Here is a 55191-nt window from a genome sequence, read left to right as displayed (position 1 = left end):
GTGTTGCGGGCATAGAGGATGGCAGCACAAAGGTAGATCAGCACAAAGCCCGCAAGGAAGGGCTGCGTGCTGGCGTAGTTCTCGGGCTGGTACTTGAGCGCACCCCATGCCGAGGCGACGCCAAAGGTGGCGACAAAGCCCACCACGTTGAGCATGCGCCAGGAGCGCTTGTGGGCAATGAAGAGAATGGCCAGGTTCAGCAGGGTGTAGTAGCTGAACAGGCCCACATGACTGCCCTGACCCGTGGACAGCAGGATGGGTGTGGCAAAGCCACCCGCAAACGCAGCCACGGCAAGTGCGCGCGAGTCCTGCATCAGCGCCAGCGTGCAGCTGGCCGCGCAGACCGCGATCATCAGACCGAAGGCATAGAGCGGTGGCAGCAGCCCGTAGAGCCGGAAGGCGGCAAACACGGTGAGGTACATGACCGCCACGCCACCGCCCTGCAGGGCCAGCGCAAAAGCGGGCTTGTCAGCGCGCTTGCGAAAGCCCACCACCAGCAGCGCAATGCCCACAGCTGCGACCGCGGCCAGGCGCAATTCGACCGGCAACAGCCCGGCCGAAGCGGCATACCGCGCAAGGAAGGACAGGCCAATGAACAAAATCACCAGGCCTACCCGCACGATGGCGTTGCCGCCCAGCAGCCAGTTCCTGGCGGCCAGCACGGCCTGCTCCAAGGGGTTGGGTGGGGCGGGCTGGCGAAGTACATCGGGGCGGGGAGGCACCGTAGCCGAGGTTGAGGCCGAGGTCGGGACGGGCGGCAGGCCGTGCGGCGTGAGTTCGCCAGTCCAGAACGGATCGTCCGCGTCCGGGCGTTTGTCCAGGGTCACCGGCGGGGGAGGCGGTGAGGGCGAGGCCACTTGTGCCCGGTCTTCGGCCGTGGGCACCGCGTGCGCCGCCGCAGCGGGCGGGGCGACAGCCTTCGCGGCCTGCGCCTGCAACTCGGTACGAATGGCGGAGCGCACCGCCCAGCGCAACGACAGCCCGGCAAAAAAGCCCAGGATGGCGCCGACGAACGGTCCGAAGTCGCCATGGCCGCCAAACCACGAACCCAGCACCGCGCCCCAAAAAATGCCCCAGATGATCATGCCGCTCGCTCCCTCTTTGGGACTTCCTTCGACAGGCGGCCTGCCTGTACCAAAGAAGCCATCGTATTTTTAGCCCCACCGGCCAACGCGCAACCCCTGAGCATTGCGACAAAGCGCCCCGGTCGTGGAGAGGGTGCGCGCGGCAGCTGAGTGGTTCCGCGGTGGTTGTGCTGTGGCGTCGCAGGCTTATACAGCACACCCTGTGGTGAGTCCACGCCCGAACGCCTTGTTACCTTGCAGGGCATCGGGCAGCGTCCCAGCCCTGTGCGCAGCGGCATGTCAGCCCCGACGGCAAAAATAGGCCCTGGCGCATTTCCATCAAGCGCAATTTGCTACAAAATCAGTAGCATCATCATTTCGTCCGGGCCAGGTGCGTGAGCGGCAGCGCCCCGCTGGCCTTGACTTCGCCCAGGGAGAAGCTGGTGTGCATGTCTTTCACATTCGGCAGGTTGAGCAGCACGTTGCGCGCGAACTGCGAAAAACTCTCCAGGTCGCGCGCCACCACCTGCAACTCGAAGGTGCCGGTGCCGCTGATGTAGTGGCAGGCCACGACCTCGGGGATCTTGGCGATCGCGTCTTCCATCTCGCGCGTAAGGTTGCCCGTGCTGCGGTCGGCGTCCAGGCGCACGAAGGCCAGCACCCCCAGGCCGATCTTGTTGCGGTCGATCTCTGCGCGGTAGCCCTTGATGAAGCCTTCTTCCTCCAGCGCGCGCACGCGGCGCCAGCACGGCGCGGCCGACAGGCCCACGCGCTGGGCCAGCTCGGCATTGGTCAGCCGGGCATCGGTCTGCAGCTCGTTGAGGATGGCGATGTCGAATTTGTCGAGAGTGTTCACAAAATGGCCGATTTGAGAAAGATCCTTTCTCAGAATAGCTCAAATACGGCACACAACGCAAAGACTTATCAGCGTAGCAGGCATACACTTATCTCACATTGGAGGCGCTGCACTCAACGTGCGGCGCGGCCGTGAACACCGCCCTCACAAGGGGCGTACCCCACAAAAAAGCCATTGGAGACATAGCCATGAACGCCCCACTGCCCGAGCACATCCGCAAGGCCCTAGAGACCGTCACTCTGGATGACAAATACGCCTTAGACAGTGGCCGGGCCTTCATGAGCGGGGTGCAGGCCCTCGTGCGCCTGCCCATGCTGCAGCGCCAGCGCGATGCGATGGCGGGGCTCAATACCGCCGGCTTCATCAGCGGCTACCGGGGCTCGCCCCTGGGCACCTACGACCAGTCCCTGTGGGCCGCCAAGAAGCACCTGGCGGCGAACAACATCGTCTTCCAGCCCGGCGTGAACGAGGAACTCGGCGCCACGGCCGTCTGGGGCACGCAGCAGCTGGACCTGTACCCGCAGAGCAAGAAGTTCGATGGCGTCTTCGGCATCTGGTACGGCAAGGGCCCGGGCGTGGACCGCTGCTCGGACGTGTTCAAGCATGCCAACATGGCCGGCACGGCCAAGCATGGCGGCGTCATCGCCATTGCGGGCGACGACCACATCAGCAAGAGCAGCACGGCCGCGCACCAGAGCGACCACATCTTCAAGGCCTGTGGCACGCCGGTGTTCTTTCCCAGCAGCGTGCAGGAAATCCTGGACATGGGCCTGCACGCCTTTGCCATGAGCCGCTTTTCGGGCGTGTGGTCGGGCATGAAGACCATTCAGGAAGTGGTCGAGTCGTCGAGCAGCATCTCGATCGACCCCGACCGCGTGAAGATCGTGATGCCCGAGGACTTCGTGATGCCGCCGGGCGGCCTGCACATCCGCTGGCCCGATGCGCCGCTGGAGCAGGAAGCGCGCCTCATGGACTACAAGTGGTACGCGGCCCTGGCCTATGTGCGTGCCAACAAGCTCAACTACAACGTCATCGAAGGCCCGAACGACCGCTTCGGCATCATCGCCAGCGGCAAGGCCTACAACGACACACGCCAGGCCCTGGTGGACTTGGGCCTGGATGACGACACCTGCCGGCAGCTCGGCATCCGCGTACACAAGGTCAACGTGGTCTGGCCGCTCGAAGCCACCATCACGCGCGACTTTGCGCAGGGCCTGCAGGAGATCCTGGTGGTCGAGGAAAAGCGCCAGGTCATCGAATACCAGCTCAAGGAAGAGCTGTACAACTGGCGCTCGGACGTGCGCCCCCACGTGCTGGGCAAGTTCGACGAGCCCGAGGGCGATGCCACCGGCGGCGAATGGTCCATGCCCAACCCCAGCCAGAACTGGCTGTTGCGTGCCAAGGCCGACCTGACGCCGGCCATCATCGCCAAGGCGATTGCCAAGCGCCTCAAGAAGCTCGGCGTGTCGAGCGACATCATCGCGCGCATGGATTCGCGCATCGCCGTCATCGAGGCCAGCGAGCGCGGCATGGCCGAGCTCAAGGTGGACACGGGCGAGCGCGCGCCCTGGTTCTGCAGCGGCTGCCCGCACAACACCAGCACCCGCGTGCCCGAGGGCTCGCGCGCCGTGGCCGGCATCGGCTGCCACTACATGGCCAACTGGATGCCCGACCGCAACACCTCCACCTTCACGCAGATGGGCGGCGAGGGCGTGACCTGGGTGGGCCAGGCCCCGTTCACCACCGACCAGCACGTGTTTTCCAACCTGGGCGACGGCACCTACTTCCACAGCGGGCTGCTGGCCATTCGCCAGAGCATCGCCGCGGGCACCACCATCACCTACAAGGTGCTCTACAACGACGCCGTGGCCATGACCGGTGGCCAGCAGGTGGGCGAGCGGCCCGAAGGCCACTCGGTGCTGCAGATCATGAACAGCCTCAAGTCCGAAGGCGTGGTCAAGCTCATCATCGTCACCGACGAGCCGCAGAAGTACGACGGCGTGGCCTTGGCCGAGGGTGTGACGGTGCACCACCGCGACGAGCTCGACACGCTGCAGCGCCAGTTCCGCGAGATCAAGGGCTGCACGGTCATCATCTACGACCAGACCTGCGCCACCGAAAAGCGCCGCCGCAGGAAGCGCGGCACCCTGGCCACGCCGGACAAGACCGTGGTCATCAACGACCTGGTGTGCGAGGGCTGCGGCGACTGCTCGACCAAGTCCAACTGCCTGAGCGTGGAGCCGGTGGAGACGGAATTCGGCCGCAAGCGCCGCATCAACCAGAGCACCTGCAACAAGGACTACTCCTGCGTGAATGGCTTCTGCCCGAGCTTCGTCACGGTGGAGGGCGGCAAGCTCAAGAAGCCCAAGAAGGAAAAGAAGGGCGATCTGGCCAGCCTGCCGGCCATCCCGGATCCCGTCCTGCCCGTGGCCGAGACGGCCTGGGGCATCGTGGTCGGCGGCGTGGGCGGCACGGGCGTGATCACCATCGGCTCGCTGCTGGGCATGGCCGCGCACCTCGATGGCAAGGGCGTCATCACCCAGGACGCCGGCGGCCTGGCGCAAAAGGGCGGCGCCACCTGGAGCCACATCCAGATCGCCAACCGGCCCGAGGCCATCTACACCACCAAGGTCGATACCGCGAAGGCCGACCTGGTGATCGGCTGCGATTCCATCGTCGCGGCGCACAAGTACACCCTGGCCGTGATGCAGCCGGGCCGCACCTTCGTGGCGCTCAACACCCACGGCACGCCCACCGCAGCCTTCGTGACCAATCCCAACTGGCAGTTCCCGGGCGCCAACTGCGACAGCGCCATCGCGGCGGCCGTGGGGGCCGGTGGGGTGGGCAGCTTCGATGCCGAGCAGGTGGCCACCCAATTGCTGGGCGACAGCATCTACACCAACCCGCTGATGCTGGGCTATGCCTGGCAGAAGGGCCGCGTGCCGCTGACGTTCGCCTCGCTGATGCGCGCCATGGAACTCAACGGCGTGCAGGTGGACAACAACAAGGCAGCGTTCGAATGGGGCCGCCGCTGCGCCCACGACCTCCAGGCCGTGCAGTCGCTGTTCAAGGCCGCGCAGGTGATCGAGTTCGTCAAGAAGCCGTCCATCACCGAGATGTTGTCCAAGCGCGTGGACTTCCTCACGGGCTACCAAAACGCCGCCTATGCCTCCGAGTACACCGCCTTCGTGGAGAAGGTGCGTGCCGCCGAGGGCAAGCTGGGTGCCGGCACCCGCCTGTCGGAGGCCGTGGCCCGCTACCTGTTCAAGCTCATGGCCTACAAGGACGAGTACGAGGTGGCGCGGCTGCACACCGACAAGGCCTTCACGGACAAGATCGCGAACATGTTCGAAGGTGACTACAAGCTGGTGCACCACCTCGCGCCGCCCATGACGGCCAAGAAGAACGACCGTGGCGAACTGGTCAAGCAGCCCTTCGGCCCCTGGATGCGCAGCGCTTTCGGCGTGCTGGCCAAGCTCAAGGGTCTGCGCGGCACCGCGTTCGATGTGTTCGGCCGCACCGAAGAGCGCCGCATGGAGCGCGCGCTGATCGTGGAATACCGCACCTGCATCGATGAGCTGCTGCAGGGCCTCAACGCCGACAACCTGGCGCTGGCCGTGGAGATCGCGCGCATTCCCGAAGACATCCGTGGCTACGGCCATGTGAAGGAGCGCCACCTGGCTGCGGCCCGTCCCAAGTGGGACGGCCTGATGGCCCAGTGGCGCCAGGGTGGAGCGGTGCGGGCCGAGCGCCAGGCCGCTTGAAGTTGGGCGGCATGGCCGCACCTTTTTCGAAGAGCCCGCGCTTGCGCGGGCTTTTTGCTATCAGGAATGTAGCTTCAACTCCAGTGCTGGCTTGCTAGAAACGCCATTGCGCTGGAGGTTGCGGTAGCGATGCCCGGCAGGGCGGTGGCAGGCAACAAACACCCGCTGCCGGCTTGGGTCATACCCCTTGGGGGCGTGGCAAGGGGCCGCATACAATGTCCTGTTGCGCCCAGCGCGCGCCTTGGCGCTCGCTGCAGGCGGTTTTCAGTGTGTTTTGACCATCCGTTGTGGAGTTTCGTCCGTGTTTATTTCTTCCGCTTTTGCCCAGACCGCTCCCGCCGCCGCTGCGGGCGGTGGTGACATGATGTCCTCGCTCACCGGCATGCTGCCGCTGGTGTTGATGTTCGTGGTGCTGTATTTCGTCATGATCCGCCCCCAGATGAAGAAGCAGAAGGAGCACCGCGCCATGATCGACGCCATCGCCAAGGGCGATGAGGTGGCGACCGCAGGCGGCATCGTGGGCAAGGTCACGCGCCTGAGCGAAGGCTTCCTGCACATCGAGATCGCCAGCGGCGTCGAAGTGCAACTGCAGCGCAGCGCCGTGGTGCAGGTCCTGCCCAAGGGCTCGGTCAAGTAAGGCCTTCAAGCCCCCTGTATCCGGGGCGTCCCGGCCTGCAAGGGCGGCGCCCCCTGAAGCTTTCCAAGAGGCAAGAGCGCGATCATGAACCGATATCCGGTGTGGAAGTACGCGATCCTGGTGATCGTGCTGCTGGTGGGGACCCTGTACACCCTGCCCAATTTCTTCGGCGAGGCGCCTGCCGTGCAGGTGTCGTCCGCCAAACCCTCTGCCGTGAAGGTGGACACCTCCGTACTGGAGCGCGTGGAAGAGGCGCTCAAGGCGGCAAATATCACGCCGGTGTCGGTGAGCCTGGAAGGCAATTCCGTGCGGGCGCAGCTCGACTCGGTAGAGACCCAGGGCAAGGCCAAGGATGCGATCCAGAAGGTCCTGGTTCCCAATGAGTCCGACGTTTCCTACGTGGTGGCGCTGAACATGTTCTCGCTGTCACCCAAGTGGCTGACCTCGATCCATGCCATGCCCATGTACCTGGGCCTGGACCTGCGCGGTGGTGTGCACTTCATGCTCCAGGTGGACATGCAGGCCGCGTTGACCAAGAAGGCCGAGTCGTATGCCGGCGACCTGCGCACCCTGCTGCGCGACAAGAACATCCGCCATGGCGGCATCAGCCGCGATGGCCAGGCCGTCGAAGTGCGCCTGCGCGACGAAGCCACGCTCACGGCGGCGCGCAACCTCATCAGCGACCAGTTTCCCGACTTGGTGAGCACCAGCGTGCCGGACGGCAGTGAGTTCAAGCTGCGCGCCACCATCAAGCCCGAGGCCACGCGCCGCGTGCAGGAGCAGGCGCTCAAGCAGAACATGGTCACGCTGCACAACCGGATCAACGAACTGGGCGTGGCCGAGCCCGTGATCCAGCAGCAGGGGCTGGACCGCATCGTGGTGCAACTGCCCGGCGTGCAGGACACGGCCAAGGCCAAGGACATCCTGGGCCGTACGGCCACGCTGGAAGTGCGCATGGTCGACGAGGGCACCGAGGCCCGCGCCGCTGAATCGGGCCGGGGCCCGGTGCCGTTCGGCTCCGAGCGCTACCCCGAGCGCAACGGCCAGCCCGTGGTGGTCAAGAAGCAGGTCATCCTGACCGGCGAGAACCTGACCGATGCCCAGCCTGGATTCGACGGCCAGACCCAGGAGCCCACCGTGAACCTCACACTGGACGCCAAGGGTTCGCGCATCTTCCGCGACATCACGCGCGAGAACATCGGCAAGCGCATGGCCATCGTGCTCTTCGAAAAGGGCAAGGGCGAAGTGGTGACGGCTCCCGTGATCCGCAGCGAGATCGGTGGCGGCCGGGTGCAGATCTCGGGCCGCATGACCACGGCCGAAGCCAACGACACGGCGCTGCTGCTGCGCGCCGGTTCGCTGGCCGCGCCCATGGAGATCATCGAGGAATACACCATCGGCCCAAGCCTGGGTGCCGACAACATCGAGCGTGGCATCCACAGCGTGGTCTGGGGCCTGGCGGCCATCGCGGCCTTCATGTGCTTTTACTACATGCTGTTCGGCGTGTTCTCCAGCATTGCGCTGGGGGTCAACGTGCTGCTGCTGATGGCTGTGCTGTCCATGCTGCAGGCCACGCTCACGCTGCCCGGCATTGCCGCCATGGCGCTGGCCATTGGCGTGGCCATCGATTCCAACGTGCTGATCAACGAGCGCATCCGCGAGGAACTGCGCGCCGGCCTGTCGCCGCAGGCGGCCATCCATGCGGGCTATGAGCGCGCCTGGGCGACGATTCTGGACTCCAACGTGACCACCCTGATCGCCGGCTTGGCCCTGCTCGCCTTCGGCTCCGGCCCGGTGCGCGGCTTTGCCGTGGTGCATTGCATTGGCATCCTGACCAGCATGTTCTCGGCCGTGTTCTTCTCGCGTGGTCTGGTGAACCTGTGGTACGGGCGCCAGAAGAAGCTCAAGAGCGTATCGATCGGCCAGATCTGGAAGCCGGACGCCGATACCGCTGTGGCCAAAACGAACTAAGGGGCAACGGCCATGGAATTCTTCCGCATCAAAAAAGACATCCCCTTCATGAAGCACGCGTTGATCTTCAACGCGATCTCCTTCATCACTTTCGCGCTGGCCGTGTTCTTCCTGCTCACGCGCGGCCTGCACCTGTCGGTGGAGTTCACCGGCGGCACGGTCATGGAGGTGGCCTACAGCCAGCCGGCCGAGCTCTCCAAGGTGCGCGAGACGGTGTCGGCGCTGGGCTACCCGGACGTGCAGGTGCAGACCTTCGGCTCCGCCCGCGATGTGATGATCCGCTTGCCCGTGCAAAAGGGCGTGACGTCCGCGCAACAGAGCGAGGGCGTTCTGGCGGCCCTCAAGGCAGCCGATGCCGATGTGACGCTGCGCCGCACCGAATTCGTCGGCCCGCAGGTCGGCGAGGAACTCGTGCATGGCGGGCTGATGGCGCTCGGGATGGTGGTGGTGGGCATCATGATCTACCTGGCCTTCCGCTTCGAGTGGAAGTTCGGGGTGGCGGCCATCATCGCCAACCTGCACGACGTGGTGATCATCCTCGGGTTCTTCGCATTCTTCCAGTGGGAGTTCTCGCTGTCGGTGCTGGCGGCCGTGCTGGCCGTGCTCGGGTATTCGGTCAACGAATCGGTCGTGATCTTCGACCGGATCCGCGAGGCCTTCCGCAAGTACCGCAAGATGACGACGCACGAGGTGATCGACCACGCCATCACCAGCACCATGAGCCGGACCATCATCACCCACGCCTCCACCGAAGCGATGGTGCTGTCGATGTTCTTCTTCGGCGGTCCGAGCCTTCATTACTTTGCACTCGCGCTGACCATTGGTATCCTGTTCGGTATCTACTCGTCGGTGTTCGTGGCTGCGGCCATCGCCATGTGGCTGGGCGTCAAGCGCGAAGACCTGATCAAGACCACGACCAAAAAGGACGGCGATCCCAACGATCCCAACGCCGGGGCCACCGTCTGAACCGCTAATATTGGCGCATGCAAAACTCCCCTGCCCCCTCACCGCAGCGCCGCCTGGCACGCCTGGCGCGCCAGCGGTTCGTCGAGGGGATCTGCGCAGGGCTGGCGGAGGTCGACAAGACCATCGCTGACTTCCTGGGCGTGCTGATCGCGCAGACCGGTACGGCGCGCGAGATGCAGTCCCGGCGCGACACCTGGATGCTCTACCAGCAGCACCATGCCAAGTGGGTGTCGGCCACCAGCCATGCATGGCAGGAGGCATTGGCGCCCCACACCAGCGCGCGGCCGGGCCTGACCGCGGCGGGCGGTGGCAACAACCTGTCGTTCGAGCTGCTCAGCGACGACGTGGTGGAAAACAAGATCGTGGCTTCGCGCATGGCGCTGACCGTGGCCGAGCAGGCGGGCCAGCACTTTGATGCACTGCGCCAGCGCACCCAGTCGCTGGAGGGGCAGGAGATCGACAGCAGCGACATCCTGCGCCCTGAAACCATCTGCCTGCTGCTGGTGCAGCAGTGGGTGGAGGCGGGGCTGCCGCGCACCGACCTGCTCACCGTGGTGGATCCCCTGCAGCGCGAACTGGCGAATGTGCTGCAAAAGCAGTACCAGGCCGTGAATGCCTTCTACGTGGAGCAAGGCGTGGCCGTGCCCTCGGACCTGCGCTCGCGCGTGAAGCGCACCGTGGGCGGTGCCACCGGCGGTGGCGGCGCAGGCGGCGGCGATTCCGGTTCCGGTGGCCTGGCATCGCAGGCGCTGGCCCAGTCACGCGAGGCGATAGCGGCCGGCCGCCAGGCAGCTGCGGCAGGCATGTACCCGCAACCGATGCATCCCCAGCACATGCAGGCCCGCATGCCGCAGGGCCAGGGCTACCCCATGCCCCCCGGCGGCATGGGCTTTGCGACCGGCATGACGCCGCTGATCCGCGCGCGCCAGCGTGCGCAGGGCGTCATGGGCCAGCTGCGCCGGCTGCTCACGCAGCCGGCCACGGGCTTCGACATGGTCAAGGCGCCGCCGGCTTCGGCGGCCCTGGCACATGCCCTGTCGGCCCAGCGCGTGCAGGCGGACACCTACTACAGCGGCGTGGCCACGCTCATGGAAGACTACAGCCCGGCGGCCGTGGTGCAGTTGGCCGGAGCCGTGCGCGAGCGCTCCACCGAGTTCAAGAGCAAGGCCTCCACTGCCGGTGAAAAAGCCATCATCGAGGTGGTGGCCCTGATGTTCCAGAGCATCCTGGCTGAAGACCGCATCCCGCCCGCCGTGCGCGTGTGGTTTGCGCGCCTGCAGGTACCGGTGCTGCGCGTGGCGCTGGCCGAGCCCGAGTTCTTCAGCAACCTGGACCATCCTGCGCGCCAGCTGATCGACCGCATGGGCGCCTGTGTGATGGGCTTCGACTCCACCAGCATCAACGGCAGCGCCCTGGAGGCCGAGATTCGCCGCGTGGTGCAGGTGATCGAGCAGTACCCGGAAACCGGCCGCCGCGTGTTCCAGCTGGTCTACGACGAGTTCGAGAAATTCCTGTCCAAGTTCCTCACCGAGAAGCAGGCCACCTCGCGCCTGGTCAGTGTGGCCCAGCAGGTCGAGCAAAAGGAAACCCTGGCCATCCAGTACACCATCGAGCTGCGCACCATGCTCAAGGACATGCCGGTGCGCGACGAGATCCGCGAATTCCTGTTCAAGACCTGGGCCGAGGTGCTGGCCCTGTCGGCCGTGCGCGATGGTGCCCAGCATGCCGATACCATCACCTTGAAGCGTACGGCGGCCGACCTGGTGTGGGCCGCCAGTGCCAAGCCCAATCGCAGTGACCGCGCGCAGGTTATCCAGAACCTGCCCGGCTTGCTGCAGCGCCTGCGCCAGGGCCTGGCATTGATGGGCATCCACGATGCCCCGCAGGACGCGCTGATCAAGACGCTCACCGACACGCTGGCCGATGCCTTCCTGTCCAAGACCGCATCGATCCCACAGGCGCACATCGATGCGATGGCCAAGCGTCTGGCCAACCTCGAGGACTTCATCAACGACGCGACGCTGGGCGACATGCCGCTCAATGCCGACAACATCGAGATGATGTTGGGCATCGACGCCTCGTCGATCCACGTGGTGGCCGACAACGGCGCGCCGGTGGACGAGGGCATGGTCGTCTGGGCGCAGGAGCTCAAGCCCGGTACCTGGTACACGCTGGACCACAACGGCTCGTCGGCACAGGTGCAGTACGCCTGGCAGAGCCAGCGCAAGCAGTTGCACCTGTTCGCCGCGGTGGACGGCAGCAGCTACCTGATCCAGCTGCGGCGCCTGGCCGCCTACCTGCAGGCGGGCCTGCTCGTGGCGCAGGACGAGGAAGGCATCACCACCCGTGCCACGCGCGACGCGCTGGCCAAGCTGGACGCCAATCCGGAACGCCTGTTGGGCTGATCTGCCCAGCCGCTTCGGCGCTGGGGGTCAGGCCGCGCCCATGCGCTGAAACAGGCCGCCGGGCAAGCGCGCCACAGCGCCAGACAGCTCCAGTTCCAGCAGTTGCACCTGCAGGCCTGCCGCATCCATGCCGGTGCGGGCCAGCAAGGCATCCAGGCCCATGGGGTCGTAGCCCAGGGCCTGCAGCAGGGGACTGTCCTGCCGCGGGTGCTCGCGGCCCAGGCCTTGCGGACCCGAAGCGGCCCCCGCCGAGGTGGCCGCTGCGGGCAGGCTCAATTCCTCCAGCACGTCCTGGGCCGATTCCACCAGCTTGGCGCCCTGGCGGATGAGCGCGTGGCATCCCCGGGACTGGGGGGAGTGGATGGAGCCCGGGATGGCGAACACCTCTCGGCCCTGCTCCGCCGCCAGCCGGGCGGTGATCAGCGAGCCCGAGGCGAGGGCCGCCTCGACCACCAGCGTTCCCTGCGAAAGCCCGGAAATGATGCGGTTGCGCTTGGGGAAGTTGGGTGCCAGCGGTGGTGTGCCCAGTGGGTACTCGCTCACCAGCAGCCCCTGCCGCGCAATGTGGTGTGCCAGCGCCCGGTTGGCTGCCGGGTAGACCCGGTCCAGGCCGGTCCCCACCACGGCGATGGTCGCTGGCTGGTCTTCGTCCAGGCCGGCGCTCTCCAGTGCGCCCCCATGGGCCGCCGCATCCACCCCCAGCGCGAGCCCGGAGACGATGGTGAGGCCGGCAGCGTGCAAGGACTTGGCGAATTGCCAGGCATGCTCCGCGCCCTGGGCCGTTGGATTGCGGCTGCCCACCACGGCCAGGCAAGGCCGTTCGCCCAGCGGTCGCTCGGACGCCAGGCGTGCTGCGGGACCCATCAGGTACAGCAGCAGCGGGGGATCGTCGGTGTTCAGGAGGGTGCGTGGATAGCCGGTGTCGCCCAGCGTGAGCAGCGTCCGGGATGCAGCCCCGGGCTCGGGCGCATCCTGCAGCCATTCCCAGGTGGTTTCCACCAGGTCGGCCAGGGTGGGCGGGATGGCGCGCAAGGCCTTGGCCTGGGCCGGGGTCACGCACTCCAGCAGCGCGGCTTCCGACTGCTCGAAGATGGCTTGCGGCAGGCCGAACCGGGCCAGCAGCAAGCGCGCGGCGGCGTTGCCCACGCCGCGCGACAGCGTCAGCCTGAGCCAGGCCTGCAACTCATCGTGGTCCATGGGCATGGCGTGGCCTGGGTGGCTTCACGGGTGCGGCGCCATCCCCCCGTGTACCCGGGTGATGGCACCCGGGTGGGGGAATGGATGGGTGTGCCGTTCAGCTCACTCCTGCGGGCTGACCAGCCGGTCGCCCACGCGCACGCCGGTGCGGATCTCCAGGATCAGCGCGTACGAGACCCGTTCGAAGGTGCGGAACACCATGGCCAGACCGTTGCTTTCGCTGGGCAGCTTGATCATCGGGAGCTTGGGATCGGTCTTGTCCTTGATCACGTCGCCCTTGGTCATCAGGCGCATCACATGGCCGGCCTCGATGCCATTGCGGGTGCCCAGATTGATGGCGACCACCTGGTTCTGGCCGGCCGAGCCTGCCGATGCACCGGAGGCCGAGCTGCCGTAGATGGAAATCACGCGGGCCTCGGTACCTTCCTGGGGGGCACGGGGCACATAGCTGATGAATTCGCGCGCAGGCGCGGGCAGCAGCCGGTCGCCGGCACGGATCTCTTCCTTGGCACCTGTCAGGTCCACCGTGGCAGGCACGTAGTCGGTCTGGATGCCGCCCTTGCCGTTGGAAGACTTCTCAAAGCTCTCGCCACGCACCAGCTCGGCCTTGCCCAGGTACTGGGCTTCATAGCCCAGCACTTCACCCGTCATGGGATCCTTGAGGGCGACCGCATCGCGGAAAACACGGAACTGGCGCGGCTCGCCCGGCTCCATGGTCAGGGGCGTGGCGGCATCGCCGCGCACGTAGGCGCGGTCACCGCTGGCCATCAGCACGCGCTCTTCCTGGGTGGCAATCACGCGCGGTGCGCGCTGGAGCACGCTGGCGTCCACCACCATCGGTTCCACCAGGAAAGGCTCGATCAGGTGCGGCTTGAGGGTCGGCAGCGCCGTGCTGGACAGGCTGTCGCTGCGTGTGCTGGGAGAAACGCGGACGGTGCCGGAGTCGCCCCGGCTTCCTGGGGCCGTGGTGCGCAGACGGGCGTAGCCACCTTCCTTGTCCAGGTACAGCGTCTGGCCCGGGAAGATCAGGTGCGGGTTGGGCAGGGCCTGCAGGTTCATGCCCCACAGCTCGGGCCAGCGCCAGGCGCTCTTGAGGTACAGGCCGGAAATGCCCCACAGTGTGTCGCCACGCTTGACCACGTACACATCGGGCGCGTTGGGTGACAGGTCGGCCACCGGAACGCCGCGCTGTGCCACTTCCTGCGCCGTGGCGCGCTGCTGGCCGGAAATGGGGTGATTTTGCGCCTGGGCCGGTGCGACGAGTAAAGCGCCTGCGGCCACGGTCAGGGCGCCCAGGGCGGTTAGCCGCGCGCTGGTGAATGCCGTCATGTGGATCCTTTTCTGATGCATTGTGAAACGCCCCCTCACTGGCGTCCGAACTGTGTTGCACATGCAAGCAGCCGGACGAATACGTTACAAACCTTCTTAGATTCTCTGCTCAAGCCCTTGATTCGGCAACGATTATTGAGTTGAGTATCTGCAGCATGGGGCAAAAGTGGCGAAAATAGCGACATCTATTACCCGATTCCATGGCAATTCTCCCCATTCTCTGTTACCCGGACCCCCGGCTTCACAAGATCGCCCGGCCGGTCGAGGCCGTGGATGCACGCCTGAAGACCCTGGTGTCCGACATGCTGGCCACCATGTACGACGCCAACGGCATCGGCCTGGCCGCCACCCAGGTCGACGTGCATGAACGCCTGATCGTGATCGACGTGTCCGAAGGGCGCGACGAGCCCATGGTGCTCATCAACCCCGAAATCGTCTGGGCCAGTGCCGAAAAGCACGTCAACGACGAGGGCTGCCTCTCGGTGCCCGGCATCTACGACGGGGTCGAACGCCACGATGCCGTGCATGTGAAGGCGCTCGATGCCGAGGGCCAGTCGCGCACCATCGAGGCCGAAGGCCTGCTGGCAGTCTGCATCCAGCACGAGATGGACCACCTGCTGGGCAAGGTGTTCGTCGAATACCTGTCGCCCCTCAAGCGCAACCGCATCAAGACCAAGATGGTCAAGCAGCAGCGGGAGACCCGCTGATGCGTCCGCCCCGCCTCCTGCGCGGCGCCGCTGCGCTGGCGCTGGTGGCGGGCCTGGCCGCTTGTGCCGTGCCTTCTCGCGAGCCCCTCGGCACGCCGCGCGCCCAGGTCGTGGCGCACCTGGGGCCACCCACCGCTGTTCACGCTCTGCCGCAGGGCGAGCGCTTGCTGTATTCGCAGTTGCCCGCCGGCACCGAGGTCTACAACCTCGATTTCGACGCCGCTGGCCGCCTGGTGCGCACCGAGCAGGTGCTGACCCAGGCCCGGCTGGAGAGCATCCCGCTGGACCAGTGGACCCAGGCCGACCTGCAGCGCACCTTCGGCTCGCCGCTGCGCGTGGAGCGCGTGACCTTCTGGAACGGCGACATCTGGACCTACCGCTTCAAGCAAGGGTCGGATCCGCGCTTTGCCCACATGCACCTCGATCCCTCGGGTGTGGTGCGCCGCATCGGCTTCACCGACGACATCCCCAATACCGACAAAGGACGAGACTGATCGTCTGTGTTGCAGAAAGCCCCATGAACGTCATTTTTGCCGGCACGCCCGAGTTCGCCCGCGTGGCCCTCGAGCGCTTGTTGAAGGCCGGCTTCACCGTCCCTCTGGTCCTGACCCAGCCTGACCGCCCTGCCGGCCGGGGCATGAAGTTGCAGGCTTCCCCCGTCAAGCAGTGCGCCCTGGACCACGGTATTGCCGTGGCGCAACCGCGCAGCCTGCGCCTGGATGGCAAGTACCCCGAGGATGCAGCCGCAACGCGCGAAGCCCTGCTGGCCGCCCATGCCGACGCCATGGTGGTGGCCGCCTATGGACTGATCCTGCCCCAGTGGGTGCTGGACCTGCCGCGCCTGGGTTGCCTGAACATCCACGCCAGCCTGCTGCCGCGCTGGCGCGGCGCGGCGCCCATCCACCGCGCCATCGAGGCCGGGGATGCGGAGACCGGCGTCACCATCATGCAGATGGATGCCGGTCTGGACACGGGTGACATGCTGCTGACCGAACGCACGGCCATTTCCGCCGCCGACACCACCGCTGCGCTGCATGACCGGCTCGCGGACCTGGGTGGACGGATGATCGTGGAAGCGTTGGAGATGGCCGCCTGCGGTGGCCTGGCCCCTGTGGTGCAGCCTGCCGAGGGGGTGACCTATGCGCACAAGATCGAAAAGGCAGAGAGCAGCGTCGACTGGTCGCTGCCGGCCCAGGCCATCGGCCAGCGCATCCGTGCCTTCGATCCCTTTCCCGGTGCCAGCACCCTGCTGGGGGCAGAAACGATCAAGCTGTGGGGTGCGACGCCCGAGGCGATGGATGCACCCGCAGGTGCCGTGCCCGGGCAGGTCCTGGCCGCCGATGCCTGCGGTGTCATTGTGGCCTGCGGTATGGGCTGCCTGCGCCTGACCACCCTGCAGCGCGCAGGCGGCAAGCGCCTGGCGACCGCCGATTTCCTGCGCGGTTTCGACGAGCTGCAGCCCGGCGCCGTGTTGGGCAGTGCCTCCGACGCCAGTGGTGCGCCATGAGCACGCTGGCGCAGAAGGTCTCCCGCACGGTCCGCGATCCCCATTTCCGCCTGGCCGCCGTGGACATGGCCGGCACCTCCCTGGGCATTGCAGCCTGGGGCCTGGTGACCGGCGTGGCCATGGTCAAGAGCGGCATGTCCGTGTCGCTTGCGCTGTTCATGTCGCTGGTGGTCTATGCCGGCAGCGCCCAGTTGGCCGTGATCCCGCTGCTCACCGTGGGGGCGCCGCTGTGGGTGATCTGGCTCACGGCCTCGTGCGTGAACCTGCGCTTTGTCATTTTCAGCAGCATGTGGCGCAGCTACTTTGCCCACCGGCCCCTGCGCGAGCGCTTGGCCATCGGCTACTTCAGTGGCGACGTGATCTATGTGGCCTTCATGAAGCGCTTCCCCGAACCCAGGCCCCAGCCCGAGCAGATGCCTTACTTTTGGGGTGCGGCTTCCACCAACTGGATCGCCTGGCAGGTGCCATCGATTGCCGGCATCCTGCTGGCCAATGCGGTGCCGCTGTCCTGGGGCCTGGGCTTTGCGGGCGTGCTGGCCCTGCTGGGTGTGCTACTGTCTCTGCTGTTCGACCGGGCCACCTGGCTGGCCACGGGCGTGGCGGCCACGGCCGCCGTGGCCGCGTTTGCCTTGCCGCTCAAGCTCAACATCCTGGTGGCCATTGCGGCGGCCGTGGCCGTCGGCCTGATGATGGAGGCCGTGGACCGGCGCCGCAAGGACCGCCACCCCGAGATGCTGCTGGTGCCCGCCAACAGCGTGATGCCGCCCGAGGAACGCCAGCACATGAAGGATGGCGACGTGGTGCCCCTGCGCGAGGAGCGCCACCCATGAGCGGCCACTGGATCGAGACCACCATCGCCATCCTCGGGCTGGCCATCATCACCGTGGTGTCGCGCGCCTTCTTCATGATCCCCGAGCGCGAGCTGCCCCTGCCCGACTGGCTCAAGCGCGGCCTCAAGTACGCGCCGCTGGCCGCGCTGACGGCGGTGATCGCGCCCGAGATCCTCATGACCCAGGGGGAGCTGCTCGACACCTTCAAGGACGCGCGCCTGCCAGCCGTGCTGCTGGCGAGTGCTTACTACTTCTGGAAGCGCGGCATTCTGGGCACCATCGTGGTGGGCATGGCGGTGTACCTGCCGCTGCACATCGGCTGGGGCTGGTAGGGGCAGAGGGGGCATTTGCCAGCCCTCTAAAATGGCGGCCCTGATCCCAGTGCCTTCTCCAGGAACCCCTCCCCCATGAACATCCTCCGCTTCTCCGATCTGTGCGCCCAGGGCAAGGCCCAAGGCCAGCGCGTCTTCATCCGTGCCGACCTGAACGTGCCGCAGGACGACCGTGGCGCCATCACCGAAGACACCCGCATCCGCGCCTCCATCCCCTGTATCCAGATGGCGCTGGACGCCGGTGCCGCCGTGATGGTCACCAGCCACCTGGGCCGCCCCACCGAAGGCGAGTTCAAGCCCGAGGACACCCTGGCTCCCGTGGCCGCGCGCCTGGGCGAACTGCTGGGACGCGAGGTGCCCCTGGTGTCCAACTGGGTCGATGGCGTCAGCGTGGCCCCGGGCCAGATCGTGCTGCTGGAGAACTGCCGTCTCAATGTGGGCGAGAAGAAGAACCAGGAAGCGCTGGCGCGCAAGATGGCCGCCCTGTGCGACATCTTCGTGAACGATGCCTTCGGCACCGCCCACCGCGCCGAGGGCACCACCTACGGCATCGCCCAGTTCGCGCCTGTCGCCTGCGCCGGCCCCTTGCTGTCGGCCGAGATCGATGCGCTGACCAAGGCCCTGGCCCAGCCTCAGCGTCCGCTGGTGGCCATCGTCGCCGGCTCCAAGGTGTCGAGCAAGCTCACCATCTTGAAGAGCCTGGCCGACAAGGTCGACCAGCTCATCGTGGGCGGCGGCATCGCCAACACCTTCATGCTGGCCGCCGGCCTGCCCATCGGCAAGAGCCTGGCCGAGCCCGACCTGGTGGACGAGGCGCGCGCCGTGATGGCCGCCATGAAGGCGCGAGGCGCCGACGTGCCGATCCCCACCGACGTGGTCACGGCCAAGGCCTTCTCCGCCGATGCACCGGCCACGGTCAAGGCGGCGGCCGACGTCGGTGCCGACGACCTGATCCTGGACATCGGGCCCGAGACCGCCGCCCGCCTGGCCGGCCAGCTCAAGTCGGCCGGCTCCATCGTCTGGAACGGCCCCGTAGGCGTGTTCGAATTCGCGGCCTTTGAAAATGGCACGCGCGCGATTGCTGCCGCCATTGCCGAATCGCCTGCATTCAGCATTGCCGGCGGTGGAGATACTCTGGCGGCCATCGCCAAATACGGCATCGAGAAACAGGTCGGCTATATCTCCACCGGCGGGGGCGCGTTTCTGGAAGTGCTGGAGGGCAAAACGCTGCCGGCTTTCGAGATATTGGAAAAACGTGCAGTTGCAAAATAACCATTTTGGTTACATTTTGCCCCTCTGAAATATGGCCGTTTCGACGGCCTTTTTTACGTGCTTGCGGGCTCCCTCGGTAGGTGACAGTGGCCGGCCCACGGCTTTCGTGTCCCGGCCCGCCTAAAATCGGGTCCCATGACCTTTCTAGACATGCTGCGCGACGCGTCCGCACAGAACAACTCCATGCTGTGCGTGGGCCTGGACCCTGAGCCCACCCGTTTCCCTGCAGCGCTCAAGGGCGATCCGCGCAAGATCTACGATTTCTGCGCCGCCATCGTTGATGCCACGGCCGACCTGGCCTGCGCCTTCAAGCCCCAGATTGCCTACTTTGCCGCCCACAGCGCAGAAGACCAGCTCGAACGCCTGATGCAGCACATGCGCGCCAACGCGCCGCATGTCCCGGTCATTCTGGACGCCAAGCGCGGCGACATCGGCTCCACGGCCGAGCAGTACGCCAAGGAGGCGTTCGAGCGCTACGGCGCCGACGCGGTGACTCTGTCGCCCTTCATGGGCTTCGATTCCATCGAGCCCTACCTGGCCTACCACGGCAAGGGCGCCTTCCTGCTGTGCCGCACCTCCAACCCCGGGGGCGACGACCTGCAGATCCAGCGCCTGTCCAGCGTCGAGGGCGAGCCCCTGCTGTACGAGCATGTGGCGCGCCTGGCCCAGGGGCCCTGGAACCGCAATGGCCAGCTCGGGCTGGTCGTGGGCGCCACCTACCCGCAGGAGATCGAGCGCGTGCGCGCCATCGCACCCACGCTGCCCTTGCTGATCCCGGGCGTCGGTGCCCAGGGCGGCGACGCGGTCGCCACCGTGCGTGCCGGCCTGCGTGAGGGCGGGCCGATCATCGTCAACTCGTCGCGCTCCATCCTCTACGCCTCGGGCGGCGAGGACTTTGCCGCTGCGGCGCGCACCGAGGCCATGCGCACCCGGGCGGTGCTGGAAGCGGCCCGGGGCTGACGGTAACCCTCGGCGCGCGGCATGCCCGGGCGCCCACGGGCACAGCGTTCACGGCAAGGACCCCTCGATGCAACTGAAGTGGCTGGAGGATTTCATCGTGCTCGCGCAGGAGCGCAGCTTCACGCGCGCGGCCGAGCTGCGGCATGTCACCCACCCGGCCTTCGGGCGGCGCATCCGGGCGCTGGAAGAATGGGCTGGCACCCCCCTGGTGGAAAAGGGCGGTGGCCCGGTGACGCTCACGGCCGCAGGCAAGCGCTTTCTGGAGACGGCGGGCCAGATGGCGCGCAGCCTGGCCCAGTCGCACGAAGAAATGCAGAGCATGGCCGGGCGCACCGCCCGCACCGTGACCATCGTCACGGGCCGCACCCTGGCGCGCACCCTGCTGGCCGACTGGCTGGTGCGGCTGCCGCGCGCGCTGCACGCCAGCGAGCTGTGCATCCGCACCGGCTCCCTGGCCGAGACGGTGGCCCAGCTCGAGCGCAGCGAGGCCGATTTCTCGCTGGTCTACCACCACACCGCCCTGGCCGTGCGGCTCGATGCCCGGCAGTTCAACCACGTGACGGTGGCCAGCGACCGGCTGGTGCCCGTGTCGCGCGCCACCACGCAGGGCCAGCCGCAGCACCGCTTTGCTCCTGACGGCGCCGCGGCGGCCTACCTGGCCTATGCGCCCCAGCTCGCGCTGGGCCGGCTGGTGGAGGACCACTTGGCCAACCACCCCCATGCGCCCCGGCTGCAGCGCGTGGTGGAGTGCGACTCGCCCGATGCCCTGTACGAATACACCTTGCGTGGGGTGGGGGTGGCCTGGCTGCCGTGGTCGCTGGTGCATGCCGACTGCAAGGCACAGCGCCTGGCGCTGGCAGGCGATGCGCGCATGGAGGTGCGCTTCGATGTGCGCCTGTACCGCCCCAAGCGCCGCCTGACCCCCCTGGCCGAAGCCTTCTGGCAGGGGTTTGCACAGCGCTGAGTGCGGTCGAATATGGGCTGAAACGGCACAATCTGGTGCCATTTCGGCACCATTGGAGTCGGCGCACTTTCTCACAATGGCTTACATACCAAGCCCAGCCCCACCCGATGAGGAGTTCCATTGTGAAAAATACCGCCCGCTTCGCGCGCCGCACCGCACTGCTGTCTGCCCTGGCCTCCTGCTTTGCCGCCGTGCCCGCCCTTGCGCAGGACGCCTACCCTTCCAAGCCCATCACCATCGTTGTGGGCTATCCGCCCGGCGGCAGCACCGACCTTACGGGCCGCGCCGTGGCACAGGAGCTGGGTCTGAAGCTTGGCGTGCCGGTCGTGATCGAGAACATCGGCGGCGCGGGCGGTGCCATCGGCGCCCAGAAGGTGGCCAGTGCCGCCCCCGATGGCTACACCCTGCTGGTCGGCGCGAGCAACGAGATCGCCATCAACAAGCTCGTGACCAAGAAGGTCAAGTACGACGTCAAGGACTTCACGGCCATCGGCCTGGTCGCCTCGCAGCCCCTGGTGCTGGTGGCGTCGCCCGGTGCGGGTGTGAAGAACCTGACCGAGTTCACGCAGAAGGTCGCCAAGAACCCTGGCAAGTACAGCTACGGCAGCTCGGGTGTGGGCACCTCGCTGCACCTGGCCGGCGAGATGGTCAAGGAGCAGGGCAAGCTGTTCATGACGCACATTCCCTACCGCGGCGTGGCGCCGCTGACCAACGACCTGCTGGGCAACAACCTCGAATTCGGGGTCTTCGTGCTCTCCAGCGGTCTGCCCCACATCAAGAGCGGCAAGGTCGTGGCACTGGGCACCACCGAGGCCAAGCGCTCGTCCACCACCCCCGACATCCCCGCCCTGGCCGAATCGCCGCAGTTCAAGAACGTGGACATCGGCGTGTGGTTCGCACTGCTGGGCCCGGCCAACCTGCCCAAGCCGGTGTTCGACAGGATCAAGAAGGCGCTCAACGACACGCTGCAGTCGCCCGACTTCCGCAAGAAGATGGAAGCCAGTGGCTCCACCGTGGCGGCTACCACGGTGAACATGGACCAGTACCTGGCCGCCGAGGTGGCCAAGTACAAGAAGATCGTCGAGTTCGCCAAGATCGAGGAATGATGGGCATGACTGCAGTGACGACATCCCCGCAGCCCCTGGTCTTCGCGCTGTCTGCGCCCGACATCGGCGCCTGGCGCGCGGGCAATACCGGCACCGAAGGCGTCTGGCACTTCGACTCGGGCCAGAGCGGCCGCCACGTGATGGTCAGCGCCCTGGTGCATGGCAACGAGCTGTGCGGTGCCTGGGCCCTCAAGGGTCTGCTGGAAGCAGGGCTGCGCCCCGCGCGCGGAAAGCTGACCCTGGCGTTCTGCAACCTCACGGCCTTCGACCGGTTCGACCCGCTGAGCCATGACGCCTCGCGCTACACCGACGAAGACCTCAACCGCCAGTGGCTCGATGAGCGCATTGACGCGGGCGACACCATCGAGCGCCGCCGCACTGCGGCCCTGCGCCCCTTCGTGGCCCAGGCCGACTGGCTGCTGGACATCCACTCCATGCACGAGCCCTCGGCGCCGCTGCTGCTCACCGGCATTCAGCCGCGCAACCTGCAACTGGCGCGCGCCATGCGCTCGCCCGAGCACATCGTGGTCGATGCCGGCCACAAGGACGGCGTGCGCATGCGCGACTACGGGCGCTTCGGCCTGGCCGATGGGACGGGAGAAGGCCAGGGCGGGGACACCCGCTCCCTGCTCATCGAATGTGGCTTCCATGGCGACCCGGCGAGCCGCGCCGTCGCGCAGGACCAGTGCGTGCGCTTTCTCGAACAGTCGGGCGTGCTCGAAGCAGAGGCGCTGGCGCAACAGTTGCCCGGCTGGCGCCTGCCCGATGCACCGCGCCAGTGGGCGCTCGAAGTCACCGGGCCGGTGGTGGCCACCAGCAGTGCCTTCCGCTTCGTGGAGCCCTACACGGGCCTCGAAGTGATCGAGAAGGCCGGCACCGTGATCGGTGACAACGATGGCGTGCCCGTCACCACGCCGTACGACGACTGCGTGCTCGTCATGCCCTCGGTGCGCCAGGCGCGCGCAGGCGTGACCGTGGTGCGCTACGCCACGCGCAGGCCGCTGTAAGCCGGCATTGGTTATTCACTGCGCTGCGTCACCCGCGGCGTGTGAAACCGGCGCGGCCAGAGCCAGTGCCCCCGCGCAAGGGCCGCCAAGCTGCGTATGCGGCGCTTCGCTGGCGTGCGCTGAGTGCGTCCCCCTCCCAGATTGCGAAGCAATATGAGAGAGGGGTGAAGGCGCGAAGCGACCCAGGGGGTGCTACTTCGCCGTGCGCCTGCGCTGCCACCAGAGCCAGACCCCGGTGATGCCCATGGCCGCCAGCACCAGGCCGCCCACGGTGATGACCGCCTCCAGCAGCACACCGCCGAGCACGCCGGTGTGCAGCGGGTAGATGACCGCCGTGGCGCGCGCCCCGGGGTCCAGTTCGTTCCAGCGCTGGGCGGCCAGCACCTCGCCGGTAGCGGGATGCAGCCACACCGAGGTCAGCCCGTTCGGGTGCGGGTCGTCCGCGAGCCGCAGGCGCACGCGCAGCGGCCGGTCGGCCTGTGCCGGCACCTGCACATAGCCGATGGGCGCACCCGGAAACTGCGCCTGCGCCCGGGCCACCAGGCTGTCGAGCGGCAGTGCAGGCGCCGATGCGGAGCCCTTGGGCAGCGTCGGGGCCTTGGTCGGCTCGGCCCCGCTGAGCGTGGTGACGAATCCGCCGAGCGGCCGCCAGGCCATCCAGGCCCCGCTGGCCACCGACACCGCGATGACCAGCCCCAGGGCCGCACCGCCCACCCGGTGCAGGTCGAAGAAGGCGCGCAGCAGGCCCTTGTCCAGCACGATGCGCCAGGACGGCGGCCAGCGCCGCGGCCACCAGAGGACCAGGCCGGTGATGAGCAGGAACAGATAGCCGAGCGCCACCCAGGCCAGGATGGCCTTGCCCGTGTCCTGCCACCACAGCGAGCTATGCAGTTTGAACAGGGCGTTGACGAAGCCCTCGGTCTCACCGCGGCGGCCTTGCTCCAGCCCGGTGGCGGGATCGAAATAGACGGTGCCGCGCCAGGGGCCGCTGACCAGCACCCAGAGGCTCTCTCCCGGCTCGCGTGCGGGTCGCATCGTGAAGCTGCCCTTGGGCCACTCGGCTTTGAGCTTTTGCAGCACGTCCTGCAGGGCGGCATCTGGCGAGCCGACGCCAGCCTGCGTCCCGGCACGGAACAGCGCGGGGTGCAGCCAACGGTCCAGCGGCTGTGCCACCACGAGCACAGCCCCGGTCAGCCCCGACAGGATCAGCACCCAGCCCAGGCTGAGCGCGGTCCAGCGGTGTACCCGCAGCCAGAGTTGGCGCAGCCGCTGCATGTCAGCGCGCGCCCTTGGTCACCGGCATCAGAATGCGAGGCGACCTTGTACGTACAGCATGCGCGGCGCGCCGACCATGCGGCCGGGGTTGCCGTCCACATTGCGCGTGTAGTAGCGCTTGTCGGCCAGGTTGTTCACGCCCACGGCAATGCTGCTGCCCTTGGTGCCGGGCACCTTCCAGTCGGCCTGGATGTTCCACAGGCGAAAGCCCGGGATGCGGCCCAGGCGGGCGTCGGCGGGTTCGGCGAAGGTGTTGGCCGCATCGGCGTACTGCGCGCTCTGGTGCGTGCTGGCCAGGTTGAAGGCCCAGTCGCCGAGCTGGTAGCGCGCACCCAGCGTGTCGGTGTTGCGCGAGTAGAAAGGCACGTCCAGGCCGGCCGTGGTGCCCGACTTCTGGATCGCCTTGGTGTAGCTGTAGTTGGCGTACACGTTCAGGCCTGCCAGCGCGCTGGCCTTGTCGAAGCTGTAGTCGATGGCGGCTTCGATCCCTTCGTGGCTGGTGGCACCGATGTTCTGGAAGGTGGCCGGCGTGATGCCCGGCACCTGCAGGATCTGGTTGTCGAAGCGGATCTTGAACGCCGTGAGTTCGGCGCGGATCTGCTGGTTTTGCCAGCGCGCACCCACTTCGGCGGTCTTGGCCAGCTCGGGCTTGAGCGGGTTGGTGGCCGTCTGCGAATTGAGCTGGATGTTTTGCACCGGGCCGAACGAGGTGCCGTAGTTGGCGAACAGCGTGAGCGCCGGGTTCACCAGGTAGGCCACGTTGAGCGAGGGCAGCGCCTTGTTGTTCGTGGTGTCGAAGCGCTGGGTGGACGCACGGTCCTCGCGGTTCGTCTCGATGTGCTCGAAGCGCACGCCCGGCGTCACGCGCCAGGCGCCAAAGGCGATGCGGTCATCGACGTAGACCGCATGCGCATCGGTGGCGTTGTCGAAGCGGGTGGTGGCACTGTTCACGCCCGTGACAAGGGTCTGGTTGTAGGCGCGGTCGTTGCCGCGCTCGCGCAAAAAGCGGTAGCCGGCCGTCACATCGTGCGCGGTGGCGCCCAGTTGCACACGCTGCGTGTAGCGCGGCTCGATGCCCAGTACTTCATAGTCGCGCGGCTGGTGGGCCAGCTGCGTGCTGGTGGCGTTGATCAGCGTGCTCTTGCGCGTGCTGTCGTTGTAGTAGGCGCGCACCTCGAACTCCTGGTTGTCGGAGATCGTGTTGATGTAGCCCAGGTCCAGGCCCTTGCGCTCGCCGTTCCAGTAGTCGCTGGGGCGCGTATTCTGGAAGGGGTTGGCGTTGAACTGCGCCACCGTCAGGCCGCCGGGCGTGCGCGAGTTGACGTCGTAGTACGAGACCTTGCCGTAGACCTCCGAGCTGCCGGTCAGTTCGTAGCGGAACTTGAAGGCCAGGTCGTTGACCTTCTCGTCGCTGCCCTGGCGCCAACTGCTGCCGGTCATGCCCGAGTACAGCAGTGCCAGGCCCAGGCCGTTGTCCAGCTGCGAGCCCAGGAAGGTGCTGTACTGGGTGTTGTCCTGGCCACCTTCGCTGTAGCTGTTGTGGCGCACGGTCACGTCACCCGTGAGGCCGGGCTTGGAGGGGATGGCGCGGCTGGTGAAGTTGATGATGCCACCCACGTTCTGCGGGCCATAGCGCACGGCACCGCCGCCGCGTACCACGTCGATGGACTCGATGTTGTTCAGGCTCACCGGCGCGAACGAGAGCTGGGGCTGGCCGTAGGGCGCCACCGCCAGCGGCACGCCGTCGAGCAGGATGGTGGAGCGCGGGCTGTAGCGCCCGGTCAGGCCGCGCACGCCGATATTCAGCGAGATGGCGCTGCCGGCCGTGCCCGAGTTCTCGGTGGCCTGCACGCCAGGGATGCGGCGCAGGACTTCGCCGATGTTGGCCGCGCCCGTGCCGTCGATCTTTTCCTTGTCCACCACGGTGCGGGCGCCCGCGAAATTCTTCACGCTGTTTTGCAGGCCTGTGCCGAGCCAGCTGCCCGTGATCTGGATGGTTTCCAGCGCCGGCGAGGCGCTGTCGCCCGCAGGCGACGCATCTTGCGCATGCAGTGCCAGCGGCGCGCCCAGCCAGGCCAGTGCGACGGCTGCGGCGCAGCGGGTGAGCTTCGGTGTCAAAGCGGGTGCCTTGGTGTGTCGTGTCGTCATGTGAATTTCCCCGGTGCGGTGTGGTTCTGTGCCGGTCACGGGCGGGTGCTTTGCATGCACCGCGCGAGACCGGCTGGAAACCTGTTCTTACAATGTCAATGATAGTAATTATCATTCATGCATCAAAAATATGCGCCCCGCCCAGGGCGCTCGCTGCGCTGCAGGGCGGGATCGGCCAGGGCTTGCGTGCTGACTGTTGCGTGTGCGCATCAGGTCCGCGCGGCCCGGCCGGGTGCGGCGTGCGCAAGCGGCCGCTCTTTTCGCCCCGCTCGCCGCGGGGCCACCGCGTGGGCGACAGGTGGTGGACACCGGGCTCGGCTAAGCTGGGTTCTCTGCTGAACCAATCACCCGGTCCCTCCTGGGGGATCGCCGCTTCTCCATGCACCAAGATCCCACCCGTTCCCTGCCCATGGCCGGCGCTACCAACTTCCGCGACCTGGGCGGCTACGCCGGGCAGGATGGCCGGACCGTCAAATGGCGCCGCATCTTCCGCTCCGACCACCTGGCCGGCCTGACCCCGGCCGACCAGGCGCTGCTGGCCGAGCTGGGTGTGACCCGCGCCATCGACTTTCGCGGCAAGGCCGAGGGAGCGGCGTACGCCTATGCCATCCCTGGCGTGGCCTACCACCCGCTGGTCATCGAGCCCACGGTGGTGCAGCGCGCGCTGGAGCTGCAGGCCACCGGCCGTGCGCTCACCGCGCAGGACGCGGTGGTCCTCATGCAGGACACCTACCGCGGCTTCGTACACGAGAACGCACCGCGCTTTGCCGAGCTGTTCCGCCTGCTGCTGGCCAGCGATGCGCCCACGGTGTTCCACTGCACCGCCGGCAAGGACCGCACCGGCTTTGCCGCCGCCCTCATCCTGATGGCCCTGGGCGTGCCGCGCGAGACCGTGATGCAGGACTACCTGCTCACCAACAACCTCTACCGCCGCCCCGCTGGCATGGGCAGCCACGCACCGCAGGAGGTGCTGGCCGTGCTATGGCGCGTGCAGGAGGAATTTCTCGACGCCGCACTGCACATGGTGGACCAGGACTATGGCGGCGTGCCGACCTACTTGGTGGACGTGCTCGGGGTGGATGCGGCGGCTCAGCGACAACTGGTAGGGCAGTACCTGCAGCCTGCTGCGTGAGGGCCATCGGCTGCGCGGGAGTTCGTTACACGCGGATACTTGAGTCGCCCTCGCAGCCACTGCAGCGGTGGCATAGTGCACGACTTTCTCGCTGACCGACTCTCGAAAGAATCTCCGAATGAATTTCCGCAAGCAATGCCTGCGTGCCGGCCTGGTCCTTGCCCTGTCGTTTGCCGCCCTGCCTCCGGTGGCCATGGCGGCGCAGACCGACGCCGAGCGCCAGACCGTGATCATGTCCATGTTCAAGGACGGTGCCGTGCTGACCGAAGAGGTGCACCGTGAATTCTGGTCCGGCCTCCAGGACCCCGAGGCAGCAGTGAGCCGCAGCGCCATGGAGCGCGTGGCCTTCGCGCTCAAGAACAACATCGAGCTCGAGCGCGCCACCGTGGTGAGCTACAAGGCCAGCATCAAGCAGCGCAAGCCGGTGGTGGACAAGAGCTACGAGTCGGCCCTCAAGACGCGCCTGGAGATGATGCGCATGCGCAACCTGGCCACCGACTCCGTGCTGGCCCGGGACAAGGAGTTCCGCGATTCGCTGGTGGCCGTTTCCAAGGGCAAGCCCGTGGAGACCAACGGCACCAAGATCACCATGACCAACGAGCTTATCGACCAGGCGCTGGTGCGGCTAGAAGCCTCCTACGCGCGGCTGGAACGCCTGCTCAATCCCGTCTGGACGGCCTCCCCAGGAAAATAGCCTGCAACAGGCCCCGGGTCAGCGCGGCATGGATGCCGCTCTCTGGGCCTCCTGGGCCTCCCGGGCCCATTGCGGCTTCGCCGCCCTCACCGCTTCGGTGAAGAGGTCCACCGTGGCGCTCACGTTGCGCATCGAGGCCAGCAGGTCCTTGTCCCGCTCGCCACTGTGCGCCAGGGGCTCCAGTCCGTCCACGTAGATGCGCACGGCGTGTTGCATGCAGTCGGGCATGGGTTCGGTCAGGAAATACTGGCGCAACTGCAGATGCAGGTCGCGCATCCGGCGCACGGTGGCCAAAGGGTCCGCAGCCTCGGGATCGTGTGTGCTGGTCAGGTGTTCCACGGCCGCAAAATTGTCTCCGATGCGGGCGCGCCAGACCCGCAGCTGGCGTGTGTCCTCGCACGAGAAGGCCTGGGCCGTGTTCGCAGGCGGTGGCCTGGAGCAGGCGGCCAGCAGCATCAGCGACCACACCAGCAACAAGAGCGTGCAGTGCCTCGCAATGGACAGCTGCGGGGAGCGGCAATGGATCAGGTGCATCGGCGGTCAGGCGTGGTCCGTGAAGGGCTGTTTCCCATTGTGCCGTGGCGCAGGGGGTGCCAACCACGGCGGGTGGCGACCCTCGGCGATACTCCAGCGCAAGGCGGTCCCTCCGCCAAGGAACAAGGAATGGCAGTGACCTCTGCAAACAGTGCCGGCCAGAGCGCCAGCGCCGATGGCTTCGACGCGGCCTACTACGAGCGGTTCTACTTCGACAAGAAGACCAGTGTGATCGACCCGGCGCACACCGACCGGCTCGGCGCCTTCGTCTGCAGCTACCTGCAGTACCTGCGCGTGCCAGTGCGGCGCGTGCTGGACGTGGGCTGCGGCATCGGCCTGTGGCGTGACCTGATCGCGCGCCATTTTCCACAGGCAAGCTTTCACGGCATGGAATACAGCGAGTACCTGTGCAGCCGCTTTGGCTGGGAGCAGGGCTCGGTGGTCGACTACAAGGCGCGCACACCCTACGACCTGGTGATCTGCCAGGGCGTGCTGCCCTACCTCAATGAAGCCGACGTGCAGGCGGCCATGCGCAACCTGGCCCGGCTCAGCCGGGGCGCCCTGTACGTGGAGGCCGTCACGCGCGAGGACTGGGAGCAGGACATCGTGGACGAGACGCTGACCGATCCGCGCATGTTCCGCCACCCCGCGCAGCTGTACCGCCGCACGCTGGGCGAGGGTTTCACCGAGCTGGGCGGCGGCGTGTGGCTCAGCCCCAAGACCGAACTGCCGCTGTTTGCGCTTGAACACGCGGGCAGCCAGTGACGGCTGCCCCCATGCCCGTGCCGGCGCTGCCCCACGCCGTGTCACGCCTGCGTGCGGCGCGGCTGGCGCGCGCCGCCAAGCCCTTCCTGGCCCGGGGCGGACCGCGTGGCGAGCGCTGCCCGGGCTGCCGGCTGGTGCCCAGCCATTGCCTGTGCGCGCTGCGCCCACTGCAGTTCACGCGGCCGGGCATGTGCCTGCTGATGGCCGACATCGAGCCGCTCAAGCCCAGCAACACCGGCTGGCTGATTGCCGACGTGGTGGCCGACACCTGGGCCTTCGGCTGGGCGCGCACCGAAGTCGACCCGGCCCTGCTCACCCTGCTGGCCGATCCGCAGTGGCAACCCTACGTGGTGTTCCCCGGCGAATTCGTGGCGCCGGAGCGCGTGGTGATGGCCGTGGACAGTGCGCAAGGCGGCAAGCGCCCGCTGTTCATCCTGCTCGATGCCACCTGGCCCGAGGCGCGCAAGATGTTCCGCAAGAGCCCCTACCTGGACCGCTTCCCCGTGCTCAGTCTGGCGCCCGAGCAATTGTCGCGCTACCGGCTGCGCCGCTCCACGCGCGAAGACCATTTCTGCACCTCCGAGGTCGGGGCCCTGTGCCTGGAGCTCGCGGGTGAGACCCACGCCGCGCAGACGCTTGAGGCCTACCTCGACGTGTTCACCAACCACTACCTGCAGTCCAAGCACCAGTTGCCCGTGGACCCGGGCGATGAGGTACACCAGCGACTCGGTGCGCTGCGCCTTCCAACGCAGTCCTGACTTGCCTGCCTCTGCTTCGTGGCACCTGCTGTGGTGCTGCGCTCCTTGACGGACTGGGCAATGCCATCGGGCTGCAAGTTTGCGCTGCACGACTCGTGCAGCGCAAACTTCTCTTCTGCCGAGGGTCCGACGCGTTCGGTCGAGACGAGCGGTGCCGACTTCTTGAGCGCGTCCCTGTGGAAGCTGCCTTCTGCGGGGTACAGCGCCACGGCGGCTTCGAGCATGGCAGCGACGGCGGTGTCATGCAGTGGTGCCGCCAAGGCGGCCCGGGCAGCCCTGCGGCAATTGGCGCCCACGACCGGCAGGTCCGTGGGTCCATTGGCGCCGTGGGTTCGATGGATGTGGCTGCCCGGCGACAATGGGGCCGTATCCCTTTTTAACCACAGGCCCGATGAAAGCACCTCCCCGACTCCAGTCCCTCATCGAGGAAGGCCTGATCGACACCGTGGTCCGCCAGCTCATGAGCGGCAAGGAGGCCATGGTCTTCGTGGTGCGCAGCGGCGACGACACGCGCTGCGCCAAGATCTACAAGGAGGCCAACAACCGCAGCTTCCGCCAGGCGGTGGACTACACCGAGAACCGCAAGGTGAAGAACTCGCGCTCGGCCCGCGCCATGGCCAAGGGCAGCAAGTTCGGCCGCCAGGAGCAGGAGGCCGCCTGGCAGAGCGCCGAGGTGGATGCCCTGTACCGCCTGGCCGCTGCCGGGGTGCGCGTGCCCCAGCCCTACAACTTCCACGATGGCGTGCTGCTGATGGAGCTGGTGACCGATGCCCACGGCGATGCCGCACCGCGCCTGAACGACGTGGCCTTCACGCCCGAGCAGGCCCGCGCGCACCACGCCACGCTGATCGCCGAGGTCGTGCGCATGCTGTGCGCGGGCGTGGTGCATGGCGACCTCTCGGAGTTCAACATCCTGCTGGCGCACCTGCCCGGGGCCGATGGCGCAGAGGGCGAAGGAGGAACCGAGGGCCCGGTCATCATCGACCTGCCGCAGGCCGTGGATGCCGCCGGCAACAACCATGCGCCGCGCATGCTGATGCGCGACGTGGCCAACCTGCGCGACTTCTTCGGCCAGTTCGCTCCGGAACTGCTGGCCACCCAGTACGGGCCCGAGATCTGGAGCCTGTACCAGAGCGGGCTGCTGACCAACGAGACGCCGCTCACCGGCATCTACGCGCCCGAGCACGCCGATGTGGACATGCAGGGCGTGCTGCGCGAGATCGACGATGCCCGTGCCGAGGAAGCTGCACGCCGCCTGCGCATGGCGGCCACCTGAGCCAGAGGCGCTCTGGAGCACCATTGGCCCCCCCGCCATTTGCCTGCCTGCCGCCATGCCTGTCCTCATCCGCAACTTTCGCCCGGGCGACGCGCCTGCATTGCGAGCGCTGTTCCATGCGTCAGTGCAGGGCCTGACCGGTGCCCAGTATTCCCCGGAGCAGCGCAACGCCTGGGCGCCGCTCGCGTACGACATGGCGCAGTGGAACGCGCGGCTGCAGGCCAACCAGCCCTTCGTTGCTGAAATGGCATCGGACAGCGGCCCGGAAATCGCCGGCTTCTCCGACTTGCAGGCCAGCGGTTACATCGACCATTTCTTCGTCGCGCCTGCCCATGCCGGCCAGGGCGTGGCCCGGGCGCTGATGGCGCACATCCATGCCCAGGCGGCACTGCGCGGCATCGCGCGCCTGTGGGCCGATGTGAGCCTCACGGCCGAGCCCTTCTTTGCGAAATGCGGCTTTGGGGTCGAAGCCCGCCAGCAGGTCGAGCGCCACGGCGTGGTGCTCGCCAATGCCCGCATGGCCAAGGTGCTTCTGCCCGGCGGCGCAGGGGTGGGACAATAGCGGGGTGGCCCTGTACAGGCGCCCCTTCGACACGACCCCACCATCCCAGAACGGCAAGGCCTTTCCCATGACCAAACAACACGAACGGCAGACCGAACTCAAACCCATGGAGCTGTGCGAGCCCTGCAAGGGAATCCAGCGCAACTGGCGCCGCGCTCCCGGCCACGCCGAGCTGGTGCAGCGCAGCAACCGCAAGGAAGACCGCGAGCACGGCCAGGTGACCTTCACCCGCTACCAGTGCGACCGCTGCGGCACCGCCTGGGAGTACGAGAACGACAAGACCAACCTGCACGCGGGCTGGTCGGTGGTGGGCCGCTGACCGCTGCCGCCTTCATGCCTGCTGGCCCCGCCCGCCGGGCAGCGCGGCCAGCAGCACCGCCGCCACCACGCAGCCCAGGCCCAGCCACTGCCAGGCATGGATAGCTTCTCCGAGGAACACCACCGACAGCAGCAGGGCCGATACCGGCAGCCACACGGTGGCCAGTGATGCGCGCACGCCGCTGGTGCGGGCACTGCCCGCATACCACAGCAGAAATCCGCCCACCGTGGGCACCCAGGCGTAGTACAGCACGCCGGCCAGTGCCGATGCGGTGAAGGTGGAGGGCGACATCCCGGCCACCAGCCATGCCGGCAAGGCCGAGAGCAGCAAACCGCCCACGGACATCAGCGTGGACAGGGCCAGCGCCGGGATGGGCTGCGACAGCCGCTTGCTCGCAAGGATGAACACCGCCTCGCAGGCCACGGCCGCCAGCACCAGCGCGATGCCCGCCAGCCGGGTATGGGCGCCAGCGGCGTCGGCGTCGCCTGGGGCCACCGCTACCGCCATCACCCCAGCCGTCGCCAGCGCGATGGCCGCCACCAGGCGCCAGCCGGGACGCTCGCCCAGCAGCAGGGCCGAGAACAGTGCGGCCGCCGCCGGCAGCGTGCCGGCGACGATGCCCGCGTCCGACGCGCTGGCCAGTTTCACCCCCAGGATCAGCAGCACCGAATAGCCCACGCTGCCCGCGGCCGCCTGCACGGTGAGCAGCAGCGCATCGCGCCGGCCCACACGCGGCAGCCGCTGGCCGTGCCAGCGCATGAGTGCCAGGAACACCGGCAGGGCCAGCGCATGGCGCAGCACCGTGGCCGCAAAGGGCTCGATGTCCTGTGCAATGGGCTGGCTGACCACCACCGTGCTGCCCACCAGCACCATGGCCAGGCTGCACAGCAGCTGGCCCCTCCATGATTCCGACATTCCCATCGCCTGCCGCCTTGCCTGTGTGTGAAAACTGCAGGCAGTGTGGAGTGCCCGGCGCGGCGGTTCTTGAACGTTATTGCGGCAGCGGGCGGCGGGCTTTTCCTGCCGTGGCCTTCTGCCAGGCCCCGGGTGTGAAGCCGAACTGCCGCGCAAAGATGCGCGTCATGTGGCTCTGGTCGGCAAAGCCGCAATCGGCCGCAGCATCGGCCAGGCTGGCGCCGCGCAGCACGCGGTGGCGTGCGTGCTCGGCACGCTGCTGCAGCAGCCAGGCATGGGGCGGCAGGCCATAGGCCTGGGTGAAGCGGCGCAGCAGCTGGTATTTGCCCAGCCCGGCCATGGCGGCCAGTTGGGTGAGTGTCGGCGGTGCCAGCAGGGTGTCGGCCAGGCAGTCGCGCACCTGGCGAACCTCGGGCGAGGCACCGGCAGCCGGTGCATGCAGGCGCGGGGCGTTGGCGTGGCGGCCCAGCAGCAGGGCGCAGGTGTGGATCAGTGCCTCCTCGCAGGCCAGGGGCACCACGCTGGCGGCAGCCTGCGGTGCCGTGCTCCAGTGCTCCAGCCGCTGCAGCAACTGGTGCAGGGCGTCGCGCAGCGCCGCGTCGTTCTGGATCACCGGGCGGGCCAGGGCCAGACCTTGCGGCGAGGCCGTGGCCAGCTCGCCGGCCATGGCGTGCAGCACCTGGGGCTCCAAATAGACCATGCGCCAGCGGCGCGAGGGGCCGCCCAACGGCTGGCCGTCATGCACCTCGCCGGGGTTGGTGGTGATCAAATCGCCTGCATAGGCATCCACCGGGCCGCGCCCGCTGGCCGAGCTTTGCGCCCCCTGGTCGAGAAGCCCCAGGCCATAGACGGCATGCCAATGCCTGCCATAGTGGCGGGAACTTTCGATGTGCGTACCGTACACACCTTCCCAGGGGGAGCCGAAGACCTGGCATTGGTGGGTGGGCGCTGCGGGTGTCATCCGGCCAATAGTGCCACGGCCGCCCGCCACACACCCAAGGAGCCACTGCATGCACCGCCGATTCTTTCTCGCTGCCGCGACGCACCGCTGGGCGCTGGCCAGTCTTGCGCTGGTGGCCGCCCGCAGCGCCCGGGCCCAGCCGGCCTACACCGTCTCGGCCGAGCAGCTGCAGGAGGCGGTGGCGCAGCGTTTTCCGCTGCGCTATCCGGTGGCGGGCCTGGTGGATGTGGACGTGCAGGCCCCGCGCCTGTCGCTGCTGCCCGAGAGCAACCGCCTGGGCGCCGCATTCGCGCTGAAGGCCGCAGGCCCCGCGCTGCGGCGCGCCCATGGCGGCACGCTGGAGGTGGAGTTCGCCTTGCGCTACGAGGCCAGTGACCGCAGCCTGCGCGCACACCAGTTGCGTGTGGGGCGGCTGGATTTTCCGAGCCTGCGGCCCGAGGTGGTGGCGCTGCTCAATGGCTACGGCCCCGCCCTGGCCGAGCAATCGCTGCGCGAAGTGGTGCTGCACCGGCTGCGGCCCCAGGATCTCGCGGTGCTCGACGGTCTGGGCATGCAGCCCGGGGCCATCATCGTCACGCCCAAGGGCTTGTCTGTCGCCTTTGTGAACAAACCGGTGCCGTGACCGCCCAGGGCTTGCCGCCCTGCGCAACGCCGCGCCTGCCGGCAGACGCCTGGCGCTGGGCTCTCGCGGGTGGTCAATCCCCCCGCACCCGCTGTGCAAACCCGCGCTGGCCGAACTGCTCGATGATGAAGTCCACGAACACCCGGGTGCGCGCGGGCAGCAGCTTCTTGTCCGGGTAATACAGTGAGGTCGGCCCCGCGTCCGACCACCAGCCCGGCAGCACACGCACCAGGTCGCCGCTGGCCAGCCAGGGCTGGGCAAAGGGCATGGGCAGCAGGGCCACGCCCAGGCCCATGAGCGCGGCCTGGCACATGGCCTCGGGGTCGTCGAAGACGATGCGCGGGCGCAGCTCGGCGGCTGCCGCATCACCGGCCTTGTTGCGCAGCGTGGTGACATGGATGCGCCCGGTCTGGATCGAGCGGCGCGCAATGCCGTCCCATTGCGCCAGGTCGCTCGGGTGGCGCGGTGGCTTGCGGCCCTGCAGCTGGGCGGGCGATGCCACGGCCACGATGTGGATGGTGCCCAGCGTGCGCGCCACCATGCCGGGGTTCAGGTTCAGCCCGCCGCCGATGCCCGCATCGAAGCCCTCGCCGACCAGGTCCACCTGCCGGTTCTCGAAGCGCCAATCGGGCTGGATGGCCGGGTAGCGCGCGAGGAACTCGCCCAGCAGCGGCACCAGGTAGGCGCGGCCGAAGGCCTGGCCCATGCTGACCTTGAGCGTGCCTGCGGGCTGGCGGTCGGCCTCGGCCGCGTGCTCCACGGCATCGGCCAGGGTGGCCAGCGGCGTGCTGATCTGTTGCAGCAGGCGCTGGCCGCCCTCGGTCAGCACCAGGCGCCGCGTGCTGCGCTGGAACAGGCGCACGGAGAGGTTGGCCTCCAGCCGCGCCACGTTCTTGCTCACGGCCGCGGGCGTCAGGCCCATGAGCCGGGCCGCAGCCGAAAAGCTGCCGGATTCGGCGGACTTCACGAAGGACTCGAGGTGGCTGAGGGGTTGCATGCCTGGTATTTTCAACCGACAGTTGAAATCAGTACAGCCCATTCATGGCTACCGGTAGCGCAATGGTTCCCAGACACTGCAGGTGTTGCCAGTGCATTCACTGGTTCACCTACCGGAGTTCACCATGTCTGTCGCTTCCTCTGTCTCCCCTGTTTCCACCACCGGCATCCTGGCCGGCAAGGCCGCCTTTGTCACAGGCGGTTCGCGTGGCATCGGTGCCGCCATCGTGCGCCGCCTGGCGCGTGATGGCGCTGCCGTCGCTTTCACCTACACCAGCAACGAAGCACCCGCCAAGGCCCTGGCTGCCGAGATCGAGGCTGCCGGCGGCCGCGCACTGGCACTGCAGGCAGACAGCGCCGACGCGGCAGGCCTCACGGCCGCCATCGATGGCGCCGCGCGCGAACTGGGCCGCCTGGACATCCTCGTGAACAACGCCGGTGTGGCGGTGATGGGCGAGGTCGGCAGCGTTACGCTGGAAGACCTGGACCGCACCCTCGCCGTCAACGTGCGCGGCGTGTTCGTCGCCACCCAGGCCGCCGTGCGGCACATGGGCCAGGGCGGTGCCTACGGCCGCGTGATCACCATCGGCAGCACCAACTCCGAGCGCCTGCCCTGGGCTGGGTTCAGCGTCTACGGCATGAGCAAGGCCGCCATCGTCGGGCTCACAAAGGGCCTGGCGCGCGACCTGGGGCCACGTGGCATCACGGTCAACAACGTGCAGCCCGGCCCGGTGAACACCGACATGAACCCCGCAGATGGCCCCATGGCCGGCGACATGCACAGCATGATGGCGGTCAATCGCCATGCCGATCCGGCCGAGATCGCGGGCATGGTGGCCTACCTGGCCGGGCCCGAATCGGGCATGGTCACGGGCGCCAGCCTGCTGATTGACGGTGGATTCGCCGCCTGAACAGGCTCCCCCTGAGTCGCGTCGCGCCATCGCCCTGAGGGGGACGCCCCCGGCGCTGAGGCTGGATACGCCGCCTTCGCGGCGGGGCGGCCCTTGCGCGGGGGCGCTGGCCTGGGTCGCGCCAGTGCTGTCGGTCACGCACCCATGGGGCGCGTTGGCAGACCTGAGATCAGACTTTCAACTGCGCCACCACGTCGGCCAGCGTGACGTGGCCCTGGAACCCGCCGCTGCTGCGGGCCGGTTGCTCCCGCTCGATGGCGTCGGCAAACACGACGGCCGGGTCGGCGCGCAGCTTCGCCAGGTGGGCGGCCAGGTACGGGTAGGCATCGACCTGCAGCACGCCGTGGTATTCGGCCCAGCGGGCCACCGCCACCAGGTAGGCATCGGCCACGGTCTTCTTGCCGCCGTCGTCCATCCATTCGCGTTGTGCCAGCAGCCGGTCGAGGTGCGCGCAGCCCTTGGCCACCTGCGGGCGGCCCAGTTCGCGCAGCACCTCCTGGCGCGGCGGGTCGCTGGCCATCTCGTAGGCCGCCCACAGCGGTGCAAAGGCCGCGAAGAAATCCGTGGCCAGGTAGGCCAGTGTCTGGTTGAGCCGGTCGTACGCCGGGCTGCCCTGCGGGTAGCCGAGCTGGTGGCTGTTCTGCGCTGCCAGGTGCAGCAGGATGGCCACGCTTTCGGTGACCACGCTGCCGTCGGCCGCCACATAGGCGGGCGTCAGGTTCAGCAGGTTGATGCGCGCATAGGCAGCAGGCCACGGGTGTTCGAGCATCTCGATGCGCGACAGTGCGTAGGGGGCGCCCAGCCATTCGAGCGCGATGGTGCTGGCCAGCGAGCAGCCTTGGGGCACACCGTAGAAAAGGGTCGGGGTCATTGCAGGTCCTCAGGTTGAAAAACGACAAGCAAAAGATACGGATATGGCCTTTGCCTGTGTAGTCGGTCAAAAGTAGACTCATCGTCTCTCTGTGTAGACGATGAATCGCACCGGACCGGTGCCAGGATGTGCCTGCATGCTCAACCTCAACGACCTCCAATCCTTCGTGCGCGTCGTGGACCACGGCGGTTTTGCCGCTGCCGCACGGGCGCTCGAAGTGCCCAAGTCCACGCTGAGCAAGCGTGTCGCGCTGCTGGAGGCCTTGCTCGGGGTGCGCCTCATCCAGCGCAGCTCGCGCGTGTTCGTGGTGACCGACACCGGCCAGGCCTTCTACCGCCACGCTGCGGCCATGCTGGTCGAGGCCGAGGCGGCCGAGAACGTGGTGCGCGGGCTCCAGGCCGAGCCGGCCGGCATCGTGCGCATCACCGCTTCCGTCACCACGGCGCAGCTGGTGCTGGCCGAGCTGCTGCCCGCGCTGGCGGCGCGGCATCCCCGGCTGCAGGTGATGCTGCACGCTACCGATCGCTTCGTGGACCTGGTGCAGGAGGGATTCGACATCGGGGTGCGCGACCACTCCGCCCCGCTGCCCGATTCGGACCTGGTGCAGCGGCGCGTGGGCTACGAGCCGTTCTACGCTGTGGCCGCGCCGGGCTATCTGGCCGGGCATGGCGGGGCTCCCGGTCATCCGCGCGACCTTGCAGCGCACGATGCCCTGCTGCTCTCGCCCGCGCCTTCGGCCCAGGTGTGGACCTTTCTGCGCGGTGCCGAATCCTTGGCTGTGCGGCCGGTGCCGCGCTTCTTTGCCGACGAACCCTGGACCCTGCTGCAGGCGGCGCTGGCGGGCGTGGGCGTCGGCTGCCTGCCGCGCGGGCTGTGCCTGCCGAGCATCGAGGCCGGCCGCCTCGTGCGGCTGCTGCCGGACTTCGGTTATGCCGGCGGCATGACCACCACCTTGCTGATCTCACACCGGCGCGGGCAACTGCCCTCGGTGCGCGCGGCCGTGGACTTCCTGGCCGAGGGCATTGCACGTTACCGTGGATTCGAAGGGGCGGGGCCGCAAAGCGACGAGCCCTTATAGTGGTCCACCACTCCATCCGGGATCCTGCCGTGCACCACACCCTTCGCCTCTCGCACAACGCGCGCGCCACTGCAGTGGCCTTGGCCATTTTGATGGCCGCCTTCAACGCCGGTGCCGTCACCCCGGCCGAGTCAGGCTATGTGGGCGAGTACCGCGGCGGTTCGGTGGACACCGTGGCCCAGCTCGCGCTGCTGGACGACAACACCTACTGCTTCGCCTTCACGGGCGGTGCGCTGGACCTGGTGGCCGCTGGCCGCTGGAAGGCCGAGGGCACGGGCATCCGCCTGCAGCAGGTGCGGCAGGAGCATCCCCTGTTCCCGGCATTCGCCCGCCAGGTGGATGCGCAGGGCGCCATGGTGGAGTTCGACTTCCATGGCTACACCCTGTCCAATGCCCGCGCGCCGGTGTTCGCGGTGTCGGCGGACGACAAGGTGCCCGCCACGCTGCGCCCCCTGTTCACCGAGGGCAACAGCAACTGGTCCGAAAGCTACAAGCTGCCCGCGATGCCGGCCGAGTCGGTGCGCTACTTCTACCTGGGCGACGCAGTGGACGAGAGCCCCGGCAAGCCTCCGGTGGTGAAAGTGGTGCAATACCGGCTGGAAGGCGGCAATGCCGTGCGCGTAGGTTTCGACGAACTGCAGGCCATGCCCCTCATGGACCAGCGGGCCGAGCTCAAGGGCGACGTGCTGTTTCTTTCCGGCAGCCGGCTGGGCCAGCGCCGGCCCCTGAACCCCGATGTCGTCAAGGCGGTGCGCAGTGGCTGCATCGAGCACGCATTGAAGGCCGGCGTTCCACGTCCGCTCAAGCCCGGACAGAACAAGGGCCTGGAACCTGTGAAGACCTTCACCGTCAGCCCGTCAGCCGTTCAGGGCAAGCCCTTCTTCGAAGCCAAGTCCAACTGACAGACCGGCTGCTCAGAGGCTGGGAATTTTTTCGCGCAGGCGGGCATGGACGAAAGATTCCCAGCCTCTCAGGCCGACAGTGCTCCCGCAGGGGCGAGTGGCGCGGTCTCGATCTGCGCCTTGGCCAGGCGCAGCGCCTTGCGCATGTAGCCGCGCCACAGCACGCTGGCCAGCAGCCACAGCACCGGTGCGGCCCACTTCGAGCGGGCATGGAAGGCATGGCGCCAGCGCACCGTGGTTTGCGTGCCGCCGGCCTGCGGGTCGAACCACCAGGCGCCGTCTGCCCCCGTCGCCAGCCAGCGCAGCACGCCCGTGAAGCCACTGACTGTATAGGCGAAGTACTGGGCCGGGCGGTAGTGCTTGAGACCCTCCTGCGCGCTGCTGCCGTCGGACATGGCCACCGTGCGCGTCTGACCCGGCGCATCCCAGGCACCCGTCTGGTCGCGCGTGCCCGTCACCGCCGGCAGGGGGCCGTAGCCGGTGAACAGCGTGGTGGGGTCAATGGGCGCGATATGACCGAACGCCTGTGCGGGCGAGGCCTTGATATGCGTCTGGACCGTGGCGGCAAAGGTGGTCATGGGGCGTTGTCCGGTTCGTGCCTGGGGTGAGTGAACCGAATGTATTGTGGAAGCCCGAAACGATAAATACCGTTTTTCACAACGGACTGTTTGCCAAACCGTGAACAATTGCCCCTTCTCGCACCGAAATAACGGTGTGCAAAGCCGGTTCAGGTGGCGGGCTGCCGGCGCCGCCGGGGTTTTCGGGCCGGTGTGGCCAGTTCCTGCGCGCTCAATCCGAACACCGGGTTGTCCGCCAGCATCTCCACCGCCAGGTCGATGAAGGCGCGCACGCGCGCCGGCTGCGCCGCGCGGCTGCCGTAGTACACGTACAGCCCCAGGTGCTGCGGAATGAAATCGGTGAGCACCGGCACCAGTTGCCCGCTGCGCACCAGCGGGGCGGCCGTTACGCCCACCAACTGCCCGATGGCGTGGCCGCCCAGCACGGCGCGCGCCTCCAGCTCGATGTCGTTGGTGCAGAAGGCGGGCGGTATGGCATGGGCCACGATGTCCTCGCCCACGCGAAACTCCCAGGGCATGGGCTTGCCCGTGGCCGGGTGGCGAAAGCCGCTGCAGCGGTGCTGCACCAGGTCTTCGATGCGGGTGGGTGTGCCATGGCGCGCCAGATACTCCGGTGTGGCGCACACCACCAACTGCAGCCACAGCAGGCGCCGGGCGATCACCCCGCCCTCGGGTGGGTAGCCCGAGCGAAAGCCTACGTCCACCCGGTCCTCCACCCAGTTGCCGATGCGGTCCTCGAGCTGCACATCGGGTTCCACCAGCGGGTAGCGGCGCACGAATTCGTCGACCACGGGCCAGATCACCTCCAGCATCATGGAGCGCGGCGCCGTGATGCGCAGCGGCCCTGCGATCTCCTCGCGCCCGCGCCGCACGCCATGCACGGCGCGCTGCAGCGTGGCCAGCCCGGGCTGCGCCGCATCGAGGAACTGGCGCCCCTCCTCGGTCAGGCTCAGGCTGCGCGTGGTGCGGTGGAACAGCCGCACGCCCAGGTGCGATTCGAGCTGCCCCAGCGCCAGGCTGGCCGCCTGCGGCGTGATGCCCTGGGCCGATGCGGCCTGGCGCAGGCTGCCCAGTTCGGCCGCCTTGGCGAAGGTGGCGATGGCGCGCAGTTCGTTGATGGCCATTATTGACAAGTAACGCTTGAGAATGAAGCGAGTGATTATGGGCTAGTGCGATGGCAATGGTGTGCCTACAGTTGATCCCCATGGCAACGCACCGCGTCTGCCAGAACCCCGAAATTCATTCTCTCCAAGGACTTTTGCCATGACCGCTCACGCTTTGCCCTCCTTTCCCCGTATCTGGCTCATCACTGGCGCCTCGCGCGGCATCGGTGCCCGCATTGCCGAGGCCGCGCTGGCCCAGGGCGATGCCGTGGTGGCCACCTCGCGCAGTGCCGACTCCGTCACAGAGCGCCTGGGCACCAGCGCTGCGCTGCTGCCCCTGGCCCTGGACGTGACCGACGAGGCGCAGGCCCGCCACGCCGTGGGCGCGGCGCTGGAGCGCTTCGGCCGCATCGACGTGCTGGTCAACAACGCGGGCTATGGCCTGCTGGGTGCGGTGGAAGAGGCCACCGCCGACGAGGTGCGCCGCCTGTACGAGACCAATGTGTTCGGCCTGCTGAATGTGACGCGCGCCGTGCTGCCCTCCATGCGCGCGCGCCGCGCCGGCCATGTCATCAATATCTCGTCGCTGGGCGGGGTGCGTTCTGCCGCAGGCTTCGGTGTGTACTGCTCGACCAAGTTCGCCGTGGAAGGCATCACCGAGGCGCTGCACGCCGAACTGGCGCCGCTGGGTATCCACGCCACGGTGGTGGAGCCGGGCTACTTTCGTACCGAGTTCCTCGACACGGCCTCGCTCTCGGTGTCTCCGCTGGTGCTGGAGGACTACGCCGAGAGTGCCGGCGTGATCCGCGAAGCCGCTCGCCGCATCAACCTGAACCAGCCCGGCGACCCCGTGCGCCTGGCCCAGGCCATGATGCAGCTGGTGGCCAGCCCCACGCCGCCGCTGCGCCTGCCGCTGGGCACCGACACGCTGCAGACCATTGCCGACAAGCATGCCTTCGTCGAGAAGGAAACCGCGCAGTGGCGTGCGCTGGCGGCGTCGACGGACTTCCCGGTGCCGGCTGCGGCCTGAGCCTGCACCGACGGTGGGTCAGACCATGCCGCCGTTGGCGCGCAAGGTTTGCCCATTGATCCAGGCGCCATCAGGCCCGACCAGAAAGGACACGGTGCCCGCGATGTCGTCCGGCGTGCCCAAACGGCCCAGCGGGCTCATCTGCGCCAGACGCTCCACCAGCTCGGGCGTCTTGCCGTCGAGGAACAGCGCGGTGGCCGTGGGGCCGGGGGCCACGGCGTTCACGGTGATGTTCTTGCCGCGCAGCTCCTTGGCCAGGATCAGCGTCATGGTTTCCACGGCGCTCTTGGTGGCGGCGTATACCGCGTAGCCGGGCATGGCGGTGCCGACCACGCTGGTGGAAAAATTCACGATGCGCCCGCCCGGCTCCAGCCGGCGCGCGGCCTCGCGCAGGGTGTTGAAGCTGCCCCTGAGGTTGATGGCGATCAGCCGGTCAAAGGTGGCATCGTCGGTATCGGCCAGGTGCGGCGTGTGCGAGGGCATGACGCCCGCGTTGTTCACCAGCACGTCCACGCGGCCGAAGGCCTCGGTGGTCTGGTCGAACAGGCGCGCCACGGCGGTGGCATCGGCCACGTCGGCCTGCACGGCAATGGCCTGGCTGCCCGCGGCGGTGATCGACTGCGCCACCACCTCGGCCTCGGCCGCACTGCCGGCGTAGTTGACCACCACGCGGAAGCCGTCGCGCCCCAGGCGCTGGGCAATGGCGGCGCCGATGCCGCGCGAGGACCCCGTGACGATGGCGACGGGGCGGTGGGTGGGTGTGTCGTTGGCGGCCATGAAAACTCCTGAACGGTGGTGATGGGTGTATTGTTCTGTTGGCGTCGGGTTTGATAAAGGCCCTTGAATTGCCATGACTGTTCAAAAAATACCAACAACCAAGCGCTGCTCCCCATGGACCGATTCGACGCCATGCGCCTGTTCACCCGCATCGTGGAGCTGGGCAGCTTCACCCAGGCCGCGGAAGACCTGCAACTGCCCCGCGCCACGGTGACGCTGGCCGTGCAGCAGCTGGAGAAGCGCCTGGGCGCGCGCCTGCTGCACCGTACCACGCGCCACGTCGGGCCCACGCAGGACGGCGAGGCCTACTACGCGCGCTGCCAGCAGCTGCTGGCCGACCTGGACGAGACAGAAGCCGCATTCGCATCGGCCGGCCAGCAGCCCAAGGGCAAGCTGCGCGTGGACCTGCAGGGTACCCTGGCGCGTTATTTCGTGCTGCCGCGCATCGGCGAGTTCTTTGCGCGCTACCCCGGCGTGGAGCTGGAACTGGGCATGGGCGACCGCCTGGTGGACCTGGTGCGTGAGCGCGTGGACTGCGTGATGCGCGGCGGCGAGCCGGCCGATTCCAGCATGGTCGGCCGGCGCGTGGCGCAGCTCGCCCAGGTGACCTGCGCGAGCCGCGCGTACCTGGCGCGCCATGGCGTGCCCCGCAGCGTGGACGACTTGCGTGGCCACCGCGCGGTGAACTATCTGTCCTCGCGCACCGGCAAGCCCATGCCCCTGGACTTTGTGGTCGACGGCGTGCCGCGCAGCGTGCAGCTCAAGAGCGCGGTGTCCGTGACCGATGCGTTCGCCTATGTGGCCTGCTGCACGGCCGGGCTGGGGATCATCCAGGTGCCGCGCTACCACCTGGAGCCGCAACTGGCCGACGGCAGCCTGGTCGAGGTGCTGGCCGATTGCCGCCCCGCGCCCATGCCGGTGACCGTGCTCTACCCGCACAGCCGCCAGCTTTCGCCGCGCGTGCGTGTGTTCGTGGATTGGCTGGCCGAGGTGATGGCGAGCGCGCGCTAGTTCGCCTGTGCAGGGCGCGAGAACTCCATGACCCAGTTGGTTTCCCAGGTCTGCCCGCCATCGTCCGAGAAGGCCTGCTCCCAGCGCGGCGTGCCGGTGGCGAGGTTCCTGGCCCACTCGAACCGTACCAGGACGGGCCGGCCCTCGAATACTTCCTGGCCGAAGAAGACGCCTTGGTCCGTGCCCGCGAAACCGCCGCTCACCGGTTGCAGCAGCTGGCCCGTGGCCGTGTCCAGCCCGCCCGTCACATTGTCCAGCCAGTAGATGCTCCAGCGCTGCGCCTGGGGATTGAACAGGCGCAGCGCCATGCCCACGTAGCCTGCATTCCAGGTCGTGGGGATGAAGTCATCGCAGTTGCCGATGCCGCCGGACAGGGGCCGCGCAGTGCCTGTGGCGTCGAAAGTTTCCCAGTCGGTGCTGCCCGCAAGCCGCTGCACGAGGCGGGTGTTGCGGATGCGCCAGGGGCCCATCAGGAAGTCGAAATCATGGGCATCGCCAGTGGGCGGGGTGATCGGCATGGGGTGTCTCCGGGATGGGTGTGCGTCATGCGTGCAGGGCCGAACGCGCCGTGGGCTGTAGCCGATGGGTTTCGGGCGCACGCGCCAGCCAGGGGGCCAGGCCCGGCGCCACATCGCGCTGCCAGGCTCCGCCCTGCGCAAAGGCGTCCAGCGCGCCAGCATCGTCGAACAATGCCAGGCCCAGCAGCACATGCTCGCCCTCGCGCACCGGCAGGCGCGGAAAGCTGTTGGGGCCCGTTTCGCTGGCATACCAGGCGGTATGGCGCGCACCACCGGCGCGCAGCGCGGGGTCCATGCGCTCGCGGCAGTACGCCAACAGCTCGGGCGTTGCAGGCTCCTTGAGGTAGAACACCGTGGCATCGAGCAGGCCCGGGGCCACGCCGCTGGCACCCGCAGCGGCGCGGTCGGCGGGCAGGCCATCGGCAGCGCCTGGCCAGGCCGGGTGCAGCAGCAGCACATTGTCGGAATCGACCATGGTGGCATTGGCCGCATCGCGGTGCGCGGCCCACACCGGGCCACCATAGAAGGTCTCGAGCGCCCGCTGGCGCGCCGCCATGTCGGCAAAGCCGCGCAGCCAGACGAAGAGGTCCGGCTGGTTGAGGTCGCGGAACTGGCCGATCACGCGCATGCCTTCGCGCTCCTGGGTTTCGAGGAACTCGCGGTCGAACAGGTCGATCAGCACGTCGCGCTGGCCGGGGTGCAGGGTGTACTGGCGCAGCTCGGCGATGGTGCAGTCGGAAATCGATGGGGTGGTGGGCATGCGGTGCTTCCTGGGTTGGTCAAGCGAAAACAGAGAAGCCCACAGTCTGCGGCGCAATACCTGCCAAGGCATGGCAGGTATTCGCTGCATACTGCACAGCGTCGCTTTTTACTTTTCACCTCCATGCGTGCCAGCCGCCTGTTGTCCATCCAGATGCTGCTCGAAACCCGGGGCCGCATGAGCGCGCAGGCGCTCGCTGACGCGCTCGAGATCTCGGTGCGCACGCTGTACCGTGACGTGGACCAGCTCACAGCGGCGGGCGTGCCGATTTTTGCCGAGCGCGGCCGCCATGGCGGCTTTGCGCTGCTACCGGGCTGGAAGACCACACTGACGGGCCTCACGCCATCCGAGGCGCAGGCCGTGTTCCTGAGCGGCCTGCCCGGCCCGGCCGGCGACCTGGGCCTGGGCGATGACGTGCAGGGTGCGCGCCTGAAATTGCTGGCCGCGCTGCCGGCCCCGTGGCAGGAAGATGCCCTGCGCGTGAGCGACCGCCTGCACCTCGACCCGATGGACTGGTACCGCGAGAGCGCGCCCACGCCCCACCTGGCCACCGTGGCCGCCGCCGTCTGGAGCGGCGAGCAACTGGCCCTGCGCTACGAAAGCTGGGCCGACACGGTGGAGCGCGCCGTGGGGCCGCTGGGGCTGGTGCTCAAGGCGGGCGTCTGGTACCTGGTGGCGCAGCCAGTGGGCAAGGCGCCCACGGACGGCGGGCCGCGTACCTACCGCGTGTCCAACATCCACGCGGCCAAGGCACTGGGTATTCCCGTGCGGCGCCCGGCGCGCTTCGACCTGCCCCGGTACTGGGGCGAGTCCATCCGCCGCTTCGAGTCCAGCCTGTACACCGGCGAGGCCGAGCTGCTGGCCACGCCCGCGGGCCTCAAGGGCCTCGCCGCGCTCAGCAGCGCAGTGGCGCGCGCGGTGGCTGCCGCTGCCCCTTCGCGCCGCAAGGACGGGCGGGTGGCGCTCACCATCCCCATCGAATCGGTGGCCCACGCCTGCGGCCAGCTGATGCGCCAGTCGCCCGAGGTCGAGGTGCTGCGTCCAGTCGCGCTACGGCGCGCGCTGATAGAGCGCGTCCAGGCGACAGCCCGGCTCTACAAGCGGGGCTAAAGCCCCCGCTCCACCATGTCCAGCAGCCGCTGGCCCAGCAGCTGCAGCATGTCGGCGGGTGTTCCGCGCAGCGGCCCGTCGATGCTCAGCAGCGCCATGCCATGCACGGTGGACCAAGCCAGGTACTCGGCGCCCGGCCGGCGCTCGGCCGGCAGGGCTCCGGCGGTCACCAGGTCGTCGAGGGCGGCGGACAGGTGTTCGAACGGGTTCAGGCCCGTCAGGCCGCCCATGGCGGGGTCGGGGTCCTGCTCCACGCGGAACTGCCCGCCGAACGCGGTGCGGAACAGCCCTGTCTCGGCGTGCGCAAAGCGCATGTAGCCGGCACCCACGGCGCGCACCCGGGCATGGGCTTGCTCGGTGGGCGTGCCGCTGGTGGGCACCCCGGCCATTTCGGCCTCCATGGCCTGGGCCACGGCGGCCACGGCGGCGGCGCGCACCGCGGCCAGCAGGTCCTGCCGGTTGGCGAAATGGCGGTAGGCCGCATTGGGCGCCACGCCGGCGCGGCGCGTGGCCTCGCGCAGCACCACGGCATCGGGCCCGCCCTGGCGCGCCAGCTCGATGCCGGCGTCGAGCAAGGCGCGGCGCAGGTCTCCATGGCGGTAGGTACTGCGGGCTGCTGGGGGGCCTGCGGGGGCGCTGTTGCGGGTGGTTACGGACATGGGGATTGCAATGTGGACACTGTCCATTATCTCTGCTATTGTTTGTGAACGGTGTCCACAATGCATGGGCATCCGCTCTTGACCCCTTCCATCCAAGGAGATCCCCTATGAAAGTCGAACCCTATCTGTTCTTCGAAGGCCGCTGCGAAGAGGCCCTGGAGTTTTACCGCCAGGCCCTGGGCGCCGAGGTGACCATGCTCATGCGCTACAAGGACAACCCCGAGCCCGCCGCCGGTGCGGGTTGCTCCGTCGATGGCGCGCCAGGCGCAGGCCCCCAGCCCGAGATGGTGATGCACGCCTCGTTCAACGTGGGCGATACCCAGGTCATGGCGTCCGACGGCATGGGCTCGGGCAAGGCCAGCTTCCAGGGCATCTCGCTGTCGCTGGCACCCGAAACGGAGACGGAGGCCAAGCGCCTGTTCGATGCACTGGCCGCAGGCGGGCAGGTGCAGATGCCCCTGGGCAAGACCTTCTTCTCGCCCGCCTTTGGCATGGTCGCCGACCGCTTCGGCGTATCGTGGATGGTGGTGGTACCCCAATGACGGGCGCCCCCACCCCAGGAGCCGGACCCATGCGCTACCAGGGAAGCTGCCACTGCGGCAAGGTGGCGTTCGAGGTCGAGGGCACCATCGACAGCGCCCTGGCCTGCAACTGCAGCATGTGCCGGCGGCGGGGCTCCCTGCTGTGGTTCGTGCCGCACGGGCAGTTGCGCCTGACCACGCCCGAGGCGGACCTCGCCAGCTACACCTTCCACAAGCACGTCATCCAGCACCGCTTCTGTCCGGCCTGCGGCATCCACACCTTTGGCGAAGGCATGCACCCCGCGGGCCACAAGATGGCGGCCGTGAACCTGCGCACGCTCGACGGCGTGGACCTCGACGCCATTCCCGTGCACCACCACGACGGGCTGGCGATGTAACCCCCCGCCCCCCAAGGAGACCCACCATGATGAATCCCGAACCCCAGGCACCGCACCGCTGGCTGCAGCAACTGCTCGGCGACTGGACCTGCGAATCCACCTGCGACGCAGGGCCCGGCGAGCCGCCCATGACCAGCTCCGGCACCGAGCATGTGCGCCAGCTCGGCGAGCTGTGGGTGCTGGGCGAAGGCACGGGCACCATGCCCGGCGGCGGCGATGCGCGCATGCTCATCACCTTGGGCTATGACCCCGAGAAAAAGGCCTTCATCGGCACCTGGATCGGCTCGATGATGACCCACATGTGGGTTTACCGCGGCACGCTCGACGCCACCGAAAAGGTGCTCCCTCTGGAGACCGAAGGCCCGAGTTTTGCCGGCGACGGCAGCACCGCGAAATACCGCGACACCATCACCCTCCTCGGTCCCGACGAGCGCACGCTGACCTCCTCCACCCTGCAGCCCGATGGCAGCTGGAAGGAGTTCATGAAGGCCACCTACCGCCGCAAGACCTCCTGAGTCAGCACCCGACATGACGCTTCGCATCGAAGGCCGCGCACGCTGGCCCGCGCTCATCCTGCTGTGCCTGGGCGAGCTCATGATCGTGCTGGACACCACCATCGTCAACGTGGCCCTGCCCAGCATCCGCGCCGACCTGGGCTTCACCGAGACGGGGCTGGTCTGGGTGGTCAATGCCTACATGCTGACCTTCGGCGGCTGCCTGCTGCTGGGTGGGCGGCTCGGTGACCTGTATGGGCACCGGCGCCTGTTCCTGGCGGGCATCACGCTGTTCACTCTGGCCTCGCTGGCCTGCGGGCTGGCAAACACGCAGGGCCTGTTGGTGGCGGCACGCGCGGTGCAGGGCGTCGGCGGCGCCGTGGTCTCGGCCGTGGCCTTGTCGCTGATCATGAATCTGTTCACCGAACCTGGGGAGCGGGCCAAGGCCATGGGGGTCTATGGCTTTGTCTGCGCCGGCGGCGGCAGCATCGGTGTGCTGCTGGGCGGCGTGCTCACCAGCCTGCTGAGCTGGCACTGGATCTTTCTCGTCAACATCCCCGTGGGCGTGGCGATCTATGCCGCCTGCCTGGTGCTGCTGCCCGGCGGCAAGGGCCAGGCCAGTGGCCAGCGGCTGGATGTAGCGGGCGCCGTCACGGTGACGGCCGCGCTGATGCTCGCGGTGTACGCCATCGTCAACGGCAACGAAGCGGGCTGGACCTCGGCGCAGTCGCTGGGCCTGCTGGGCGCTTCGGCCGTGCTGCTGGCCGTGTTCGCCGCCATCGAGTCGCGCGTGGCCGCGCCGCTGGTGCCGCTGGCCCTGCTGCGGCTGCGCAACCTGGCGATCTCCAACGTGGTGGGCGTGCTCTGGGCGGCCTCCATGTTCGCCTGGTTCTTCCTCTCGGCGCTGTACATGCAGCTGGTGCTGGGCTACGACGCCATGCAGGTCGGGCTGGCCTTCCTGCCGTCCAACCTCATCATGGCCGGCTGCTCGCTGGGGCTGTCGGCCTGGGTGGTGATGCGCTTCGGCATCCGCAGCACGCTGGGCTGGGGCCTGGCGATGGCGGCCGCTGGGCTGGTGCTGTTTGCGTTGGCGCCGGTGGCAGGCCGCTTCTCGCCGCACGTGCTGCCCGGCATGCTGCTGCTGGGCGTGGGGGCGGGCATCGCGCTCAACCCGCTGCTGCTGGCCGCCATGGGCGACGTGCAGCCCGAGGATTCGGGGCTGGCCTCGGGCGTGGTCAACACTGCTTTCATGATGGGTGGTGCGCTGGGCCTGGCCATCCTCGCCAGCCTGGCCGATGCGCGCACGGGCAGCCTGCGGGCTTCGGGCGCCGGGGCCGCCGTGGCCCTGCATGGCGGTTACCAGCTGGCGTTCTGCGTATCGGCCGTGGCAGCAGGCGTGGCGGCCTTGCTGGGCGGCCTGGCCCTGCGGCCGGCACCGGCACCCGCCGAAGGTGCGCAGCCGGTGCATGCGTGACGGCGCTGGCAGCGGGCTGCCGCGCTTGTGCCTAGAATCGTCGCGACCGCCTGCGGATTGTCCTGCGGCATGCACCGCAGCGTTCCACGGTTGGCACTTCTGTGGCGCTCCAATGGCCCCATCTGTGGCGGGCATGCCGCTCACGATCACGACGGCGCACAACCGAAGGAGGCCCCATGTCGAACAAGCACCCCACGCCCATCCTGCAAAGCCAGCCGCTCGGCCCGCTGTGGCCTACGCTCGACCCGTTCCTGTTCTGCGCGCACCACGACGACGCCTACCCTGCCGGCAACGCCGCCTTCGGCCCGGCCGTGCCGTTGGACGACCGCCAGATCGGCAGCGATTTCAGCCGCAAGGACGGCTGGAGCATGTACCACGGCGAGACCGTGCCCGGCTTTCCTGGCCACCCGCACCGCGGCTTCGAGACCGTGACGCTGGTGCGCAAAGGGCTCATTGACCATTCCGACTCGCTGGGTGCTGCCGCACGCTTCGGCGGCGGCGACGTGCAGTGGGTCACGGCCGGCAAGGGCATCGTGCATTCCGAGATGTTCCCGCTGCTGAGCGCCACCGAGCCCAATCCGCTGGAGCTGTTCCAGATCTGGCTGAACCTGCCTGCACGCCACAAGATGGTGGAGCCGCACTTCACCATGCTCTGGAACGAGCACATCCCGCGCCTGGTACACCACGACGAGGCCGGCCGCACGACCACCGCCACCGTGGTGGCCGGCGCCCTGCCCGCCGCGCCGGCACCGCTGGCGCCGCCACCCGAGTCCTGGGCCTCGCAGCCCGGCGCCGACGTGGCGATCTGGACGCTGCGCCTGGACCCCGGTGCCCAGTGGCCCATGCCGGCCGCGCTGGGTGAGGGCACGCGCCGCATGCTCTACTTCTTCGTGGGCGATGGCCTGCGCGTGGGCCCGCAGGACGTGCAGGAGCATGCCGCGCTGGAGATCGACGCCCGCCAGGAATGGCTGCTGACCAACACCGGCGCCACCGTGGCCGAGTGCCTGATGCTGCAGGGCCGCCCCATCGGCGAACCCGTGGCGCAGTACGGGCCCTTCGTGATGAACACGCAGCAGGAGATCATGCAGGCCATGCAGGACTACCGCCGCACCCAGTTTGGCGGCTGGCCCTGGCCCGACAGCGACCCGGTGCATGGCACCGAGGCCCGGCGCTTTGCGCGCTACCCCGGCCAGACCGAGGACGAGGTTCCCGCAGCCGCTTGAGGGCCGCCGCCCCTGCTTGGGCAGGGGTGGTCCGGGTCGTGGACAATGCCGCATTCCGATCCGCGGGGTGGCGGCCATGCCGCCCCCCTGCTTTTCCTTGCATGAAAGCGCGCCATCCATGAACATCGCCAAAGACACCGCCGTCACCATCGCCTACAAGGTCACCACCCTTGGGGGCAAGCCCCTTGATGCGGGCAACCTGTCCTACCTGCATGGCGGCTACGAGAACATCTTCCCCAAGGTCGAGGCCGCCCTCGAAGGCCAGGCCGCCGGTTTCAGCACCACGCTGGACCTGGCCGTGGAAGACGCCTTCGGCGCACGCGACGAGGGCCTGGTGCGCTCCATCCCCAAGTCCGAGTTCCCCCCGGGCGTGAAGGTCGGTGGCCAGTTGCAGGGCGTGGGCAGCGATGGCCAGCCCGCCGTGTTCAACGTGGTCAAGATCAAGGGCCCCGAAGTACATCTCGATGGCAACCACCCGCTGGCCGGCCAGGCCCTGCGCTTCTCTTGCAAGGTGGCCAGCGTGCGTGCCGCCAGCGCCGAGGAAATCGCCCACCGCCACGTGCATGGCGACCACGGCCACCAGCATTGATCTGAGCAGCAGTCGCCGGCTCAGCCTGCCGGCCGCCGCAGCGCCTGCGGCGGCAGCTCCCAGTGCTCCCAGCGCGTGTCGCGGCGCCCACCGCAGCGGGCATACATGCGCTGGGCTGCGGTATTGCCCGGCATCACCAGCCACTGCAGCCGCGCGGCGCCGATGGCTGCGGCCTGCGCGCGCACCGCATCGAACAACTGCTCGCCCAGGCCCCTGCGCCGGTGGGCTGGTTGCACCCACAGCTCCTTGAGCACCAGCGTGGGCTTCAGGTCGAAGGTGAAGCGGCTCAGCACCCACACCGCATAGCCGGCGAGCGGCGTGCCCGCACCGGCCTGCGCGACCAGGCAGCCGAATTCGCGGTCGGCCCGGTTGCAGGCCAGGCCGCGCGCCAGCAGGTCCTGCTCCGCCACCTCGAACGCATCGGCATAGCCTTCGAACACGGCCAGCGCACGCATCATCGCCAGCAGCTGCGCTGCGTCGTGCGGGCCGGCCTCGCGGATCGGGGCGGACTCAGGCACCCTGGGCGCCCTTTTCCAGGCTGAAGCCCTCGTCGATCCAGCCGGTCAGGCCGCCGATCATCAGCTTCACCGGGCGCCCCAGCCGCGCCAGCCGCACGGCACCCCGGTGGGCACCGTTGCAGTGCGGGCCTGCGCAGTAGACGACGAACAGCGTGCCGGGCGCATAGGCGGCCATCTTCGACTCGATGATCTTGCCGTGCGGCAGGCTCACGGCGCCGGGCACATGGCCGGCCTCGTACAACGCGTGGCTGCGCACGTCGAGCAGTACGAAGTCCTGCACGCCGCGGTCCATGACATCGTGCACATCCCAGCAGTCGGTCTCGAAGGCGAAGGCGGACTCGAAGTGCGCGAGCGCGTCGGCGCTGGGGGCGGCGGGGATGGCGCCCACGGCGCTGGGGGTAGAGGTCATGGCAACTGGCTCCTTGGATGGCGTTTCAGATGCCTCCAGTGTCGCCATGGGGTGCTTCTGCGGCCAGTGGCCGCCATGACAATCTTCGGTAACATTGCGCCATGCCCCACCTTGTCGCGATCCTGGCCTACGACCGCCTGTGTACCTTCGAATTCGGCTGCGCGGTCGAGCTCTTCGCGCTGGAGCGGCCCGAGCTGGAAGCGGTGGACTGGTACCGCTACGCCGTGTGCGCGGTGGAGCCCGGCCCGCTGCGTGCCATGGGCGGAGTGCAGGTGCAGGCACTGCATGGCCTGGCGATGCTCTCGCGCGCCGACACCATCGTCGTGCCCGGCTGGCGCGACGCGGCCGAGCGCCCGCCCGAGGCGCTGCTGCGCGCCCTGCAGCGCGCCTGGCGGCGCGGTGCCCGGGTCTGCTCCATCTGCTCAGGCGTGTTCGTGCTCGCGCATGCGGGGCTGCTCGCGGGCCGGCGTGCCACCACGCACTGGCGCCATGCCGAGCGCCTGGCGCACGAGTTCCCCAACATCACAGTGGATGTGTCGGCGCTGTACGTGGACGAAGGCCAGGCCATTACTTCGGCGGGTTCCGCCGCGGGCCTGGACATGCTGCTGCACCTGGTGCGGCGCGACCATGGCGCGCGCGTGGCGAACACCGTGGCCCAGCGGCTGGTGATGTCGCCGCACCGCGATGGCGGGCAGGCGCAGTTCGTACCGCGGCCCATGCCGTCCGCCGAGGTGAGCACCATCGCGCGCCTGCTCGACTGGCTGCGCGAGAACGCCCGCCAGGCGCACACGGTGGACTCCATGGCGGCGTTTGCGCAGATGAGCCGGCGCACGCTGCAACGGCGCTTCAAGGAGAGCACGGGCCTGTCGCCGCAGGACTGGCTGGTGCGCGAGCGGGTGGCCATCGCCAAGGAACTGCTCGAAACGCACCCGGCCATGCCCATCGATGCGGTGGCCGACCTCGCAGGCCTGGGTTCGCCCGAGTCGCTGCGCCGGCACTTTCGCCTGCACCGGCTGCCGGCGCCCACGCGCTACCGGCAGAACTTTTCAGGCCTTGCGGGTGAGTCCGCGTCCTTGCAACACGGGCTCGGCTGACAGCCGCTCGCGCGCGAACTCCACAAAGGCGCGCACCTTGGCCGGTGCGCGCCGCCCCGCAGGGTAGACGATGTGTACCGGCACCGGCGGGGGTTCGTGCGTGGCCAGCACCACGCGCAACCGGCCCGCGCGCACACCCTGCGCTGCCTGGTAGGCCAGGCAGCGCGTCAGGCCCAGGCCCGACTCGGCCGCGGCGATGTCCACCTCGTTGCTGTTGCTGATCCAGCTGAAATGCGGCTGGCCGACCACGCCCTCCTTGAACTTCCACGGCGAGACGCTGTTGTTGTCGAACGAGAAGCCGATGGCGCGGTGCGCCGCCAGCTCACCGGGGTGGCGTGGCTCGCCATGCTGCGCCAGGTAGGCGGGCGAGGCCACCACCAGCCGGCGCAGTGTGCCCACCTGCACGGCGGTGAGACCCGAGTCCGGCAGGTGGGCGATGCGGATCGCGACGTCCATGCCCTCTTCGAGCAGATGCACCAGCCGGTTCACGAACAGCGTGCGCACCTGCACGCGCGGCTGGGCGTGCAGAAAGGCCTGCACGATGGGCGCCACATGCCGCATGCCGAACATGTGCGGCGCGGTGATGGCCAGCAGCCCCTGGGGCTCGGCCTGCGCGCCGCGGGCGGCCTGCTCGGCCTCCTGCAGGTCGGTGAGGAGGGGCCGGCAGTCGGCCAGGAAGCGCTCGCCCGCCTCGGTGAGCCGCACGGTGCGCGTGCTGCGATGGAACAGCAGCACCGACAGGCGTGCCTCCAGCGCCGCAATGGCGCGCGTAACGGCCGTGGCCGACACCCCCAGGCGCCGCGCGGCGGCGGCAAAGCCCCCGGCATCGGCCACGGCGATAAAGCAGCGCAGGGTGTCCAGATGGTCCATTGTTGCGAAATCCGCAATTTTGATTGCCGCACTATGGCTATTCACGGCAGATTTGGCAATGGATATCGTGGAGGCCTCTGTGTACTTCCCCTCCGACAAGGACCTCGCACCATGGCACCCTCCGCACCCCTCACGCTCTACCGCATGCCCATCTCGGGCCACAGCCACCGGGTCGAGCTCATGCTGTCCATGCTCGGCCTGCCCCACCAGCTGGTCCATGTGGACGTGATCGCTGGCGAGCACCGCCAGGCCGCCCACCTGGCGCGCAACCCACTGGGCCAGATCCCGGTGCTGGTCGATGGCGACCTGGTGCTGTCCGACAGCAATGGCATCCTGGTCTACCTGGTGCAGCGCTATGCACCGGGCAGCCACTGGATGCCGCAGGACCCGGTGGGCCAGGCCGGCCTGCAGCGCTGGTTCAGCCTGGCGGCCGGCATGCTGGCGCCCGGGGCATCGAGCGCG

Annotated in this window: 57 protein-coding genes (2 of these 57 cut by a window edge); 37 read left to right on the top strand and 20 right to left on the bottom strand. The window is 68.2% G+C overall.

Annotation, left to right across the window (positions count from 1 at the left end; translation table 11 throughout):
• Together AC0IZS_RS07485 and AC0IZS_RS07480 are read right to left on the bottom strand one after the other, a co-directional pair.
• Positions 1-1085 carry the start of a DUF2339 domain-containing protein gene (locus AC0IZS_RS07485; protein ID WP_471635051.1) on the bottom strand. It extends 1831 nt beyond the left edge of the window, so only the first 1085 of its 2916 coding nucleotides appear in the window; its start codon is at positions 1083-1085; its stop codon lies beyond the left edge, outside the window.
• 352 nt (positions 1086-1437) lie between these two features.
• Positions 1438-1920, bottom strand: coding sequence for an Lrp/AsnC family transcriptional regulator (locus AC0IZS_RS07480; protein ID WP_471635050.1), 483 nt, complete (start codon positions 1918-1920; stop codon positions 1438-1440).
• Between the two features lie 188 nt (positions 1921-2108).
• On the opposite strand from AC0IZS_RS07480, the gene AC0IZS_RS07475 reads away from it, so the two are divergent.
• The 5 genes from AC0IZS_RS07475 to AC0IZS_RS07455 all read left to right on the top strand — a co-directional run bounded on the left by AC0IZS_RS07475 (position 2109) and on the right by AC0IZS_RS07455 (position 11663).
• Positions 2109-5684 (top strand): indolepyruvate ferredoxin oxidoreductase family protein, encoded by a 3576-nt coding sequence (locus AC0IZS_RS07475; RefSeq protein WP_471635049.1) that lies wholly within the window; start codon positions 2109-2111, stop codon positions 5682-5684.
• 301 nt (positions 5685-5985) lie between these two features.
• Positions 5986-6321, top strand: coding sequence for a preprotein translocase subunit YajC (gene yajC / locus AC0IZS_RS07470; protein WP_057200655.1), 336 nt, complete (start codon positions 5986-5988; stop codon positions 6319-6321).
• 84 nt (positions 6322-6405) lie between these two features.
• Positions 6406-8292: a protein translocase subunit SecD gene (gene secD, locus AC0IZS_RS07465; RefSeq protein ID WP_471635048.1), complete on the top strand. Its 1887-nt coding sequence runs from the start codon at positions 6406-6408 to the stop codon at positions 8290-8292.
• A 12-nt stretch (positions 8293-8304) separates the two neighbouring features.
• Positions 8305-9258 carry a protein translocase subunit SecF gene (gene secF / locus AC0IZS_RS07460; protein ID WP_471635047.1) on the top strand — a complete coding sequence of 318 codons (954 nt, stop codon included), beginning with the start codon at positions 8305-8307 and terminating at the stop codon, positions 9256-9258.
• Positions 9259-9275: 17 nt separating this feature from the next.
• On the top strand, positions 9276-11663 hold the full coding sequence (locus tag AC0IZS_RS07455; protein ID WP_471635046.1) for a DUF1631 domain-containing protein: 2388 nt from the start codon (positions 9276-9278) through the stop codon (positions 11661-11663).
• Positions 11664-11690: 27 nt separating this feature from the next.
• Here the strand turns inward: AC0IZS_RS07455 and dprA are convergent, their stop codons facing one another.
• Together dprA and AC0IZS_RS07445 are read right to left on the bottom strand one after the other, a co-directional pair.
• Positions 11691-12860 (bottom strand): DNA-processing protein DprA, encoded by a 1170-nt coding sequence (dprA, locus tag AC0IZS_RS07450; protein WP_471639478.1) that lies wholly within the window; start codon positions 12858-12860, stop codon positions 11691-11693.
• A 102-nt stretch (positions 12861-12962) separates the two neighbouring features.
• Entirely contained in the window at positions 12963-14189 is a 1227-nt protein-coding gene (locus tag AC0IZS_RS07445) for a LysM peptidoglycan-binding domain-containing protein (protein ID WP_471635045.1), read from the bottom strand.
• A 200-nt stretch (positions 14190-14389) separates the two neighbouring features.
• On the opposite strand from AC0IZS_RS07445, the gene def reads away from it, so the two are divergent.
• From def to AC0IZS_RS07395, 10 genes are all read left to right on the top strand, one after another.
• Positions 14390-14896, top strand: a complete 507-nt coding sequence (gene def / locus AC0IZS_RS07440; protein WP_471635044.1) for a peptide deformylase — start codon at positions 14390-14392, stop codon at positions 14894-14896.
• Positions 14896-15390, top strand: coding sequence for a hypothetical protein (locus AC0IZS_RS07435; protein ID WP_471635043.1), 495 nt, complete (start codon positions 14896-14898; stop codon positions 15388-15390). The genes def and AC0IZS_RS07435 overlap by 1 nt, the downstream gene beginning before the upstream one ends.
• A 23-nt stretch (positions 15391-15413) precedes the next feature.
• Entirely contained in the window at positions 15414-16403 is a 990-nt protein-coding gene (gene fmt / locus AC0IZS_RS07430; RefSeq protein ID WP_471635042.1) for a methionyl-tRNA formyltransferase, read from the top strand.
• A 65-nt stretch (positions 16404-16468) separates the two neighbouring features.
• Positions 16469-17233, top strand: coding sequence for an AzlC family ABC transporter permease (locus tag AC0IZS_RS07425; protein WP_471639477.1), 765 nt, complete (start codon positions 16469-16471; stop codon positions 17231-17233).
• Entirely contained in the window at positions 17230-17565 is a 336-nt protein-coding gene (locus AC0IZS_RS07420) for an AzlD domain-containing protein (protein WP_471635041.1), read from the top strand. Before AC0IZS_RS07425 ends, AC0IZS_RS07420 begins: the two co-directional genes overlap by 4 nt.
• Positions 17566-17640: 75 nt before the next feature.
• Positions 17641-18837: a phosphoglycerate kinase gene (locus tag AC0IZS_RS07415; protein ID WP_471635040.1), complete on the top strand. Its 1197-nt coding sequence runs from the start codon at positions 17641-17643 to the stop codon at positions 18835-18837.
• A gap of 135 nt (positions 18838-18972) precedes the next feature.
• Positions 18973-19797, top strand: a complete 825-nt coding sequence (gene pyrF, locus AC0IZS_RS07410) for an orotidine-5'-phosphate decarboxylase (RefSeq protein WP_471635039.1) — start codon at positions 18973-18975, stop codon at positions 19795-19797.
• A 67-nt stretch (positions 19798-19864) separates the two neighbouring features.
• Positions 19865-20761, top strand: coding sequence for a LysR family transcriptional regulator (locus tag AC0IZS_RS07405; RefSeq protein WP_471635038.1), 897 nt, complete (start codon positions 19865-19867; stop codon positions 20759-20761).
• Positions 20762-20868: 107 nt separating this feature from the next.
• Positions 20869-21867: a Bug family tripartite tricarboxylate transporter substrate binding protein gene (locus tag AC0IZS_RS07400; RefSeq protein ID WP_471635037.1), complete on the top strand. Its 999-nt coding sequence runs from the start codon at positions 20869-20871 to the stop codon at positions 21865-21867.
• A 5-nt stretch (positions 21868-21872) separates the two neighbouring features.
• Positions 21873-22874 (top strand): M14 family metallopeptidase, encoded by a 1002-nt coding sequence (locus AC0IZS_RS07395; RefSeq protein ID WP_471635036.1) that lies wholly within the window; start codon positions 21873-21875, stop codon positions 22872-22874.
• 192 nt (positions 22875-23066) lie between these two features.
• On the opposite strand, the gene AC0IZS_RS07390 is transcribed toward AC0IZS_RS07395, so the two are convergent.
• Both AC0IZS_RS07390 and AC0IZS_RS07385 read right to left on the bottom strand, forming a co-directional pair.
• Positions 23067-24149: a PepSY-associated TM helix domain-containing protein gene (locus tag AC0IZS_RS07390; protein WP_471635035.1), complete on the bottom strand. Its 1083-nt coding sequence runs from the start codon at positions 24147-24149 to the stop codon at positions 23067-23069.
• Positions 24150-24176: 27 nt separating this feature from the next.
• A complete protein-coding gene (locus AC0IZS_RS07385; protein ID WP_471635034.1) occupies positions 24177-26297 on the bottom strand; it encodes a TonB-dependent receptor family protein in 2121 nt (706 codons plus the stop codon).
• Positions 26298-26676: 379 nt separating this feature from the next.
• Here AC0IZS_RS07385 and AC0IZS_RS07380 point away from each other — a divergent pair, with 379 nt between their 5' ends.
• Both AC0IZS_RS07380 and AC0IZS_RS07375 read left to right on the top strand, forming a co-directional pair.
• Positions 26677-27429 carry a tyrosine-protein phosphatase gene (locus AC0IZS_RS07380; protein WP_471635033.1) on the top strand — a complete coding sequence of 251 codons (753 nt, stop codon included), beginning with the start codon at positions 26677-26679 and terminating at the stop codon, positions 27427-27429.
• Between the two features lie 118 nt (positions 27430-27547).
• Positions 27548-28123, top strand: a complete 576-nt coding sequence (locus AC0IZS_RS07375; RefSeq protein ID WP_471635032.1) for a hypothetical protein — start codon at positions 27548-27550, stop codon at positions 28121-28123.
• Positions 28124-28141: 18 nt separating this feature from the next.
• On the opposite strand, the gene AC0IZS_RS07370 is transcribed toward AC0IZS_RS07375, so the two are convergent.
• Positions 28142-28657 (bottom strand): hypothetical protein, encoded by a 516-nt coding sequence (locus AC0IZS_RS07370; protein ID WP_471635031.1) that lies wholly within the window; start codon positions 28655-28657, stop codon positions 28142-28144.
• 129 nt (positions 28658-28786) lie between these two features.
• On the opposite strand from AC0IZS_RS07370, the gene AC0IZS_RS07365 reads away from it, so the two are divergent.
• The 5 genes from AC0IZS_RS07365 to AC0IZS_RS07345 all read left to right on the top strand — a co-directional run bounded on the left by AC0IZS_RS07365 (position 28787) and on the right by AC0IZS_RS07345 (position 32337).
• On the top strand, positions 28787-29422 hold the full coding sequence (locus AC0IZS_RS07365; protein WP_471635030.1) for a class I SAM-dependent methyltransferase: 636 nt from the start codon (positions 28787-28789) through the stop codon (positions 29420-29422).
• Positions 29423-29433: 11 nt separating this feature from the next.
• Complete coding sequence (locus AC0IZS_RS07360; protein ID WP_471639476.1) at positions 29434-30180, top strand: tRNA-uridine aminocarboxypropyltransferase; 747 nt, start codon at positions 29434-29436, stop codon at positions 30178-30180.
• A 391-nt stretch (positions 30181-30571) separates the two neighbouring features.
• Entirely contained in the window at positions 30572-31456 is an 885-nt protein-coding gene (locus AC0IZS_RS07355; protein ID WP_471635029.1) for a PA4780 family RIO1-like protein kinase, read from the top strand.
• 55 nt (positions 31457-31511) lie between these two features.
• On the top strand, positions 31512-32018 hold the full coding sequence (locus AC0IZS_RS07350; RefSeq protein ID WP_471635028.1) for a GNAT family N-acetyltransferase: 507 nt from the start codon (positions 31512-31514) through the stop codon (positions 32016-32018).
• A gap of 67 nt (positions 32019-32085) precedes the next feature.
• Entirely contained in the window at positions 32086-32337 is a 252-nt protein-coding gene (locus AC0IZS_RS07345; protein WP_322591063.1) for a hypothetical protein, read from the top strand.
• A 12-nt stretch (positions 32338-32349) separates the two neighbouring features.
• Here the strand turns inward: AC0IZS_RS07345 and AC0IZS_RS07340 are convergent, their stop codons facing one another.
• Positions 32350-33252, bottom strand: coding sequence for a DMT family transporter (locus AC0IZS_RS07340; protein ID WP_471635027.1), 903 nt, complete (start codon positions 33250-33252; stop codon positions 32350-32352).
• A 76-nt stretch (positions 33253-33328) separates the two neighbouring features.
• Entirely contained in the window at positions 33329-34213 is an 885-nt protein-coding gene (locus AC0IZS_RS07335) for an AraC family transcriptional regulator (RefSeq protein WP_471635026.1), read from the bottom strand.
• Positions 34214-34262: 49 nt separating this feature from the next.
• Between AC0IZS_RS07335 and AC0IZS_RS07330 the strand changes: the two genes are divergently transcribed.
• Positions 34263-34835 (top strand): DUF1439 domain-containing protein, encoded by a 573-nt coding sequence (locus AC0IZS_RS07330; protein WP_471635025.1) that lies wholly within the window; start codon positions 34263-34265, stop codon positions 34833-34835.
• 73 nt (positions 34836-34908) lie between these two features.
• Here AC0IZS_RS07330 and AC0IZS_RS07325 read toward each other — a convergent pair whose 3' ends face one another.
• Complete coding sequence (locus tag AC0IZS_RS07325; protein ID WP_471635024.1) at positions 34909-35832, bottom strand: LysR family transcriptional regulator; 924 nt, start codon at positions 35830-35832, stop codon at positions 34909-34911.
• 124 nt (positions 35833-35956) lie between these two features.
• Between AC0IZS_RS07325 and AC0IZS_RS07320 the strand changes: the two genes are divergently transcribed.
• Positions 35957-36742: an SDR family oxidoreductase gene (locus tag AC0IZS_RS07320; RefSeq protein ID WP_471635023.1), complete on the top strand. Its 786-nt coding sequence runs from the start codon at positions 35957-35959 to the stop codon at positions 36740-36742.
• Between the two features lie 169 nt (positions 36743-36911).
• On the opposite strand, the gene AC0IZS_RS07315 is transcribed toward AC0IZS_RS07320, so the two are convergent.
• On the bottom strand, positions 36912-37613 hold the full coding sequence (locus AC0IZS_RS07315; RefSeq protein ID WP_471635022.1) for a glutathione S-transferase family protein: 702 nt from the start codon (positions 37611-37613) through the stop codon (positions 36912-36914).
• 136 nt (positions 37614-37749) lie between these two features.
• Here AC0IZS_RS07315 and AC0IZS_RS07310 point away from each other — a divergent pair, with 136 nt between their 5' ends.
• Together AC0IZS_RS07310 and AC0IZS_RS07305 are read left to right on the top strand one after the other, a co-directional pair.
• Complete coding sequence (locus AC0IZS_RS07310) at positions 37750-38691, top strand: LysR substrate-binding domain-containing protein (RefSeq protein WP_471635021.1); 942 nt, start codon at positions 37750-37752, stop codon at positions 38689-38691.
• A gap of 29 nt (positions 38692-38720) precedes the next feature.
• Positions 38721-39593 (top strand): hypothetical protein, encoded by an 873-nt coding sequence (locus AC0IZS_RS07305; protein ID WP_471635020.1) that lies wholly within the window; start codon positions 38721-38723, stop codon positions 39591-39593.
• Between the two features lie 68 nt (positions 39594-39661).
• Here AC0IZS_RS07305 and AC0IZS_RS07300 read toward each other — a convergent pair whose 3' ends face one another.
• Together AC0IZS_RS07300 and AC0IZS_RS07295 are read right to left on the bottom strand one after the other, a co-directional pair.
• Entirely contained in the window at positions 39662-40171 is a 510-nt protein-coding gene (locus tag AC0IZS_RS07300; protein ID WP_471635019.1) for an SRPBCC family protein, read from the bottom strand.
• Between the two features lie 149 nt (positions 40172-40320).
• Complete coding sequence (locus AC0IZS_RS07295; protein WP_471635018.1) at positions 40321-41295, bottom strand: LysR family transcriptional regulator; 975 nt, start codon at positions 41293-41295, stop codon at positions 40321-40323.
• Between the two features lie 139 nt (positions 41296-41434).
• Here AC0IZS_RS07295 and AC0IZS_RS07290 point away from each other — a divergent pair, with 139 nt between their 5' ends.
• A complete protein-coding gene (locus AC0IZS_RS07290) occupies positions 41435-42304 on the top strand; it encodes an oxidoreductase (protein WP_471635017.1) in 870 nt (289 codons plus the stop codon).
• An 18-nt stretch (positions 42305-42322) separates the two neighbouring features.
• Here the strand turns inward: AC0IZS_RS07290 and AC0IZS_RS07285 are convergent, their stop codons facing one another.
• Positions 42323-43081 carry an SDR family oxidoreductase gene (locus AC0IZS_RS07285; RefSeq protein WP_471635016.1) on the bottom strand — a complete coding sequence of 253 codons (759 nt, stop codon included), beginning with the start codon at positions 43079-43081 and terminating at the stop codon, positions 42323-42325.
• 114 nt (positions 43082-43195) lie between these two features.
• Between AC0IZS_RS07285 and AC0IZS_RS07280 the strand changes: the two genes are divergently transcribed.
• Positions 43196-44092 carry a LysR family transcriptional regulator gene (locus tag AC0IZS_RS07280; protein WP_471635015.1) on the top strand — a complete coding sequence of 299 codons (897 nt, stop codon included), beginning with the start codon at positions 43196-43198 and terminating at the stop codon, positions 44090-44092.
• Here the strand turns inward: AC0IZS_RS07280 and AC0IZS_RS07275 are convergent.
• Together AC0IZS_RS07275 and AC0IZS_RS07270 are read right to left on the bottom strand one after the other, a co-directional pair.
• Positions 44089-44610 carry a hypothetical protein gene (locus AC0IZS_RS07275; RefSeq protein ID WP_471635014.1) on the bottom strand — a complete coding sequence of 174 codons (522 nt, stop codon included), beginning with the start codon at positions 44608-44610 and terminating at the stop codon, positions 44089-44091. The genes AC0IZS_RS07280 and AC0IZS_RS07275 overlap by 4 nt on opposite strands.
• A gap of 25 nt (positions 44611-44635) precedes the next feature.
• Positions 44636-45370, bottom strand: coding sequence for an NIPSNAP family protein (locus tag AC0IZS_RS07270; RefSeq protein ID WP_471635013.1), 735 nt, complete (start codon positions 45368-45370; stop codon positions 44636-44638).
• Between the two features lie 123 nt (positions 45371-45493).
• Between AC0IZS_RS07270 and AC0IZS_RS07265 the strand changes: the two genes are divergently transcribed.
• Positions 45494-46480, top strand: a complete 987-nt coding sequence (locus AC0IZS_RS07265; RefSeq protein WP_471635012.1) for a helix-turn-helix transcriptional regulator — start codon at positions 45494-45496, stop codon at positions 46478-46480.
• Here the strand turns inward: AC0IZS_RS07265 and AC0IZS_RS07260 are convergent.
• Complete coding sequence (locus AC0IZS_RS07260) at positions 46477-47166, bottom strand: TetR/AcrR family transcriptional regulator (protein ID WP_471635011.1); 690 nt, start codon at positions 47164-47166, stop codon at positions 46477-46479. The two genes, AC0IZS_RS07265 and AC0IZS_RS07260, sit on opposite strands and share 4 nt — an antisense overlap.
• An 80-nt stretch (positions 47167-47246) precedes the next feature.
• Here AC0IZS_RS07260 and AC0IZS_RS07255 point away from each other — a divergent pair, with 80 nt between their 5' ends.
• The 6 genes from AC0IZS_RS07255 (at position 47247) to AC0IZS_RS07230 (ending at position 51838) form a co-directional block, all read left to right on the top strand.
• Positions 47247-47681 (top strand): VOC family protein, encoded by a 435-nt coding sequence (locus AC0IZS_RS07255; protein ID WP_471635010.1) that lies wholly within the window; start codon positions 47247-47249, stop codon positions 47679-47681.
• 29 nt (positions 47682-47710) lie between these two features.
• Positions 47711-48058 carry a GFA family protein gene (locus AC0IZS_RS07250; protein WP_471635009.1) on the top strand — a complete coding sequence of 116 codons (348 nt, stop codon included), beginning with the start codon at positions 47711-47713 and terminating at the stop codon, positions 48056-48058.
• A gap of 26 nt (positions 48059-48084) precedes the next feature.
• Entirely contained in the window at positions 48085-48573 is a 489-nt protein-coding gene (locus tag AC0IZS_RS07245; RefSeq protein WP_471635008.1) for a DUF1579 domain-containing protein, read from the top strand.
• A 13-nt stretch (positions 48574-48586) separates the two neighbouring features.
• Entirely contained in the window at positions 48587-50026 is a 1440-nt protein-coding gene (locus AC0IZS_RS07240) for an MFS transporter (protein WP_471635007.1), read from the top strand.
• Between the two features lie 176 nt (positions 50027-50202).
• Complete coding sequence (locus AC0IZS_RS07235; protein ID WP_471635006.1) at positions 50203-51249, top strand: pirin family protein; 1047 nt, start codon at positions 50203-50205, stop codon at positions 51247-51249.
• A 118-nt stretch (positions 51250-51367) separates the two neighbouring features.
• Complete coding sequence (locus AC0IZS_RS07230; protein WP_471635005.1) at positions 51368-51838, top strand: FKBP-type peptidyl-prolyl cis-trans isomerase; 471 nt, start codon at positions 51368-51370, stop codon at positions 51836-51838.
• A 20-nt stretch (positions 51839-51858) separates the two neighbouring features.
• Here the strand turns inward: AC0IZS_RS07230 and AC0IZS_RS07225 are convergent, their stop codons facing one another.
• Entirely contained in the window at positions 51859-52356 is a 498-nt protein-coding gene (locus AC0IZS_RS07225; RefSeq protein WP_471635004.1) for a GNAT family N-acetyltransferase, read from the bottom strand.
• Positions 52349-52765 (bottom strand): rhodanese-like domain-containing protein, encoded by a 417-nt coding sequence (locus AC0IZS_RS07220; RefSeq protein ID WP_471635003.1) that lies wholly within the window; start codon positions 52763-52765, stop codon positions 52349-52351. The genes AC0IZS_RS07225 and AC0IZS_RS07220 overlap by 8 nt, the downstream gene beginning before the upstream one ends.
• A 101-nt stretch (positions 52766-52866) precedes the next feature.
• On the opposite strand from AC0IZS_RS07220, the gene ftrA reads away from it, so the two are divergent.
• A complete protein-coding gene (ftrA, locus tag AC0IZS_RS07215) occupies positions 52867-53859 on the top strand; it encodes a transcriptional regulator FtrA (RefSeq protein ID WP_471635002.1) in 993 nt (330 codons plus the stop codon).
• Here ftrA and AC0IZS_RS07210 read toward each other — a convergent pair.
• Positions 53812-54729, bottom strand: coding sequence for a LysR family transcriptional regulator (locus AC0IZS_RS07210; RefSeq protein WP_471635001.1), 918 nt, complete (start codon positions 54727-54729; stop codon positions 53812-53814). The two genes, ftrA and AC0IZS_RS07210, sit on opposite strands and share 48 nt — an antisense overlap.
• Before the next feature lie 111 nt (positions 54730-54840).
• Between AC0IZS_RS07210 and AC0IZS_RS07205 the strand changes: the two genes are divergently transcribed.
• On the top strand, positions 54841-55191 hold the 5' portion of the coding sequence (locus AC0IZS_RS07205) for a glutathione S-transferase family protein (RefSeq protein ID WP_471635000.1). It continues 294 nt past the right edge of the window; the window shows 351 of its 645 coding nt (coding positions 1-351); the start codon lies at positions 54841-54843; its stop codon lies beyond the right edge, outside the window.

The organism is Acidovorax sp. AC410 (assembly GCF_979253235.1).
Note: the sequence above shows the minus strand (reverse complement) of the source record. Positions and strands in the feature narration are given on the sequence as shown.

Coding starts and splice junctions, on each gene's coding strand:
- AC0IZS_RS07475 (WP_471635049.1), top strand. CDS start 2,109: ATGAACGCCCCACTGCCCGAGCACATCCGCAAGGCCCTAGAGACCGTC.
- secD (WP_471635048.1), top strand. CDS start 6,406: ATGAACCGATATCCGGTGTGGAAGTACGCGATCCTGGTGATCGTGCTG.
- secF (WP_471635047.1), top strand. CDS start 8,305: ATGGAATTCTTCCGCATCAAAAAAGACATCCCCTTCATGAAGCACGCG.
- AC0IZS_RS07455 (WP_471635046.1), top strand. CDS start 9,276: ATGCAAAACTCCCCTGCCCCCTCACCGCAGCGCCGCCTGGCACGCCTG.
- dprA (WP_471639478.1), bottom strand. CDS start 12,860: ATGGACCACGATGAGTTGCAGGCCTGGCTCAGGCTGACGCTGTCGCGC.
- AC0IZS_RS07445 (WP_471635045.1), bottom strand. CDS start 14,189: ATGACGGCATTCACCAGCGCGCGGCTAACCGCCCTGGGCGCCCTGACC.
- def (WP_471635044.1), top strand. CDS start 14,390: ATGGCAATTCTCCCCATTCTCTGTTACCCGGACCCCCGGCTTCACAAG.
- AC0IZS_RS07435 (WP_471635043.1), top strand. CDS start 14,896: ATGCGTCCGCCCCGCCTCCTGCGCGGCGCCGCTGCGCTGGCGCTGGTG.
- fmt (WP_471635042.1), top strand. CDS start 15,414: ATGAACGTCATTTTTGCCGGCACGCCCGAGTTCGCCCGCGTGGCCCTC.
- AC0IZS_RS07425 (WP_471639477.1), top strand. CDS start 16,469: ATGGCCGGCACCTCCCTGGGCATTGCAGCCTGGGGCCTGGTGACCGGC.
- AC0IZS_RS07420 (WP_471635041.1), top strand. CDS start 17,230: ATGAGCGGCCACTGGATCGAGACCACCATCGCCATCCTCGGGCTGGCC.
- AC0IZS_RS07415 (WP_471635040.1), top strand. CDS start 17,641: ATGAACATCCTCCGCTTCTCCGATCTGTGCGCCCAGGGCAAGGCCCAA.
- pyrF (WP_471635039.1), top strand. CDS start 18,973: ATGACCTTTCTAGACATGCTGCGCGACGCGTCCGCACAGAACAACTCC.
- AC0IZS_RS07405 (WP_471635038.1), top strand. CDS start 19,865: ATGCAACTGAAGTGGCTGGAGGATTTCATCGTGCTCGCGCAGGAGCGC.
- AC0IZS_RS07400 (WP_471635037.1), top strand. CDS start 20,869: ATGAGGAGTTCCATTGTGAAAAATACCGCCCGCTTCGCGCGCCGCACC.
- AC0IZS_RS07395 (WP_471635036.1), top strand. CDS start 21,873: ATGACTGCAGTGACGACATCCCCGCAGCCCCTGGTCTTCGCGCTGTCT.
- AC0IZS_RS07390 (WP_471635035.1), bottom strand. CDS start 24,149: ATGCAGCGGCTGCGCCAACTCTGGCTGCGGGTACACCGCTGGACCGCG.
- AC0IZS_RS07385 (WP_471635034.1), bottom strand. CDS start 26,297: ATGACGACACGACACACCAAGGCACCCGCTTTGACACCGAAGCTCACC.
- AC0IZS_RS07380 (WP_471635033.1), top strand. CDS start 26,677: ATGCACCAAGATCCCACCCGTTCCCTGCCCATGGCCGGCGCTACCAAC.
- AC0IZS_RS07375 (WP_471635032.1), top strand. CDS start 27,548: ATGAATTTCCGCAAGCAATGCCTGCGTGCCGGCCTGGTCCTTGCCCTG.
- AC0IZS_RS07370 (WP_471635031.1), bottom strand. CDS start 28,657: ATGCACCTGATCCATTGCCGCTCCCCGCAGCTGTCCATTGCGAGGCAC.
- AC0IZS_RS07365 (WP_471635030.1), top strand. CDS start 28,787: ATGGCAGTGACCTCTGCAAACAGTGCCGGCCAGAGCGCCAGCGCCGAT.
- AC0IZS_RS07360 (WP_471639476.1), top strand. CDS start 29,434: ATGCCCGTGCCGGCGCTGCCCCACGCCGTGTCACGCCTGCGTGCGGCG.
- AC0IZS_RS07355 (WP_471635029.1), top strand. CDS start 30,572: ATGAAAGCACCTCCCCGACTCCAGTCCCTCATCGAGGAAGGCCTGATC.
- AC0IZS_RS07350 (WP_471635028.1), top strand. CDS start 31,512: ATGCCTGTCCTCATCCGCAACTTTCGCCCGGGCGACGCGCCTGCATTG.
- AC0IZS_RS07345 (WP_322591063.1), top strand. CDS start 32,086: ATGACCAAACAACACGAACGGCAGACCGAACTCAAACCCATGGAGCTG.
- AC0IZS_RS07340 (WP_471635027.1), bottom strand. CDS start 33,252: ATGTCGGAATCATGGAGGGGCCAGCTGCTGTGCAGCCTGGCCATGGTG.
- AC0IZS_RS07335 (WP_471635026.1), bottom strand. CDS start 34,213: ATGACACCCGCAGCGCCCACCCACCAATGCCAGGTCTTCGGCTCCCCC.
- AC0IZS_RS07330 (WP_471635025.1), top strand. CDS start 34,263: ATGCACCGCCGATTCTTTCTCGCTGCCGCGACGCACCGCTGGGCGCTG.
- AC0IZS_RS07325 (WP_471635024.1), bottom strand. CDS start 35,832: ATGCAACCCCTCAGCCACCTCGAGTCCTTCGTGAAGTCCGCCGAATCC.
- AC0IZS_RS07320 (WP_471635023.1), top strand. CDS start 35,957: ATGTCTGTCGCTTCCTCTGTCTCCCCTGTTTCCACCACCGGCATCCTG.
- AC0IZS_RS07315 (WP_471635022.1), bottom strand. CDS start 37,613: ATGACCCCGACCCTTTTCTACGGTGTGCCCCAAGGCTGCTCGCTGGCC.
- AC0IZS_RS07310 (WP_471635021.1), top strand. CDS start 37,750: ATGCTCAACCTCAACGACCTCCAATCCTTCGTGCGCGTCGTGGACCAC.
- AC0IZS_RS07300 (WP_471635019.1), bottom strand. CDS start 40,171: ATGACCACCTTTGCCGCCACGGTCCAGACGCATATCAAGGCCTCGCCC.
- AC0IZS_RS07295 (WP_471635018.1), bottom strand. CDS start 41,295: ATGGCCATCAACGAACTGCGCGCCATCGCCACCTTCGCCAAGGCGGCC.
- AC0IZS_RS07290 (WP_471635017.1), top strand. CDS start 41,435: ATGACCGCTCACGCTTTGCCCTCCTTTCCCCGTATCTGGCTCATCACT.
- AC0IZS_RS07285 (WP_471635016.1), bottom strand. CDS start 43,081: ATGGCCGCCAACGACACACCCACCCACCGCCCCGTCGCCATCGTCACG.
- AC0IZS_RS07280 (WP_471635015.1), top strand. CDS start 43,196: ATGGACCGATTCGACGCCATGCGCCTGTTCACCCGCATCGTGGAGCTG.
- AC0IZS_RS07275 (WP_471635014.1), bottom strand. CDS start 44,610: ATGCCGATCACCCCGCCCACTGGCGATGCCCATGATTTCGACTTCCTG.
- AC0IZS_RS07270 (WP_471635013.1), bottom strand. CDS start 45,370: ATGCCCACCACCCCATCGATTTCCGACTGCACCATCGCCGAGCTGCGC.
- AC0IZS_RS07265 (WP_471635012.1), top strand. CDS start 45,494: ATGCGTGCCAGCCGCCTGTTGTCCATCCAGATGCTGCTCGAAACCCGG.
- AC0IZS_RS07260 (WP_471635011.1), bottom strand. CDS start 47,166: ATGGACAGTGTCCACATTGCAATCCCCATGTCCGTAACCACCCGCAAC.
- AC0IZS_RS07255 (WP_471635010.1), top strand. CDS start 47,247: ATGAAAGTCGAACCCTATCTGTTCTTCGAAGGCCGCTGCGAAGAGGCC.
- AC0IZS_RS07250 (WP_471635009.1), top strand. CDS start 47,711: ATGCGCTACCAGGGAAGCTGCCACTGCGGCAAGGTGGCGTTCGAGGTC.
- AC0IZS_RS07245 (WP_471635008.1), top strand. CDS start 48,085: ATGATGAATCCCGAACCCCAGGCACCGCACCGCTGGCTGCAGCAACTG.
- AC0IZS_RS07240 (WP_471635007.1), top strand. CDS start 48,587: ATGACGCTTCGCATCGAAGGCCGCGCACGCTGGCCCGCGCTCATCCTG.
- AC0IZS_RS07235 (WP_471635006.1), top strand. CDS start 50,203: ATGTCGAACAAGCACCCCACGCCCATCCTGCAAAGCCAGCCGCTCGGC.
- AC0IZS_RS07230 (WP_471635005.1), top strand. CDS start 51,368: ATGAACATCGCCAAAGACACCGCCGTCACCATCGCCTACAAGGTCACC.
- AC0IZS_RS07220 (WP_471635003.1), bottom strand. CDS start 52,765: ATGACCTCTACCCCCAGCGCCGTGGGCGCCATCCCCGCCGCCCCCAGC.
- ftrA (WP_471635002.1), top strand. CDS start 52,867: ATGCCCCACCTTGTCGCGATCCTGGCCTACGACCGCCTGTGTACCTTC.
- AC0IZS_RS07210 (WP_471635001.1), bottom strand. CDS start 54,729: ATGGACCATCTGGACACCCTGCGCTGCTTTATCGCCGTGGCCGATGCC.